Source organism: Burkholderia sp. YHN3-13 (assembly GCF_055810675.1).
In genome coordinates, this window is record NZ_JBVVNQ010000015.1 from 55,246 (window position 1) to 112,499 (window position 57,254).

The 57,254-nt window shown below is 65.6% G+C and carries 51 protein-coding genes (2 of these 51 only partly in view); 37 read left to right on the plus strand and 14 right to left on the minus strand.

The genetic code is table 11. The features are described 5' to 3' along the window. The 6 genes from AC0KUR_RS27570 to AC0KUR_RS27595 all read left to right on the plus strand — a co-directional run. Positions 1–990 carry the 3' portion of a cation:proton antiporter gene (locus AC0KUR_RS27570; RefSeq protein ID WP_034188193.1) on the plus strand. 225 nt of this gene lie to the left of the window's left edge, so only the last 990 of its 1,215 coding nucleotides appear in the window; the start codon falls outside the window, past its left edge; the stop codon is at positions 988–990. Positions 991–1,004: 14 nt separating this feature from the next. After that, on the plus strand, positions 1,005–2,120 hold the full coding sequence (locus AC0KUR_RS27575) for a YbdK family carboxylate-amine ligase (protein ID WP_034188192.1): 1,116 nt from the start codon (positions 1,005–1,007) through the stop codon (positions 2,118–2,120). Positions 2,121–2,627: 507 nt separating this feature from the next. After that, positions 2,628–3,266 (plus strand): MarR family winged helix-turn-helix transcriptional regulator, encoded by a 639-nt coding sequence (locus tag AC0KUR_RS27580; protein ID WP_034188191.1) that lies wholly within the window; start codon positions 2,628–2,630, stop codon positions 3,264–3,266. Between the two features lie 28 nt (positions 3,267–3,294). Continuing rightward, a complete protein-coding gene (locus AC0KUR_RS27585; RefSeq protein WP_059559551.1) occupies positions 3,295–4,005 on the plus strand; it encodes a glutamine amidotransferase in 711 nt (236 codons plus the stop codon). Between the two features lie 213 nt (positions 4,006–4,218). Further along, positions 4,219–5,331: an NADH:flavin oxidoreductase/NADH oxidase gene (locus AC0KUR_RS27590; RefSeq protein WP_034188190.1), complete on the plus strand. Its 1,113-nt coding sequence runs from the start codon at positions 4,219–4,221 to the stop codon at positions 5,329–5,331. 179 nt (positions 5,332–5,510) lie between these two features. Then, positions 5,511–6,041, plus strand: a complete 531-nt coding sequence (locus AC0KUR_RS27595) for an SET domain-containing protein (RefSeq protein ID WP_034188189.1) — start codon at positions 5,511–5,513, stop codon at positions 6,039–6,041. A gap of 74 nt (positions 6,042–6,115) precedes the next feature. Here the strand turns inward: AC0KUR_RS27595 and AC0KUR_RS27600 are convergent, their stop codons facing one another. Continuing rightward, entirely contained in the window at positions 6,116–7,600 is a 1,485-nt protein-coding gene (locus AC0KUR_RS27600) for a sensor histidine kinase (protein WP_034188188.1), read from the minus strand. A 120-nt stretch (positions 7,601–7,720) separates the two neighbouring features. Next, positions 7,721–8,413 (minus strand): response regulator, encoded by a 693-nt coding sequence (locus AC0KUR_RS27605; RefSeq protein ID WP_006401494.1) that lies wholly within the window; start codon positions 8,411–8,413, stop codon positions 7,721–7,723. A 123-nt stretch (positions 8,414–8,536) separates the two neighbouring features. On the opposite strand from AC0KUR_RS27605, the gene AC0KUR_RS27610 reads away from it, so the two are divergent. Then, entirely contained in the window at positions 8,537–8,767 is a 231-nt protein-coding gene (locus tag AC0KUR_RS27610) for a DUF3717 domain-containing protein (protein ID WP_006401493.1), read from the plus strand. Positions 8,768–8,859: 92 nt separating this feature from the next. On the opposite strand, the gene AC0KUR_RS27615 is transcribed toward AC0KUR_RS27610, so the two are convergent. Together AC0KUR_RS27615 and phhA are read right to left on the minus strand one after the other, a co-directional pair. Continuing rightward, positions 8,860–9,237 (minus strand): 4a-hydroxytetrahydrobiopterin dehydratase, encoded by a 378-nt coding sequence (locus AC0KUR_RS27615; RefSeq protein WP_260435789.1) that lies wholly within the window; start codon positions 9,235–9,237, stop codon positions 8,860–8,862. Positions 9,238–9,290: 53 nt separating this feature from the next. After that, a complete protein-coding gene (phhA, locus tag AC0KUR_RS27620; RefSeq protein ID WP_069705891.1) occupies positions 9,291–10,184 on the minus strand; it encodes a phenylalanine 4-monooxygenase in 894 nt (297 codons plus the stop codon). A 139-nt stretch (positions 10,185–10,323) separates the two neighbouring features. On the opposite strand from phhA, the gene AC0KUR_RS27625 reads away from it, so the two are divergent. Then, positions 10,324–10,809: an Lrp/AsnC family transcriptional regulator gene (locus AC0KUR_RS27625; protein ID WP_034188251.1), complete on the plus strand. Its 486-nt coding sequence runs from the start codon at positions 10,324–10,326 to the stop codon at positions 10,807–10,809. Positions 10,810–10,873: 64 nt separating this feature from the next. Here the strand turns inward: AC0KUR_RS27625 and AC0KUR_RS27630 are convergent, their stop codons facing one another. Further along, positions 10,874–11,407 (minus strand): class IV adenylate cyclase, encoded by a 534-nt coding sequence (locus tag AC0KUR_RS27630; protein ID WP_034188187.1) that lies wholly within the window; start codon positions 11,405–11,407, stop codon positions 10,874–10,876. 131 nt (positions 11,408–11,538) lie between these two features. Further along, positions 11,539–12,438 carry a LysR family transcriptional regulator gene (locus tag AC0KUR_RS27635; RefSeq protein ID WP_473376662.1) on the minus strand — a complete coding sequence of 300 codons (900 nt, stop codon included), beginning with the start codon at positions 12,436–12,438 and terminating at the stop codon, positions 11,539–11,541. Positions 12,439–12,624: 186 nt separating this feature from the next. On the opposite strand from AC0KUR_RS27635, the gene AC0KUR_RS27640 reads away from it, so the two are divergent. The 25 genes from AC0KUR_RS27640 (at position 12,625) to AC0KUR_RS27760 (ending at position 41,722) form a co-directional block, all read left to right on the plus strand. Next, positions 12,625–14,310 carry a GMC family oxidoreductase gene (locus AC0KUR_RS27640; protein WP_473376663.1) on the plus strand — a complete coding sequence of 562 codons (1,686 nt, stop codon included), beginning with the start codon at positions 12,625–12,627 and terminating at the stop codon, positions 14,308–14,310. Positions 14,311–14,748: 438 nt separating this feature from the next. After that, a complete protein-coding gene (locus AC0KUR_RS27645) occupies positions 14,749–15,528 on the plus strand; it encodes an ABC transporter ATP-binding protein (protein ID WP_006477266.1) in 780 nt (259 codons plus the stop codon). Then, entirely contained in the window at positions 15,525–16,280 is a 756-nt protein-coding gene (locus tag AC0KUR_RS27650) for an ABC transporter ATP-binding protein (protein WP_049034865.1), read from the plus strand. The genes AC0KUR_RS27645 and AC0KUR_RS27650 overlap by 4 nt, the downstream gene beginning before the upstream one ends. A 77-nt stretch (positions 16,281–16,357) precedes the next feature. Then, the gene (locus AC0KUR_RS27655) at positions 16,358–17,557 is read left to right on the plus strand and encodes an ABC transporter substrate-binding protein (RefSeq protein WP_034188183.1); all 1,200 of its coding nucleotides are present in this window, start codon (positions 16,358–16,360) and stop codon (positions 17,555–17,557) included. A 128-nt stretch (positions 17,558–17,685) separates the two neighbouring features. Beyond that, complete coding sequence (locus AC0KUR_RS27660) at positions 17,686–18,570, plus strand: branched-chain amino acid ABC transporter permease (RefSeq protein WP_034188182.1); 885 nt, start codon at positions 17,686–17,688, stop codon at positions 18,568–18,570. Further along, positions 18,570–19,547: a branched-chain amino acid ABC transporter permease gene (locus tag AC0KUR_RS27665; RefSeq protein WP_034188181.1), complete on the plus strand. Its 978-nt coding sequence runs from the start codon at positions 18,570–18,572 to the stop codon at positions 19,545–19,547. The genes AC0KUR_RS27660 and AC0KUR_RS27665 overlap by 1 nt, the downstream gene beginning before the upstream one ends. A gap of 1,070 nt (positions 19,548–20,617) precedes the next feature. After that, entirely contained in the window at positions 20,618–21,775 is a 1,158-nt protein-coding gene (locus AC0KUR_RS27670; RefSeq protein ID WP_049034863.1) for an ABC transporter substrate-binding protein, read from the plus strand. Between the two features lie 202 nt (positions 21,776–21,977). Further along, positions 21,978–23,033, plus strand: coding sequence for a branched-chain amino acid ABC transporter permease (locus AC0KUR_RS27675; protein WP_034188179.1), 1,056 nt, complete (start codon positions 21,978–21,980; stop codon positions 23,031–23,033). A gap of 4 nt (positions 23,034–23,037) precedes the next feature. Further along, on the plus strand, positions 23,038–24,822 hold the full coding sequence (locus tag AC0KUR_RS27680; protein WP_049032698.1) for a branched-chain amino acid ABC transporter ATP-binding protein/permease: 1,785 nt from the start codon (positions 23,038–23,040) through the stop codon (positions 24,820–24,822). Then, the gene (locus AC0KUR_RS27685) at positions 24,822–25,577 is read left to right on the plus strand and encodes an ABC transporter ATP-binding protein (protein ID WP_473376664.1); all 756 of its coding nucleotides are present in this window, start codon (positions 24,822–24,824) and stop codon (positions 25,575–25,577) included. Before AC0KUR_RS27680 ends, AC0KUR_RS27685 begins: the two co-directional genes overlap by 1 nt. 519 nt (positions 25,578–26,096) lie before the next feature. After that, complete coding sequence (mnmG, locus tag AC0KUR_RS27690) at positions 26,097–28,067, plus strand: tRNA uridine-5-carboxymethylaminomethyl(34) synthesis enzyme MnmG (protein ID WP_034188177.1); 1,971 nt, start codon at positions 26,097–26,099, stop codon at positions 28,065–28,067. After that, on the plus strand, positions 28,064–28,750 hold the full coding sequence (rsmG, locus tag AC0KUR_RS27695) for a 16S rRNA (guanine(527)-N(7))-methyltransferase RsmG (RefSeq protein WP_034188176.1): 687 nt from the start codon (positions 28,064–28,066) through the stop codon (positions 28,748–28,750). Before mnmG ends, rsmG begins: the two co-directional genes overlap by 4 nt. Before the next feature lie 51 nt (positions 28,751–28,801). Next, positions 28,802–29,581 carry a ParA family protein gene (locus AC0KUR_RS27700; RefSeq protein ID WP_059559486.1) on the plus strand — a complete coding sequence of 260 codons (780 nt, stop codon included), beginning with the start codon at positions 28,802–28,804 and terminating at the stop codon, positions 29,579–29,581. A 31-nt stretch (positions 29,582–29,612) separates the two neighbouring features. After that, complete coding sequence (locus tag AC0KUR_RS27705) at positions 29,613–30,506, plus strand: ParB/RepB/Spo0J family partition protein (RefSeq protein WP_034188249.1); 894 nt, start codon at positions 29,613–29,615, stop codon at positions 30,504–30,506. A gap of 9 nt (positions 30,507–30,515) precedes the next feature. Further along, the gene (locus AC0KUR_RS27710; protein ID WP_473376665.1) at positions 30,516–31,646 is read left to right on the plus strand and encodes an SLC13 family permease; all 1,131 of its coding nucleotides are present in this window, start codon (positions 30,516–30,518) and stop codon (positions 31,644–31,646) included. A 564-nt stretch (positions 31,647–32,210) separates the two neighbouring features. After that, positions 32,211–32,732: an ATP synthase subunit I gene (locus AC0KUR_RS27715; RefSeq protein WP_034188173.1), complete on the plus strand. Its 522-nt coding sequence runs from the start codon at positions 32,211–32,213 to the stop codon at positions 32,730–32,732. A gap of 109 nt (positions 32,733–32,841) precedes the next feature. Further along, complete coding sequence (atpB, locus tag AC0KUR_RS27720; protein WP_012492242.1) at positions 32,842–33,693, plus strand: F0F1 ATP synthase subunit A; 852 nt, start codon at positions 32,842–32,844, stop codon at positions 33,691–33,693. A gap of 75 nt (positions 33,694–33,768) precedes the next feature. Next, positions 33,769–34,038 (plus strand): F0F1 ATP synthase subunit C, encoded by a 270-nt coding sequence (gene atpE, locus AC0KUR_RS27725; protein ID WP_006482730.1) that lies wholly within the window; start codon positions 33,769–33,771, stop codon positions 34,036–34,038. Between the two features lie 129 nt (positions 34,039–34,167). Continuing rightward, a complete protein-coding gene (locus AC0KUR_RS27730) occupies positions 34,168–34,638 on the plus strand; it encodes a F0F1 ATP synthase subunit B (protein ID WP_006477283.1) in 471 nt (156 codons plus the stop codon). Positions 34,639–34,640: 2 nt separating this feature from the next. Next, entirely contained in the window at positions 34,641–35,180 is a 540-nt protein-coding gene (locus AC0KUR_RS27735; protein WP_034188172.1) for a F0F1 ATP synthase subunit delta, read from the plus strand. Between the two features lie 44 nt (positions 35,181–35,224). Continuing rightward, on the plus strand, positions 35,225–36,766 hold the full coding sequence (atpA, locus tag AC0KUR_RS27740; protein WP_034188171.1) for a F0F1 ATP synthase subunit alpha: 1,542 nt from the start codon (positions 35,225–35,227) through the stop codon (positions 36,764–36,766). Between the two features lie 119 nt (positions 36,767–36,885). Continuing rightward, entirely contained in the window at positions 36,886–37,761 is an 876-nt protein-coding gene (gene atpG / locus AC0KUR_RS27745; protein ID WP_034188170.1) for a F0F1 ATP synthase subunit gamma, read from the plus strand. A 66-nt stretch (positions 37,762–37,827) separates the two neighbouring features. Continuing rightward, positions 37,828–39,222 (plus strand): F0F1 ATP synthase subunit beta, encoded by a 1,395-nt coding sequence (gene atpD / locus AC0KUR_RS27750; RefSeq protein ID WP_034188169.1) that lies wholly within the window; start codon positions 37,828–37,830, stop codon positions 39,220–39,222. A 104-nt stretch (positions 39,223–39,326) separates the two neighbouring features. After that, positions 39,327–39,752 carry a F0F1 ATP synthase subunit epsilon gene (locus AC0KUR_RS27755; protein WP_006477288.1) on the plus strand — a complete coding sequence of 142 codons (426 nt, stop codon included), beginning with the start codon at positions 39,327–39,329 and terminating at the stop codon, positions 39,750–39,752. A gap of 242 nt (positions 39,753–39,994) precedes the next feature. Further along, complete coding sequence (locus AC0KUR_RS27760; protein ID WP_069705846.1) at positions 39,995–41,722, plus strand: AMP-binding protein; 1,728 nt, start codon at positions 39,995–39,997, stop codon at positions 41,720–41,722. A 297-nt stretch (positions 41,723–42,019) separates the two neighbouring features. Here AC0KUR_RS27760 and AC0KUR_RS27765 read toward each other — a convergent pair whose 3' ends face one another. Both AC0KUR_RS27765 and AC0KUR_RS27770 read right to left on the minus strand, forming a co-directional pair. Further along, on the minus strand, positions 42,020–42,175 hold the full coding sequence (locus AC0KUR_RS27765) for a hypothetical protein (RefSeq protein ID WP_167361860.1): 156 nt from the start codon (positions 42,173–42,175) through the stop codon (positions 42,020–42,022). Between the two features lie 279 nt (positions 42,176–42,454). Next, the gene (locus tag AC0KUR_RS27770) at positions 42,455–43,252 is read right to left on the minus strand and encodes a transporter substrate-binding domain-containing protein (protein WP_049030889.1); all 798 of its coding nucleotides are present in this window, start codon (positions 43,250–43,252) and stop codon (positions 42,455–42,457) included. 144 nt (positions 43,253–43,396) lie between these two features. On the opposite strand from AC0KUR_RS27770, the gene hemE reads away from it, so the two are divergent. The 4 genes from hemE (at position 43,397) to AC0KUR_RS27790 (ending at position 52,717) form a co-directional block, all read left to right on the plus strand. Then, a complete protein-coding gene (hemE, locus tag AC0KUR_RS27775; RefSeq protein ID WP_034188166.1) occupies positions 43,397–44,491 on the plus strand; it encodes a uroporphyrinogen decarboxylase in 1,095 nt (364 codons plus the stop codon). Positions 44,492–44,943: 452 nt separating this feature from the next. Next, positions 44,944–47,205: a primosomal protein N' gene (locus AC0KUR_RS27780; RefSeq protein WP_124608620.1), complete on the plus strand. Its 2,262-nt coding sequence runs from the start codon at positions 44,944–44,946 to the stop codon at positions 47,203–47,205. A 356-nt stretch (positions 47,206–47,561) separates the two neighbouring features. Continuing rightward, positions 47,562–51,494, plus strand: coding sequence for a trifunctional transcriptional regulator/proline dehydrogenase/L-glutamate gamma-semialdehyde dehydrogenase (putA, locus tag AC0KUR_RS27785; protein ID WP_473376666.1), 3,933 nt, complete (start codon positions 47,562–47,564; stop codon positions 51,492–51,494). An 83-nt stretch (positions 51,495–51,577) separates the two neighbouring features. Beyond that, positions 51,578–52,717, plus strand: a complete 1,140-nt coding sequence (locus tag AC0KUR_RS27790; RefSeq protein ID WP_034188163.1) for a branched-chain amino acid ABC transporter substrate-binding protein — start codon at positions 51,578–51,580, stop codon at positions 52,715–52,717. Between the two features lie 235 nt (positions 52,718–52,952). On the opposite strand, the gene AC0KUR_RS27795 is transcribed toward AC0KUR_RS27790, so the two are convergent. From AC0KUR_RS27795 to AC0KUR_RS27820, 6 genes are all read right to left on the minus strand, one after another. After that, on the minus strand, positions 52,953–53,363 hold the full coding sequence (locus AC0KUR_RS27795; RefSeq protein WP_473376667.1) for a hypothetical protein: 411 nt from the start codon (positions 53,361–53,363) through the stop codon (positions 52,953–52,955). Next, positions 53,356–54,024, minus strand: coding sequence for a M35 family metalloendopeptidase (locus AC0KUR_RS27800; protein ID WP_473376668.1), 669 nt, complete (start codon positions 54,022–54,024; stop codon positions 53,356–53,358). The genes AC0KUR_RS27795 and AC0KUR_RS27800 overlap by 8 nt, the downstream gene beginning before the upstream one ends. Before the next feature lie 4 nt (positions 54,025–54,028). After that, the gene (locus AC0KUR_RS27805) at positions 54,029–54,574 is read right to left on the minus strand and encodes a PAAR domain-containing protein (protein ID WP_226229748.1); all 546 of its coding nucleotides are present in this window, start codon (positions 54,572–54,574) and stop codon (positions 54,029–54,031) included. A gap of 10 nt (positions 54,575–54,584) precedes the next feature. Further along, a complete protein-coding gene (locus AC0KUR_RS27810) occupies positions 54,585–55,244 on the minus strand; it encodes a PAAR domain-containing protein (RefSeq protein WP_473376669.1) in 660 nt (219 codons plus the stop codon). A 360-nt stretch (positions 55,245–55,604) separates the two neighbouring features. Next, positions 55,605–57,113, minus strand: a complete 1,509-nt coding sequence (locus tag AC0KUR_RS27815; RefSeq protein ID WP_473376670.1) for a class I adenylate-forming enzyme family protein — start codon at positions 57,111–57,113, stop codon at positions 55,605–55,607. A gap of 60 nt (positions 57,114–57,173) precedes the next feature. After that, positions 57,174–57,254: the 3' portion of an acyl-CoA dehydrogenase family protein gene (locus tag AC0KUR_RS27820; protein ID WP_473376671.1), read on the minus strand. The gene runs 1,572 nt beyond the window's last position; the window shows 81 of its 1,653 coding nt (coding positions 1,573–1,653); its start codon lies beyond the right edge, outside the window — the gene reads right to left on this strand; it ends in the stop codon at positions 57,174–57,176.

Below are 57,254 nucleotides of genomic sequence, written 5' to 3' on the forward strand. Positions count from 1 at the left end.
GTCGCGCTCGGCCTGCTGCTGTTCGAACTCGGCAGCCGCCTCGACCTGCGCTGGATCCGGCGCAATCCGTGGCTCGTCGCGTCGAGCCTCGCCGAAGCCACGCTGACGTTCGTGCTCGTGCTGTTCGTGATGCTCGCGCTCGGCGTGTCGGGGATGGTCGCGCTCGTGCTGTCGGCGATCGCGATCGCGACGTCGCCGTCGATGGTGATCCAGCTCAAGACCGAACTGCGCGCGGAAGGGCAGGTGTCGCAACGACTCATCACGCTCACCGCGCTCAACAGCGTGTACGCGATCGTGCTGACCAAGCTCGTGACGAGCTGGCTTCACCAGGAAGCGTACGGCAACGTGTTCGCGACGATCCTGCAACCCGTGTACCTGATCGCCGGCTCGTTCATCGTCGCGTATCTCGTCGCGCGTTCGTGCAACTACCTGTTCCGCCACATGACCGCGACGATGCGCGACGAGCATTCGTTCGTCGCGCTGTTCGGGCTCGTGATGCTCGCGATCGCGGTCGCACAGGCGTTGAAGCTGTCGACGCTGCTCACGCTGCTGCTCGCCGGCATCATCGTGAAGAACCTCGAGGCGCGGCCGCAGCTGTGGCCCGAGCATTTCGGCACGGCCGGCTGGCTGCTGACGGTGGTCCTGTTCGTGCTGACGCTCACGTCGTTCACGTGGGGCGACATCGCGCTCGGCGGGCTGCTCGCGATCGTGCTGATCGTCACGCGGCTCGTCGCGAAGCTGGCCGGCGTCGTTGCGTTCGCGAAGCCGAGCGGCCTCGGGATGAAGCAGGGCATTGCGCTCGGCATCGCGCTGACGCCGATGTCCGCGCTGTCGTACCTGCTCGTCGACGACACGTACCAGCTCTACCCGAATTTCGACCCGCACCTGCGCGCGATCGTGATGTGCTCGATCGTGATCCTGCAGCTCGTGAGCCCGTTCGTTGTCTACCGCTGCCTGTCGGCGGTCGGCGAACGCAGCGACAGCAACTGATTCCGGAACCTGCCATGGCACTCGAAACCTTCGTCAATTCCGAACCGTTCACGTTCGGCGTCGAACTGGAGATCCAGGTCGTCAACACGCACAACTACGACCTGACCAAGGCGGCATCCGACCTGATGCGCCTGATCCAGGGCGAGACCTTTCCGGGCAACATCACGCCGGAAATCACCGAGAGCATGATCGAGCTGTCGACCGGCATCTGCCATTCGCACGAGCAGGCCGTCAGCGAGCTGCATGCGATCCGCGACGTGCTCGTGAAGGCTGCCGACCAGCTCAACGTCGGGCTGGCCGGCGGCGGCACGCATGCGTTCCAGCAATGGAGCGACCGGCAGATCTACGACGCGCCGCGCTTCCAGTACATCTCCGAGCTGTACGGCTATCTGGCGAAGCAGTTCACGGTGTTCGGCCAGCACGTGCACATCGGCTGTCCCGATGCGGACAGCGCGCTGTTCCTGCTGCACTCGATGTCGCGCTTCATTCCGCACTTCATCGCACTGTCCGCGTCGTCGCCGTTCGTGCAGAACGTCGACACGGGCTTCCATTCGGCACGCCTGAATTCGGTGTTCGCGTTCCCGCTGTCGGGCCGCGCGCCGTTCGTGCTGACCTGGGACAGCTTCGAGGAGTACTTCACGAAGATGGTGAACACGGGCGTCGTCAACTCGATGAAGGATTTCTACTGGGACATCCGCCCGAAGCCCGGCTTCGGCACGATCGAGGTGCGCGTGATGGACACGCCGCTGTCGGTCGACCGCGCCGCGGCGATCGCCTGCTACATCCAGACGCTCGCGCGCTACCTGCTGACCGACCGGCCGCTGAAGCTGTCGGAGGACGACTACCTCGTCTACACGTTCAACCGTTTCGAAGCGTGCCGCTTCGGGCTCGAGGGCACGTGCGTGAATCCTCAGACGGGTGAACGCCGCACGATCGCGGAAGACATCCTCGACACGCTCGACCGGATCGCGCCGCATGCGGCCGCGCTCGGCTCGCGCGCGGCGCTCGACGAGATCGGCGCGCTCGCGAAAGCCCGCGTGAACGACGCATCGTGGTTGAGAACCGTTTTCAAACAGGAAAAATCGCTGAACGAGACGGTCCGGCAGCAGTGCTTACGTTGGCGTGAGTGAAAAAATGTTTTGCAGATTGCAGGCTCGACCGCGTCGCGATTCGCTGAATGACGGTTGGCGCCATGTCCGGCCGAAATCGGTGCCGGTCGTCCTGAAAATCTGTGGATAACCTAATATTCCGCTGCAAAGTCAATGATCTGTGCGCGGGATAACCCGGTGGATCAATGCCATTCGACCGATGGCCGATCCGAACAGGAAAATGCTGGCGCGCCCCGTTGCGCGGGCGCGCGGCATTGCGGGCACAACGAAAAATTTCAGTTATCCAGTGATTTTCCACAGAATGCAGGGGATAACTTAGCTGTGCGATTTTCCGCTCTCGCTTAGAATGTCGGCTTTGCGGACACCGGAACGGCGTGTGTCATTCCGGTCGCCGCGAACGCGACCGCCGCGTGTGCCTCGTGACGGCCGTGATGACGCACTCGAGAGAGCGCGTTTGTTTTGAGATAGACATTCGATCTCCACACTACGGCCGCTCGGCAATCCGGGCGGCGGCAAAGCGAAAAGACTATGAGCGAAGGCGTTTACGGGAACCAGGCTTCGGGACGTGTGACCCACAGCCTGCTGCGGTTGAGCACGGCCATGCGGAGCCAGGCATGGGATTGGGCGGAAGGCGCTGGCCTCACGCCGACGCAGGGCGAGATTCTCGTGCTGCTGCTGCAGCGCAAGGGCCCGATGCGGCTCGGCGAGATCGCGCGCGAGACGCAGCTCACCGCGGCGACCACGAGCGATGCGGTCAGCACGCTCGAGACGAAGGGGCTCGTCGAGAAGCGCCGTGCGCTGGACGACGGCCGTGCACTGGCCGTGCGCCTGTCGGCGCGTGGCCGTACGGCCGCGAAGAAGGCGCTGCAATGGCCTGAATTCCTGACGAAAGCCGTCGGCAAGCTCGGCGCGGACGAGCAGGGCACGCTGTACCGCGCGCTGCTGAAGACGCTGCGCGAGCTGCAGGTGGCCGGTGCGACGCCGCCGCAGCGCATGTGCCTGACGTGCGCGCATTTCCAGCCGGGCAAGCTGTCGAAGAAGACCGTGCATCACTGCGCGGCGCTCGACATCTCGATGTCGGACAGCGATCTGCGTCTCGACTGCTCGGTGCAGGAAGAAGCCGACGCGGCGACGCAGAAGAAGACCTGGAAGATTTTCGCAGGCTGACGTCCGTCGATCGACCGGGAGGCCGATGATGAACGCTGAAGTCGTGGCGATCCGCCATGTGCATTTCGAGGATCTCGGGAGCTTCGAGCAGGTGCTCGGCGAACGGGGGAGGCGGGTGCGTTATGTCGACGTCGGATCGTCGCGGGTCGAGGTGCTCAACGTGCTGGAGCCGTCGCTGTTGGTCGTGCTCGGCGGGCCGATCAGCGTGTACGACGATGCGCAGTATCCGTCGATCGCGCCGCTCCTGGCGCTCGTCCGGCAGCGCATCGACGCGGGGCTGCCGATCCTCGGCATCTGCCTCGGCGCGCAGTTCATCGCGCGGGCGCTCGGCGCACGTGTCTATCCGGCCGCGCAGCACGAACTCGGCTGGGCGCCGCTGGCGCTCACCGATGCCGGCCGCGCGTCGCCGCTGCGTCACCTCGATGGCGCGGCGACGTCGATGCTCCATTGGCACGGCGATACGTTCGACCTGCCGGGCGGGGCAATCCATCTCGCGTCGACACCGGCGTGCCGCCACCAGGCATTCGCGTGGGGGCAGCACGTGCTGGCGCTGCAATGCCACCCGGAAATCCGCACCGACCGCTTCGAACCCTGGCTGATCGCGAACGCCGGTGAAATCGCGGCGACGCCCGGCATCGACGCGCGCCGGTTGCGTGCCGATACGGTGCAGCACGGCCCCGTGCTCGAAACGGCCGCGCGGCGCATGTTCGCGGAGTGGCTCGACAGCGTCGGGCTATAGCGCTGCGGGCGGCTCCGCCCGCAGCGAAGGTCTGGCCCGGCCCGCATCCGTCGCAGGCCGGCGCACTGCCGTACGCCCCGCATTTTCCGCATCGCCGGCACGCGGCTGCCGGCCGTACCTGACCATCCGCTTACTGCCGGTTGCGCCGTCTGCACGCTTCCAGCCTGCGTGCTACGCTCGTCCGCTCTTTCCCTTTCCTGGCGAGCGGCTTCCATGACTGCGCTGTTTTCTCCGTTCACGCTGCGCGGCGTGACCCTTCCGAACCGGATCGTGATCTCCCCGATGTGCCAGTACTCGGCCGAACGCGGCGAAGCGACCGACTGGCACATGATTCACCTCGGCCATCTCGCGCTGTCGGGCGCCGGGCTGCTCTGCATCGAGGCGACCGCGGTCGAACCCGACGGGCGCATCACGCACGCCGACCTCGGCCTCTGGGACGACGTGACCGAAGCCGCGCTGAAGCCGGTACTGGCCGCGATCCGCAAGCATTCGCCGGTGCGCATCGCGATGCAGTTGTCGCATGCGGGACGCAAGGCGTCGAGCGCGGTGCCGTGGGAGGGCGGGCAACTGGTATCGGTCGCCGACGGCGGCTGGTTGCCGCACGGCCCGTCGGCCGTGCCGCACAAGGACGGCGAGACGCCGCCGCTCGCGCTCGATGCCGCGGGCCTGAACCGCATCCGCGAGGCCTTCGCCGCGTCGGCGAAGCGTGCGGCGCGGCTCGGCATCGACGCGATCGAAGTGCATGCGGCGCATGGCTACCTGCTGCACCAGTTTCTGTCGCCGCTCGCGAACCGGCGTACCGACGAATACGGCGGCTCGCTCGAAAACCGGATGCGTTTTCCGCTCGAGATCTTCGAGATCGTGCGTGCCGCGTTTCCGGAGGACCGGCCGGTCGGCGTACGCGTGTCCGCGACCGACTGGGTCGAAGGCGGCTGGGAGCTCGACGATACGATCGCGTTCGCCCACGCGCTGAAACAGCGCGGCTGCGACTGGATCGACGTGTCGTCCGGCGGCGTGTCGCCGCTGCAGAAGATCCCGCTGTCGCCCGGTTACCAGGTGCCGTTCGCGCAGGCGGTGAAGCGCGCGGTCGGCATGCCGACGATAGCGGTGGGCCTGATCAACGAGCCCGAGCATGCGAACCGGTTGATCGAGGCCGGCGATGCCGACCTCGTCGCGATGGCGCGCGCGATGCTGTACGACCCGCGCTGGCCGTGGCATGCGGCGGCCGAGCTCGGCGCGCAGGTGACGGCGCCGCCGCAATACTGGCGTTCGCAGCCGCGCGAGCACAAGGCGTTGTTCGGCGACATCGCATTCGGCCAGCGTTGAGCATCCCGCATGCAATATTGCGTGCGATGTTGAACGAAGCAATCGTGAACGTGTAGGATGCGGGTGATCCGCCGCATGCCCCGACGCGGCACCACCCGGTGCCGCGTTTTCGTTTGGCGCGACGCCGGGCCGCGATCGCGGCCGCTTCCATTCAAGTCGTCTTCACAAGGATTCGTTCGATGAGTTCACGCAGGATCGCGGTGCGCCGCTCGGGAGTACACGGCAAGGGCGTGTTCGCCGTGGCGCCGATCAAGGCCGGCGAGCGCGTAGTGGAATACAAGGGCGAGCGAATCTCGTGGAAGGAAGCGCTGCGCCGCCACCCGCACGACCCGAGCGAGCCGAACCATACGTTCTACTTCGCACTCGACGAAGGCGGCGTGATCGACGGCAAGATCGACGGCAACAGCGCGCGCTGGATCAACCATTCGTGCGCGCCGAACTGCGAGGCCGAGGAAGTCAAAGGGCGCGTGTTCATTCACGCGCTGCGCGACATCGGGCCGGAAGAGGAGCTGTTCTACGACTACGGCCTCGTGATCGATGCGAAGCTGACGAAGAAGCTCAAGCGCGAATACGCGTGCCACTGCGGCGCGGTGTCATGTCGCGGCACGCTGCTCGCGACGTCGGACGAAGGCGGGAAGAAGAAAAAGAAGAAGGACAGGAAGGACGGCAAGTCCGAGTCGAAGCCGAAGGACAAGAAGAGCAAGAAGTAAGACAGGCGGCGGCGCACCTAGCGCCGCCGCTGTCGTTCTAGCCCCGGGGCGGCGGGTCGCTCGCCGCGAATCGCTCAGTGCGTCGACGCCGCCGCCGGCGTTTCGCTGGCCGGCTTCTCCGGATGCGCGGCGAGCGGCACCCTCACCACGAAGCGCGAACCGCCGTCGGGCGCATCCTCGTACGACACGGTGCCGCCATGCATCGCGATGATGTCGTGCACGATCGCGAGCCCAAGCCCGGCACCCGTCTCGACGCCGTTGCCGCTTTGCGCGTCGCCGCGGAAGAAGCGCTTGAACAGGTCGGCCTGCTGGTTCGCGGGCACGCCGGGGCCGTTGTCTTCCACGACGATCTCGGCGGCCGGCTGGCCGTCCTCGAGCGCGCTACGCGCGACGTTCACCGTGATCCGCGCACCGTCCGGCCGGGCAAGCGGCACGTATTTCAGCGCATTGTCGAGCAGGTTCGCGATCACCTCGCGCAGCAGCACGGGGTTGCCGCGCACGGTCAGCTTCTCGTCGTCGTCCGCGCCGTCGGCGCGCTGGAAACCGAGATCGACGTGCGACGCGAGGGCACGCGGCACCCATTCGGCACCCGTCTCGAACGCCATCGCCGCGAGGTCGACATCGACGAAGCGTGCGGCCTGTTCACCCGGTTCCGCGCGGGCAAGCGACAGCAACTGGTTGGACAGCCGCACCGCACGGTCGGCGGCCGCACGCAGTTCGCGTACCGCCGCATAGGTCTGGTGCGGATCGCGCGCGACGGCGGCCTGTTCCGCATGCAGTTTCACGGCCGTGAGCGGCGTGCGCAACTGGTGCGCGGCGTCGGCGATGAACTTGCGCTGCGCGTCCAGCGCGGTCTTCAGGCGGCCGAGCAGCGCGTTCATCGCGCTCGTCAGCGGCCGGATCTCCAGCGGCACCTCGGTTTCGTCGACCGGTTCCAGCGACGTGTGGGTCTGCCGGTTCAGCGAATCGGCGAGATGCGTGAGCGGGCCCAGCTGCTGGTTCACGACGCGCCACACGATGCCCCAGCCCGCGAGCAGCAGCAGCAACAGGGGCATCATGATCGCGACGAGGAATTCGGCCGCGATCCGGTAGCGGTGCCGCACCGGCTGCGCGACTTCGACGACCATCGGCTTGCCGCCCTCGACGTTGTCGACACGCACCTGCGCGACGCGCACCGCGCGGTTGTCGTACTCCGCCTCGAACACGTACGCGTGATGCATGCGGCGCACGTTGATGCCCTGCAGCGGCAGTTTCGGATCGCCGGCGAGTTCCTGCTCGCCGTCGCTGATCCGGTAGATCAGCGCTTCGGCGGGATCGGAGAACATCGCCTGCGCGAGCGGCGGCACCGTGAACGGCGCGTCGGGGCCGGCGATCTGGATCTGTTTGGAGATGGCGGTGGCGAGATCGGCGAGCGAGCGGTCGATCACGTGCTGCGTGTACTGCCACGCGAGCCAGTAGGCGATCAGGCCGCTCATCAGCGCGAGCATCGACAGCGGGGCGGCGAGGCGCCGGAGCAGCGAACGGCGCAGGCTGGTGGTCACAGCCGGATCAGGAGACATTTCGACGGGCAAATGGATAAGCGCCGCTCACGGGGAGCGGCGCGGTCGTACGCCGGGCGGCGCAACGGAGCGGGCGGCGCACACGCCGGCGGCACCTGGCCGGCCGGCATGCGGCGTCGCTCAGACGCTCGCCGTCTGGCGGATTTCCTGCAGCAGGTAGCCGAAGCCGCGCACCGTGACGATTTCGACACGGCACTGCTCGAGTTTCTTGCGCACCCGGTGCACGTAGACTTCGATCGCGGTGTCGCCGAGATCGCCGCCGAAGTGCGTGAGGTGATCTTGCAGCTGGGCCTTGCTGACGACGCGGCCGTGACGCAGCAGCAGCATCTCGAGCACCGCGAATTCGCGCGGCGACAGCTCGAGCGGCTTGTCGTCGTTGAAGATGCGGCGGTCGACGCCCGACAGGCGGACGCCGCCGAGCGACACTTCCGGCCGCGGCATGTCGCTGTGCGGGCCGCTGCGGCGCATCACCGCGCGGATGCGCGCCTCGAGCTCGGCCGGCTCGAACGGCTTGAGCATGTAGTCGTCGGCGCCCGAGTTCAGGCCCTGGATCCGGTCGTTCAGCTCGTCGCGTGCGGTCAGCACGATCACGGGCGTGTGGCGGTTGGTCTGGCGGAAACGCGTGAGCAGCGTCATCCCGTCGATGCCCGGCAGGCCGAGGTCGAGGATCACGAGTTCGTGGCGGTTCTGTGCCAGCGCCTGTTCGGCAAAGATGCCGTCATGCACCATGTCGACGGTGAAGCCAGCCTGCTCGAGGCTGCTCTGGATGCCGCGTGCGATGGGGCGGTCGTCTTCGATCAGAAGGAGTCGCATGAAGTTCGCTCAAGTACAATGGGTTGGCGGTTCAGGCACGCGGACAGCACGACGCCGTTTCCACAGGGGCGCCGCCTTACCTGACAATCAAGCATGGCGGCCAGCGAACGATTAAATCCAATCATGTCCGATATTTCGATCCACGACCTAGAAGCCGCGATCAATTTCTGGCGCGCCCGCTCGCCGTCGAGCGGCGACGAACTCAAACTCTGCGAAGAGGCCAGCGCGCTCTCCAAGCCGTATGCGCTGCTGATTGTACAGCGCGAAAGCGCGTTGCAACTGGAAGGTTTGGACCCCAAGGCACGGAAAGCGTATGAGACTTACGTGCGCCTTAAGGATGGCTTGGAAAGCTGAAGGCTTTCGCTGAGTACATCCTAGAAAACGTTCATCGAAATGAAAAGTTGACGCGCCGCGCACCAAAAGACGCGCGGCGGTAGAGGAAAGCGTCAGGCGGACGGTTGCGCGTGCGCGCCGGCGCGGTCGATGAACAGCGCGAGTTCGATGTCGCGTTCGGTCAGGCCGTCGGCGTCGTGGGTCGACAGCGTGACGTCGACGCGGTTGTACACGTTGAACCATTCCGGATGGTGGTTCATTTCCTGCGCCTTGATCGCGACGCGCGTCATGAAGCCGAACGCTTCGTTGAAATCGGCGAAGCGCAGGCTGCGCTGGATGGCGTCGCGGCCAGGCACGGCCGTCCAGAGCGGCAGGCCTGCGAGCCGCGTCTTGCGTTCTTCTGATGTGAGCTTGTGGATCATCTTGCACCTCTCGTTCGGTAACGGCGCCCGCGCGCGGCTGCGCCGCGCGGCACGGCCGGCGCCGTTCATTGTTTCATAGTTGCGGGAAGGGTGACGGGCACCGGCCTCGGCGCCCCGGCGTGTCACGCGTCGGCGTCGTCGGGCCAGCCTTCGCCCGTGCCGCGGTGCAGCACGCGATCGCTATCGAGCACCGCGCCGGCCGCGAATTCGGGCAGCGCCGCGAGCCGGTCGGCCAGCGCACGGCCGTCGACGCCGGCGAGCGCGAACAGCTGCGCGAAATCGTCGATCACGAAGTAGGTCTTCTGGAACGTGTCGATCCGGTACTTCGTGCGCATCACGCGCTCGAGGTCGAAACCGAGCCGGTTCGGCGCCGCGCTTTCGAGGCTGTACAGGCTTTCGCCCTTGCTCGACACGATCCCGGCGCCGTAGATCGACAGCCCGTTCGGGCCGCGCGGATCGCGGATCAGCCCGAATTCCACCGTATACCAGTAGAGCCGTGCGAGCCGCGCCAGCGCCGCCTCGTCGTCGGCGACCGCGAGCGCGGTGCGGCCGTACGCCTGCATGTAGTCGGCGAACACCGGGTCGATCAGCAGTGGCACGTGGCCGAACAGGTCGTGGAAGCAGTCGGGTTCCTGCAGGTAGTCGAGCTGGTCGGGCCGGCGCATCCACCAGGTGACCGGGAAACGGCGGTTCGCGAGATGCTCGAAGAACACGCGGTCGGGCACGAGGCCCGGCACCGCGACGATCTCCCAGCCGGTCGCGGGCTTCAGCTGGCGGTTCACGTCGGCGAACGACGGCACGCGGTCGGCCGGCAGGTCGATCTTGCCGAGCCCGGCGACGAACGCGTCGCACGCGCGCCCGCGCAGCAGCGCCGACTGGCGCGCATAGAGCTGCTTCCACACCGCGTGGTCGACCTGGCCGTAGCGCCGCAGCGGCTGGTCGATGGTGAAATCGGCGCGGGTTTCGAGGCCCGCGTCGAACTGCTCCTGCAGTTTCGCGGTGACGACGGTGGACATGATCAGGCTCTGCACGCTGGGGTGGGTAACCATGCAAGTGTAGAGCGGGCCGCGCGCGGAAAGGGCGCATCGTTGGCGCTGATTTGATGGTTGATGCGATAATCGTGCATCAAATCATGAATTAATGCGGAGCATGCTCATGCTGGAACTCGATCACTTTGATCTCGCGCTGCTGGACGTGCTGCAGCGCTTCGGTCGCGCGACGCATCAGCAGCTCGGCGAGGAGGTGCCGCTGTCGCCGTCGCAGATCGGCCGGCGGCTGCAGCGGCTCGAGGCGGCCGGCGTGATCGAAGGCTATCGCGTGATGCTCCGCCCGGAAAGGCTCGGGCTCGGCGTCACCGCGTTCACGAGCCTGAAGCTCAAGCACCACGGCGATTCGATCATCGAGCAGTTCCAGCAGCAGATCGACGTGCTGCCCGAAGTGCTCGAATGCCACGCGGTGGTGGGCGATGCCGACTACCTGCTGCGGATCGTCGCGCCCGACCTGAACGCGCTGTCGCAGTTCGTGATGAAGAAGCTGATGCGCGTGCCGGGCGTCGACAGCGTGCGCTCGAACATCGTGCTGACGACCTTCAAGCGCAACGGCGCGCTGCCGCTCGCGCACCTGGCGCCCGGCGCCGCATGACGCAATGACGGGGCGGCGGAAGGGCTGAAGGCGGGCCGCGCTGCGCGGCCGCCGAAGGGCCGGATCAGGCCGTTTCGTGCTGCGTATCGGCGTTCAGCAGGTCGACGTACGCGACCGCGACGAGATCGTCCTGCGCCACGCCGAGCTTCGCGAACACGTCGTGCGCTTCGGCTTCGCCGCCGGCCTCGTCGTCGTCTGGGCCGAGCACGACTTCCAGTTCGATGAAATCGCCGAGGCCGTCGACGCGGTCGAGATGGATGCGCGTGCGACCCGCAAGGTACACGTGCCGTTCCTTCGTCACGATCCCGCGGGTGGTCAGCGCGGTCGCGAGCAGCGCGTGCATCGCGTCGGGGTTCGTCACCGGGCTGCGCGTGTAGTACGACGCCTTCGGGCCGTCGCGGTCGTCGCGCTGGTAGAAGATCAGTTCGGCCGGCGTGCCGTCCTCGAAACGGCGCAGCTTGAGCCGGCCGCGCGGCACGTCGTAGAAGAAATCCTGCTGGCGGTAGAACAGCGGCGCTTCGGTCGCGAGCTTGGCAGCCTGTTCGCGCAGCCGGTCGAATTCGCGGGCGCGGGCTTTGATCTCGATGTTGCGGGCCATGCGGGTCTCCTTCAATCGGGGTCTCGCGGTGTGCGAACGCACAATCTAGCAAAAACGCGAAGACGATGGCGTGACCGCCGGTGTGGCGGGATGACGCGTGCGGGCCGTCACGCCACCTTCATCAGCACGGCTCATATCGCCCACTGGGCCTCGATCAGCCGCAGCGCGGCCGCGATCGCCGGTTCGTCGCGCCGCTCGGCGAGCGTCACGAACGTCAGCTCGGTCGGCACCGTCACGCGTTCGACGATCGTCAGCGCGTGGGCGTGCGCTTCGGCCAGCGCGGTCGAGTCGCGCGCGAGCGTCAGTCCGATCCCCGATTTGACGAGGTCGAGCATCGACTGCTCCTGGTCGACCTCGGCGACCTTCACCGGCTGCGCGCCGGCGTTGGCGAAGCGCCGCGACAGCAGCCGGTGGTGCGCGGACGCCGGCGGCGTCCAGATCCACGGCAGCGCGGCGAGCGCACGCCAGTCGTGCGCGCGCTGCACGCGGTCCTTCCAGCCGGCCGGCGCGAGCACGCGGTACTGGAAATGCGTGAGCGTGACGGTGTGGAACAGTGCGCCGTCGAGCGAATCGTCCTCGCCCGGCCGGCCGATGTAGTAGCCGACATCGAGCGCCCGCGTGCGCACCTGTTCGATTACCCAGCCCGACATCCCGTGCCGCAGCGCCGTCTCGATCTGCGGATGGGTCTCGACCAGCGCGCGCAGGAAGCCGCCGAGCCGCAGGAAACCCGGATCGAGGATCGTGCCGATCCGCAGCCGGCCGCGCACTTCGTGCCGCAGCGCGGCAGCGGCGCGCTGCACGTCGGCGGCCGCGGCGAGCGCGCGTTCCGCATGCGGCAGCAGTGTCTGGCCGTCGCGCGTGAGCGCGAGCCCGCGCGACGTGCGCGTGAACAGCGTGACGCCGAGCGTCTCCTGCAGATGCTTGATCTGCAGGCTGACGGCCGGCTGCGTCACGTGCAGCTGCGCGGCGGCGCGCGTCAGGTTGCCTTCGCGCGCGACCGTCGCGAACGCGCGGAGCAGGGTGAGATCCATCGTCGTGATATGAGCGTGGCTTATAACGCAGTTCAGCATAACTCATTGGATCGGCTGCCGGCCGCGGGAGTACGCTTGCTCGGGTCATGGTGTGCGCGGCCGCCTGCATGGCCCGCGACGCACTATGCTGAAAATGCGCGCGGCATCGCGCCGCGCGGCGCACAACAAGGAAGAAGGGGACACGCCGTGAGTACTCCACGTACGCTCGAAGGCGAATTCGATTACGTGATCGTCGGCGCGGGCACCGCGGGCTGCGTGCTCGCGAACCGCCTGACCGAGGATCCCGACATCCGCGTCCTGCTGCTGGAAGCCGGCGGCAAGGACGACTATCACTGGATCCATATTCCGGTCGGCTATCTGTACTGCATCGGCAACCCGCGCACCGACTGGCTGTACAAGACGCAACCCGAGGCGGCGCTCAACGGGCGCGCGCTGTCGTATCCGCGCGGCCGCGTGCTCGGCGGCTGCTCGTCGATCAACGGGATGATCTACATGCGCGGCCAGCGCGAGGATTACGACAGCTGGGCCGAGGCCACCGGCGACGCCGGCTGGTCGTGGGACAGCGTGCTGCCGATCTTCAAGCGCAGCGAGGATCACCATGCGGGCGCGAGCGGCGCGCACGGCGCGGGCGGCTACTGGCGCGTCGAGAAGCAGCGTCTGCGCTGGGAGATCCTCGAATCGTTCGCACAGGCCGCGCAGCAGTCCGGCATCCCCGCGACCGACGATTTCAACCGCGGCGACAATACCGGGGTCGGCTATTTCGAGGTGAACCAGAAGCGCGGCGTGCGCTGGAATACGTCGAAGGCATTCCTGCGGCCCGCGATGGCGCGGCCGAACCTGACCGTGATCACCGGCGCGCAGGCGCAGCGCGTGATCTTCGACGGGCGGCGCGCCGTCGGCGTCGAGTATCGCGGCGGCGGCACCGACTACGTCGCGCGGGCCCGCACGGAAGTGCTGCTGACGTCCGGCGCGGTGAATTCGCCGCAGCTGCTCGAGCTGTCGGGAATCGGCGACGGCCGGCGATTGCAGGCGCTCGGCATCGACGTCGTGCAGGATCTGCCGGGCGTCGGCGAAAACCTGCAGGATCATCTGCAGTTGCGGATGGCGTTTCGCGTCGAAGGCGTGCGCACGCTCAACACGCTGTCCGCGCACTGGTGGGGCAAGCTGATGATCGGCGCCGAATATGCGTTGCTGCAGCGCGGGCCGATGTCGATGGCGCCGTCGCAGCTCGGCGCATTCGCGAAATCGGATCCGGACGATCCCGCGCTCACGCGCCCCGATCTCGAATACCACGTGCAGCCGTTGTCGCTCGAACGCTTCGGCGAACCGCTGCACAGCTTCAACGCATTCACGGCGTCGGTGTGTCATCTGCGGCCGACCTCGCGTGGCAGCGTGCACGTCACGAGCGCCGATCCGGGCATCGCGCCGGCGATCGCGCCGAACTATCTGTCGACCGATCACGATCGCCATGTCGCCGCGAACGCGCTGCGCCTGACGCGCCGGATCGCGTCCGCGCCGGCGCTCGCGCGCTATCGTCCCGCGGAAATCCTGCCGGGCACGCAATACCGGAGCGAAGCCGAGCTGATCGAGGCGGCCGGCGCCGTCGGCACGACGATCTTCCATCCGGTCGGCACCTGCCGGATGGGACGGGCCGACGACGAACGCGCGGTGGTCGACAGCCGGTTGCGCGTACGCGGCATCGCCGGGCTGCGGATCGTCGACGCGTCGGTGATGCCGTTCATCACGTCGGGCAACACCAATTCGCCGACGCTGATGATCGCCGAGCGCGCGAGCGACATGATCCGCGCCGATCGCCGCGCGGCGCGCGAGGCGACGCCGGTGCGAACCGACGCTGCGGCGTCGGTTGCGTGACGGCCCGCTGACGCGCGCGACAGCGGGCCGTCATGCACGCGGCCGCTGATTCGCTATGCGAAACAAGCCGTCGCCGCGGCCGCGCGAGCGGCACGATCCATGCTCGATGCAGGCCGCGCAGTCGCGCGGCTTGTTTCATCGCGCGTGCCGGGTGTGGCGGAAGGTCAACGCGCGATGATGCACGTGTCAAAAAAGCATGGCGAAAAATCGCGTTCGGCCGCGTGCGACAGGGCGGTCAGCCCTATAAGTGCAAATCCCGATGATTGCACTGCACCAACGGCGCGACAATGTTGCGCAATGTGCATACGCGTCGGCGCGGGAGACCAACCCTCGAGGCGTACCACGGCGCCCGGGAGCAGCCCGCTGATCCGCTGACCTGTTCGCGGCCGCTTGCGCCAGGCATCCCGGTGCTTCGCCTGACTTCGTACGGAAGGGAACATGATTCTCGGCGACACGATTCTGGAAACACGCGGACTGACGAAGGAATTCAGGGGCTTCACCGCCGTGAACGGCGTCAACCTGCGTGTGCGCCGCGGTGCGATCCACGCATTGATCGGGCCCAACGGCGCGGGCAAGACCACCTGCTTCAACCTTCTCACCAAGTTCCTGACACCGACGGCCGGCCAGATCGTCTTCAACGGCATCGACATCACCGACGAGCGGCCCGCGCAGGTCGCGCGGCGCGGCATCATCCGTTCGTTCCAGATCTCGGCCGTGTTCCCGCACCTGACCGCGCTGCAGAACGTGCGCATCGGCCTGCAGCGCGCGCTCGGCACCGAATTCCATTTCTGGCGCAGCGAACGCACGCTGAAGCGGCTCGACGACCGCGCGATGGATCTCCTCACGCAGGTCGGCCTCACCGATTTCGCGCACGTGCCGACCGTCGAGCTCGCGTACGGCCGCAAGCGCGCGCTCGAGATCGCGACGACGCTCGCGATGGAGCCCGAACTGATGCTGCTCGACGAGCCCACGCAGGGGATGGGCCACGAGGACGTCGATCGCGTGACCGCGCTGATCAAGAAGGTCGCGAGCGGCCGCACGATCCTGATGGTGGAACACAACATGAACGTGATCGCGGGCATCTCCGACACGATTACCGTCCTGCAACGCGGTGAGGTGCTGGCCGAAGGCTCGTATGCGGAGGTCTCGAAGAATCCGCTCGTCATCGAAGCCTACATGGGCAGCGCCGACGCGGCGCTCGCGGGGGCGCACGCATGAAGCACAGCGAACGGGAGGAACGCGAATTGAGCGGCGTCGAGAGCGGTACGCCCGCGCTGGAGATCACGGGCCTGGAGGCCTGGTACGGGGAGTCCCACATATTGCACGGTGTCGACCTGACCGTGCATCGCGGCGAGGTCGTCACGCTGCTCGGCCGCAACGGCGCGGGCCGCACGACGACGTTGCGCGCGATCATGGGCCTCACGGGCCGCCGCAGCGGGTCGATCAAGGTCGCGGGCCACGAGACGATCGGCCTCGCGACGCACCGCATCGCGCATTTCGGCATCGGCTACTGCCCGGAGGAGCGCGGGATCTTCTCGAGCCTGTCGTGCGAGGAGAACCTGATGCTGCCGCCGCTGATCGGGCCGCGCGAGCACGCGATGTCGCTCGACGAGATCTACGCGATGTTCCCGAACCTCGCGTCGCGCCGGCAGAGCCAGGGCACGCGGCTGTCCGGCGGCGAGCAGCAGATGCTCGCGGTCGCGCGGATCCTGCGCACCGGCGCGAACCTGCTGCTGCTCGACGAGATTTCCGAAGGCCTCGCACCGGTGATCGTGCAGGCGCTCGCGCGGATGATCGTCGCGCTGAAGGCGCGCGGCTACACGATCGTGATGGTCGAACAGAATTTCCGTTTTGCCGCGCCGCTCGCCGACCGCTTCTACGTGATGGAGCACGGCACCATCGTCGAGCATTTCCAGGCGGCCGAACTGGAAAGCAAGATGCCGACCCTGCACGACCTGCTTGGGGTGTGACGCCGCCCCGTTGCCCTTGCCGCTAGCCGTGGCGGCCCTCGAACAACCACAACGCATCAGAACAACAGGAGACGTCAATGAAAATGAAGACCCTCGCACAGGCCTGTCTCGCACTCGCGGCCGCCGCGTTCACCGCCGGCGCCGCACACGCGGCGGATACCGTGAAGATCGGCTTCATCACCGACATGTCGGGGCTTTACGCGGATATCGACGGGCAGGGCGGCCTCGAGGCGATCCGCATGGCGGTCGCCGATTTCGGCGGCAAGGTGCTCGGCAAGCCGATCGAGGTCGTCTATGCCGATCACCAGAACAAGGCCGACATTGCCGCATCGAAGGCGCGCGAATGGATGGACCGCGGCGGGCTCGACCTGCTGGTCGGCGGCACGAACTCGGCCACCGCGCTGTCGATGAACCAGGTCGCGGCCGAGAAGAAGAAGGTCTACATCAACATCGGCGCGGGCGCCGACACGCTGACCAACGAGCAGTGCACGCCGTACACGGTCCACTATGCATACGACACGATGGCGCTCGCGAAAGGCACCGGTTCGGCGGTGGTGAAGCAGGGCGGCAAGTCGTGGTTCTTCCTGACGGCCGACTACGCGTTCGGCAAGGCGCTCGAGAAGAACACGTCGGACGTCGTGAAGGCGAACGGCGGGCAGGTGCTCGGCGCGGTGCGCCACCCGCTGTCGGCATCGGATTTCTCGTCGTTCCTGCTGCAGGCGCAGGCGTCGAAGGCGCAGATTCTCGGCCTCGCGAACGCGGGCGGCGACACGATCAACTCGATCAAGGCCGCGAAGGAATTCGGCATCATGAAGACGATGAAGCTCGCCGCGCTGCTGATGTTCATCGACGACGTGCACAGCCTCGGCCTCGAGACGACGCAGGGCCTCGTGCTGACCGACAGCTGGTACTGGAACCGCGACGCGGCGTCGCGCCAGTGGGCGCAGCGCTACTTCGGCAAGATGAAGAAGATGCCGTCGAGTCTGCAGGCGGCCGACTACTCGTCGGTGACGACCTACCTGAAGGCCGTGCAGGCCGCCGGGACGACCGACTCCGACAAGGTGATGGCCGAGCTGAAGAAGATCAAGATCAACGACTTCTACGCGAAGGGCTACATCCGCACGGACGGCAGCATGATCCACGACATGTACCTGATGGAAGTGAAGAAGCCGTCGGAATCGAAGGAGCCGTGGGATTACTACAAGGTGCTCGCGACGATTCCGGGCGAACAGGCGTTCGGGACCAAGCAGGAGACGCGCTGCGCGTTGTGGAAGTAAGCAGGGCGTAGCGGCGCGCACGGGCGCGCCGCTCGGTGGCGGCTGCCGCGATGTGCCCGCTGCGCCGCCCGCGTGCGTGGCGCCTGAAGGTTGCGCACGCAACGAAACTCATTCTGACGGCTAAGTCGATGGAAATCTTTGGCATTCCGTTGCCGGCGATGCTGAGCCAGTTGCTGCTCGGGCTCGTCAACGGCTCGTTCTACGCGATCCTGAGCCTCGGGCTCGCGGTGATCTTCGGGCTGCTCAACGTGATCAACTTCGCGCACGGCGCGCTGTTCATGCTGGGCGCGATGCTCGCGTGGATGGGCCTGTCGTACTTCGGGCTGCCGTACTGGGCGATGCTCGTGCTGGCGCCGCTGGTGGTCGGCGCGTTTGGGATCGCGATCGAACGCTCGATGCTGCGCTGGCTGTACAAGCTCGATCACCTGTACGGGCTGCTGCTCACGTTCGGCCTCACGCTGGTCGTCGAAGGCGTGTTCCGGTCGATCTACGGATCGTCGGGCCAGCCGTACGACGTGCCGTCGCAGCTGTCGGGCGCGACCAACCTCGGCTTCATGTTCCTGCCGAACTATCGCGCGTGGGTCGTCGTCGCGTCGCTCGCGGTGTGTCTCGCGACGTGGTTCGTGATCGAGAAGACGCGTCTGGGTGCCTACCTGCGCGCGGGCACCGAGAACCCGAAGCTCGTCGAGGCGTTCGGCGTGAACGTGCCGATGATGATCACGCTCACCTACGGCTTTGGCGTCGCGCTCGCCGCGTTCGCCGGCGTGCTGGCCGCGCCGGTGATTCAGGTGTCGCCGCTGATGGGCCAGCCGATGATCATCACCGTGTTCGCGGTGGTCGTGATCGGCGGGATGGGCTCGATCCTCGGCTCGATCGTCACGGGCCTGCTGCTCGGCGTGATCGAAGGCTTCACGCGCGTGTTCTATCCGGAAGCGTCGGCCACCGTCGTGTTCGTGATCATGGCGATCGTGCTGCTGTTCCGCCCGGCGGGCCTCTTCGGCAAGGAAAAATGATGCAGAGAAAAGTGCTCTACGGCGTGCTGCTCGCCGCACTGCTCGCCGCGCCGTTCATCGGCGCGTATCCGGTGTTCGTGATGAAGGTGCTGACGTTCGCGCTGTTCGCGGCCGCGTTCAACCTGCTGATCGGCTATACGGGGCTGCTGTCGTTCGGCCATGCGATGTTCCTCGCGACGGCCGGCTACGCGACCGGCTATTCGATGCAGACGCTCGGCTTCACGCCGGAGCTCGGCGTGCTGGTCGGCACCGTCGCCGCGACGCTGCTCGGGCTCGTCGTCGGGCTGTTCGCGATCCGCCGGCAGGGCATCTACTTCGCGATGATCACGCTCGCGTTCGCGCAGATGGTCTATTTCATCTACCTGCAGGCGCCGTTCACGCACGGCGAGGACGGCCTGCAGGGCGTGCCGCGCGGCCGCCTGTTCGGGCTGCTCGACCTGTCGAACGACGTCGCGCTGTACTACGTCGTGCTGGCGGTGGTCGTCGCCGCATGCGCGTTCATCGTGCGGGTCGTCCATTCGCCGTTCGGCCAGGTGCTCGTCGCCATCAAGGAAAACGAAGCGCGCGCCATCTCGCTCGGCTACGACACCGACCGCTTCAAGCTGCTCGCGTTCATCCTGTCGGCCGGGCTCGCGGGGCTGGCCGGCTCGCTGAAGGTGCTCGTGCTCGGCTTCGAGACGCTATCCGACGCGCACTGGACGATGTCGGGCCTGGTCGTGCTGATGACGCTCGTCGGCGGGATGGGCACGCTGTTCGGGCCGCTGCTCGGCGCCGCGCTGATCGTCGCGCTGGAAGACCGGCTCGGCGACATCGGAGAATGGCTCGCGTCGGCCACGGGCGTCGCGTGGTTTCATTCGCTCGGCGAGTCGGCGACGATCGTCACCGGGCTGATCTTCATCGCATGCGTGCTGGCATTCCGGCGCGGCATCGTCGGCGAGATGGTTGCGCGGATCAAGCCGCTCCGGGCATCGCCCTGAGCGCAGGCCGTACGCATCGCCGCCCGCTGATGCGCAGCACCATCCCGCATGCGCCGAAAAGGGTATTGCGGCCGGCTCGGGCCGGCGCCGCGCGACAGGCTGGTGCCCCATTTTCGTGCGGCAATGCACCATAGGGGTAAATGCTAAGTTGTCGTGGTGCTTAAGCCTCTTTAAGATTCACTCTAGTTCTGATGCACCGCGAAACGAATTTGCAGGTGGAGAACGAGGAGACAATCGAGGCACAAAGTGCCCGGACCCCAAAGCGCTGTTGGACGGAATCCAACAGCGCTTTTTCATTTGCGTGCACGGATTTCCCCCGATGGTGCATCGGCCTGCGCGATAGTCGTGCCCCGCGCCTGCATGCGCATCGCTTCCGCGCTTCGCCGCGTTCTCCGTTTTTCCCGTTCCCGTCATTCGTTTGCAGACAGCGCGCCGTCGCGCACATGCTGTCCGGGCTTACCCGGTTGGCGTGCGCGAATCGCGTCCGTTACACTCAGCTTTCGCCGACCGAGCGGTCGGGAAAACGGTCGGCAGTTCTCCTACAAGCAGAATGCAGAAGAGGGAGTACGGTTGGATGAGCAGCGCGGGACGATGGTTCGGGGCAGGAAAGGCGGCTGGCGCCGCCCGTTCGTCGCGGGGTGTGGCAACGGTCAGCGCGGCCTTCCCGGGCCGTTCTGCGGCCTGTACGCGCGCTGCGACGCCATCGCGGGTCGTTGCGTTCGCATCCGTATCCGCATTCTCATGAGCCGCCGTTTTTTCGACGTTTCACCGCGCGCATACCTGGCCGTATCCGGCCGGCGCGGCGTGCGTTCCCGCCATCGTTGCGCATGCATCGATCGTTCGCACGATCCCGTATTTCTTCGCCACCTTCATCCTGACGACACTGCTGCTGCGCATCGTGGCGGGCGAACGGCCGTGTCAGGCGGCAGGCGGCGGGTGTGCGGGGTTTCACGGGAAAACGAGCGTAGGCGCGGCCAGGCGAGATAGTTAAATTATTAACTTGTTTTGGGGGACCGGGAGCCGCCCGAGCGACCCGTGGCTTTTTCGAGCAGCGTTTGGAGACAACGTAAATGAAGATGAATCGATGGATGGAGGCCGTGCTTGCCGCGGGCCTCGTGTGCGCGGCGGCAACGGCGTCGGCGCAGGTGAAGATCGGCGTGACGCTGTCGGCCACCGGGCCGGCCGCGTCGCTCGGGATCCCGGAAAAGAACACGATCGCGCTGCTGCCCAAGGAAATCGCGGGCAAGAGCGTGCAGTACATCGTGCTGGATGACGCCTCCGACACGAGCCGTGCGGTGCAGAACGTGCGCAAGCTGATCGACGAGGACCACGTCGACGCGATCATCGGCTCGTCCGTCACGCCGAACTCGCTCGCGATGCTCGACCCGGTATCGCAGGGCAAGACGCCGACGATCTCGCTCGCCGCGAGCGCGCAGATCATCTCGCCGATGGACGCGAAGCGCGCGTGGATGTTCAAGGTGCCGCAGAATGACCAGCTGATGGCCGATGCGATCGCCGGCTACATGGCGAAGCACGGCGTGAAGACGGTCGGCTTCGTCGGCTTCGCCGATGCGTACGGCGACAGCTGGTACAACACGTTCAACGCGGCGGCCGCGAGGAACGGCCTGAAGGTCGTATCGAACGAGCGCTACAACCGCACCGACGCGTCGGTGATGGGGCAGGTGCTGAAGCTGCTGGGCTCGAACCCGGATGCGGTGCTGATCGCGGGCTCCGGCACGCCGGCGGCGCTGCCGGCCAAGACGCTGAAGGAGCGTGGCTACAAGGGCAAGGTGTACCAGACGCACGGCGTCGCGAACAACGACTTCCTGCGCGTGTGCGGCAAGGATTGCGAAGGCGAGATCCTGCCGGCCGGCCCGGTGCTCGTGACCGACCAGCTGCCTGATTCGAACCCGGTGAAGAAGCCGGCGCTCGGTTACAAGGCCGCGTACGAGAAGGCCTACGGCGCGGGCTCGCTGTCGACGTTCGGCGGCCATGCGTGGGATGCGGGGCTGTTGCTGCAGCGTGCGATTCCGGAGGCGCTGAAGAAGGGCCAGCCGGGCACCGAGGCGTTCCGCGAGGCGCTGCGTGCGTCGCTCGAAAGCGTGAAGGACCTTCCCGTGTCGCACGGCGTGATCAACATGACGGCAACCGATCACAACGGCTTCGACACGCGTGCGCGCGTGATGGTGCAGATCGTCGACGGCAAGTGGAAGCTGCAGGCCGAGTAAGCATCACGTGAAACCCGGCATGCGCGGCGCGAACGGCGCCGCGCATGCCGTCGGCAGGGCGCCGGGCCTGACGGGCCGCGCCCCGGGCTGCCTGGAACGTCCGGGGGCCGACACATGGCGCGTGACGCGCCTGCCGTGTCGCCCATGCCCCGCGGCGTTTCCGCCTTTCGTTTCTCCGCAGCATTCTCGATACACGAAACGTATGGATCTCTCGATTGCGGCGATCCTCGCGCAAGACGGCATCACGACGGGCGCCATTTATGCATTGCTGTCCCTGGCGCTCGTGCTGGTGTTTTCCGTCACGCGGGTGATCTTCATTCCCCAGGGCGAATTCGTCGCCTACGGTGCGCTGACGCTTGCCGCGTTGCAGGCGCAGAAATTTCCCGCCACCTGCTGGCTGCTGTTCGTGATGGGCATCGCGTGCTTCCTGCTCGAAGTCGGCGGCCTGATCCGGCATCGCGAGCGCCGCCATCAGCTCGGCCGCACGCTCGCGACGCTCGGCAGCCGCTACATCCTGCTGCCGCTCGCGGTGTTCGCGATCACGCGCAGCTTTGCCGCGCAGCCGATGCCGATGCTCGCGCAGATCGCGCTGACGCTTGCGATCGTCGTGCCGATGGGGCCGTTCGTCTACCGGCTCGTGTACCAGCCGATCGCCGAAGGCACGACGCTGCTGCTGTTGATCGTGTCGGTCGCCGTCCACTTCGCGATGGTCGGCCTCGGGCTCGTGATGTTCGGCGCGGAAGGCTCGCGTACCAACGGATTCTCGGACGCGTCGCTGGCGATCGGCAGCATGACGATCTCGGTGCAGAGCATCCTGGTCGTCGCCACGGCGCTCGTGCTGATCGGTGCGCTCTACGTGTACTTCGGCCGCACGATCGCCGGCAAGGCGCTGCGTGCGACGTCGGTGAACCGGCTCGGCGCTCGGCTCGTCGGCATCGGCACGACGGAAGCGGGGCGGCTCGCGTTCACGTTTGCGGCGGGGCTCGGCGTGCTGTCCGGGATCCTCGTCGGCCCGCTGACGACGATCTACTACGACTCGGGCTTCCTGATCGGTCTGAAGGGTTTCGTCGGCGCGATCATCGGCGGGCTCGTCAGCTATCCGCTCGCGGCCGCCGGCTCGCTGCTGGTTGGCGTGCTCGAATCGTATTCGTCGTTCTGGGCGAGCGCGTACAAGGAGGTGATCGTGTTCACGCTGATCATTCCGGTGCTGCTGTGGCGGAGCTTCGTGACGCCGCATGCGGAAGAGGAAGAGGAGTGACGCGATGAAGACGATGGTACGCAACAAGACCTTCTGGGTGTTTCTCGTGGTGTTGTTCGCGCTGCCGGTGCTGCCCGGCGCGCTGCACGTGCCCGAGTACTGGATCACGCTGCTGAACTACATCGGCCTCTATGCGATCGTCGCGATCGGGCTCGTGCTGCTGACGGGCGTTGGCGGGATGACGAGCTTCGGACAGGCCGCGTTCGTCGGCATCGGCGCGTATGCGACCGCGTTCCTGACGACGCGCTACGGCGTATCGCCGTGGCTCGCGCTGATCGTCGGCGTCGTGCTGACGGCGCTCGTCGCGCTCGTGCTGGGTGCGGTCACGATGCGGCTGTCCGGGCACTTCCTGCCGCTCGGCACGATCGCGTGGGGCCTCGCGCTGTTCTACCTGTTCGGTAACCTCGAGCTGCTCGGCAAGTACGACGGGATCAACGGCATTCCGGCGCTGAACCTGTTCGGCCTCGCGCTCGAAAGCGGCCGCAGCCTGTACTTCCTGATCTGGGCCGTCGTGCTGGCCGCGATCGTGTCGGTGCAGAACCTGCTGAACAGCCGCCCGGGCCGCGCGATCCGCGCACTGCGCGGCGGCGGCGTGATGGCCGAGGCGATGGGCGTGAACACGGCATGGATGCGCGTGGTGATCTTCGTCTACGCAGCCGTGCTGGCGGCCGTGTCGGGTTTCCTGTACGCGCATCTGCAGCGTGCGGTGAACCCGACCCCGTTCGGGTTGAATCACGGGATCGAGTTCCTGTTCATGGCCGTGGTCGGCGGCGTGTCGCACGTGTGGGGCGCGGTGCTCGGTGCAGCGATCCTCACGGTGCTGCAGGACTACCTGCAGACGCTGCTGCCGAAGCTGCTCGGCTCGGAAGGCAACTTCGAGATCATCGTGTTCGGCGTGCTGATGGTGCTGCTGCTGCAGTACGCCCGCCAGGGCGTGTGGCCGTTCGTTGCCCGGCTGTTCCCGCGCGGGCCGAGCGCGCACGTGCCCGAGCAGGCCGATCCGCTGCCGCAGCGTGCGAAGCCGGCGGCCGGTGAGCCGCTGCTCGTCGTCGACAATGCACGCAAGCAGTTCGGCGGGCTCGTGGCCGTCAACGACGTCAGCTTCGACGTGAAAGCGGGGCAGATCATCGGGCTGATCGGTCCGAACGGCGCCGGCAAGTCGACCACGTTCAACCTCGTGACGGGCGTGCTGAAGCCGACGGGCGGCACGATCACGTTCCGTGGCGAGCGCATCGACGGGCTCACGTCGCGCCAGATCGTCCGCCGCGGCATCGGCCGTACCTTCCAGCACGTGAAGCTGCTGCCCGCGATGACGGTGCTCGAGAACGTCGCGATCGGTGCGCATCTGCGCGGCCATACGGGCGTCTGGCGCAGCATCGCGCGGCTCAATGCACACGAGGAGGCGCAACTGCTGGCCGAAGCCGCACGCCAGATCCGCCGCGTGGGGCTCGAGAAGCATATGTACGACGAAGCGGGCAGCCTCGCGCTCGGCCAGCAGCGGATTCTCGAAATCGCCCGCGCGCTGTGCTGCGATCCGACGCTGCTGCTGCTCGACGAGCCGGCTGCGGGGCTGCGTTACCAGGAGAAGCAACAGCTCGCCGACCTGCTGCGACGGCTGAAGGCGGAAGGCATGAGCGTGTTGCTCGTGGAACATGACATGGATTTCGTGATGAATCTCACCGACCGGCTGGTGGTGATGGAGTTCGGCACGCGGATCGCGGAAGGGTTGCCGCAGGATGTGCAGCAGGACCCGGCCGTGCTTGAAGCGTATCTGGGCGGGGTGGAGTGATGACGGACACGACGATGCCGATTCTCGAAGTGCGCGGGCTGGCAGTCCGGTACGGGAAGGTGGAGGCACTGCACGGTGCGGCGATCAAGGTCGGTGCGGGGCAGATCGTCAGCGTGATCGGCCCGAACGGTGCCGGCAAGTCGACGCTGCTGAACGCGATCATGGGCGCGTTGCCGGTTACGGGGCATGCGTCGGGCGCGGTCGTGTACCGCGGCAGCGACATCGGTGCGTTGCCGGTCGAGCAGCGTGTCGCGCGCGGGATGTGCCTCGTACCGGAAAAGCGCGAGCTGTTCAGCACGATGACGGTCGAGGACAACCTTGTGCTGGGGGCATATCGCCGCAAGCAGGCTGGCGAATCGAACTTCCTCGACCAGCTCGACCACGTGTTCGCGCTGTTCCCGCGGCTGAAGGAGCGCCGCAAGCAGGCGGCCGGCACGCTGTCGGGCGGCGAGCGGCAGATGCTTGCGGTCGGCCGCGCGCTGATGGGCAAGCCCGACCTGTTGATGCTCGACGAGCCGAGCCTCGGGCTCGCGCCGCTGATCGTGAAGGAGATCTTTCATATCATCAGCGCGTTGCGCGGTACGGGGGTGGCGACGTTGCTGATCGAACAGAACGCGCGGGCCGCGTTGCAGATCTCGGATTACGGCTATGTGCTGGAGACCGGTGAGTTTGCGCTGGAAGGGCCGGCCGCCGAGCTTGCGCAGAATCCACGCGTGATCGAAACGTACCTGGGGCTGGCGAAGAAGACGGCTTGAGGGCCCGAGCGGTTGGCGGGAAACGAACGGCGTGTTTCACGTGAAACACGCCGTTTTTATTTGCCGGTGAGGCCTTGTTGGCTCGAGGTCTGGGGATAAGCGCCGGACGAATCGTCTTAAGTCCTGTGCGGCGGTGGCTCGTTCCACAGGCCGATGATGTGTGGAACCTCGGTGGACAAGGGTGAGAGCAACCGGCAGAAATGCTGTGAAGAGAAGGGGGCACAGCATGTCGTGTTCGCGCTGCCTCGCGGGCCACAGATATCGATCGGGTCATATTCCGCCTGCGGCGTTCTCGCCAGTCAGGTTTTTTGCACAGGTGCAGCGATGTACGGCAAACCGTGCTCGGGCTTTGCCTGAACAGGCTCGACACCCTGGATTCTCCCGTCCACGGCCCAAAAATCGACGAAATGCACAGACCCTACCATTCGGACGGCATTCGGGTGAAAAGCGAACCCGCTATAATTCGGCCCATACATTTCTCTGATAGGTTCGTGCGCAGCTCGGCGTGCGGAATCCACCATGCTTTTTCCCACAGAATTTGACGTCATCGTCGTCGGTGGCGGTCATGCCGGCACGGAAGCCGCGCTGGCGTCCGCCCGTATGGGCGCGAAGACGCTGCTGCTGACCCACAATATCGAAACGCTCGGGCAGATGAGCTGCAATCCGTCTATCGGCGGCATCGGCAAGGGCCATCTGGTCAAGGAAGTCGACGCGCTGGGTGGCGCAATGGCCGCCGCGACGGACGAGAGCGGTATTCAGTTCCGGATCCTCAATTCGTCGAAGGGCCCGGCCGTGCGTGCGACGCGTGCGCAGGCCGACCGCATCCTGTACAAGGCCGCGATCCGCCACCGGCTCGAGAACCAGCCGAACCTGTGGCTGTTCCAGCAGGCCGTCGACGACCTGATGGTCGAAGGCGACCGCGTGGTGGGCGCCGTCACGCAGATCGGTATCCGCTTCCGCTCGCGTGCGGTCGTGCTGACGGCCGGCACGTTCCTCGACGGCAAGATCCACGTCGGCCTGAACAACTACACGGGCGGCCGCGCCGGCGATCCGGCAGCCGTGTCGCTGTCGTCGCGCCTGAAGGAGCTGAAGCTGCCGCAGGGCCGGTTGAAGACCGGTACGCCCCCGCGTATCGACGGCCGGACGATCGACTTCTCGAAGCTCGACGAGCAGCCGGGCGACCTCGATCCGATTCCCGTGTTTTCGTTCCTGGGCCGCGCGGAGCAGCATCCGCAGCAGCTGCCGTGCTGGGTCACGCATACGAACGAACGCACGCACGACATCATTCGCGGCGGCCTCGACCGTTCGCCTATGTATACAGGCGTGATCGAAGGCGTCGGGCCGCGTTATTGCCCGTCGATCGAGGACAAGATCCACCGGTTCGCGTCGAAGGAATCGCACCAGATCTTTCTCGAGCCGGAAGGGCTGACGACCAACGAGTTCTACCCGAACGGGATCTCGACGAGCCTGCCGTTCGATGTCCAACTCGAGCTCGTGCATTCGATGCGCGGCCTCGAGAACGCGCACATCCTGCGCCCGGGTTATGCGATCGAGTACGACTATTTCGACCCGCGCGCGCTGAAGGCGTCGCTCGAGACCAAGGCGATCAACGGGTTGTTCTTTGCGGGCCAGATCAACGGCACGACCGGCTATGAAGAGGCGGCCGCGCAGGGCTTGCTGGCCGGCCTCAATGCGGGTCGCTATGTGCAGGAGAAGGACGCGTGGTGCCCGCGTCGTGACCAGGCCTATCTGGGCGTGCTGGTCGACGATCTTGTGACGCGTGGCGTGGCCGAGCCGTACCGGATGTTCACGAGCCGTGCCGAATATCGCCTGAGCCTGCGTGAAGACAATGCCGACATGCGCCTGACCGAGATCGGCCGCGAGCTGGGGCTCGTCGACGACGCGCGCTGGGACGCATTCAGCCGGAAGCGCGACGCTGTTTCACGTGAAACCGAACGCCTGAAGTCGACGTGGGTCACGCCGAAGACGCTGCCGCCGGAAGAGGCGACCGCGCTGCTCGGCAAGGCGATCGATCACGAATACAGCCTCGCCGAACTGCTGCGTCGTCCGGGCATCAGCTACGACGGCGTATGCGGGCTGAAGGGCGGTGAATGCGGTCCCGCGGAGCCGCTGACCGACGATCCGGTGCTGCTCGAGCAGATCAAGGAGCAGGTCGAGATTGGTATCAAGTATCAGGGCTATATCGAGCGCCAGGCATCCGAGATCGAACGCAACGACGCGAACGAGAACACGCGCTTGCCCGACGGTATCGATTACCGTGAAGTGCGCGGGCTGTCGTTCGAAGTGAGCCAGAAGCTCAACGAGTTCCGGCCGGAAACGATCGGGCAGGCATCGCGCATCTCGGGCGTCACGCCGGCGGCAATCTCGCTGCTGATGGTGCACCTGAAGCGTCGCGGGCTGGGCCGCCGGAATGGCACGGCCGCCGAGGCAACGGAGCAGGGGGACGGCGCCGTCCCGACGCAACAATGACGGCGCGTCGCGCGCCGGCGGTTAATCGGGACGTACTGGAACAGATGCTCGTCGAAGGCACGGCGGCGCTCGACCTCACGCTGACGGATGCTCAGCGCAACCAGTTGCTCGACTATGTCGCGCTGCTCGGCAAGTGGAACGCGGTCTACAACCTGACCGCGATCCGCGACCCGAAGCAGATGCTGATCCAGCACATCCTCGATTCGCTTTCGATCGTCCCGCATCTGCGCGGCCGTGCGTCGGCGCGTGTGCTCGACGTCGGTTCGGGCGGCGGGTTGCCCGGCATCGTGCTCGCGATCGTCGAGCCGGACTGGCAGGTCACGCTGAACGATATCGTGCAGAAGAAGTCTGCATTCCAGACGCAGATGCGCGCGGAACTGAAGCTCGCGAACCTGTCGGTCGTCACCGGGCGGGTTGAATCGCTGCAGCCGGGCGTCGAAGTGCCGGAAAAATTCGACATGATCGTATCCCGCGCTTTCGCGGATCTGTCCGACTTCGTTAAACTTGCTCGACATCTGGTTGCGCCGGGTGGATCGATCTGGGCAATGAAGGGCGTTCACCCGGATGATGAAATTGCGCGTTTGCCGGAAGGCAGCCGCGTGAAGCAGACGATCCGGCTGGCGGTGCCGATGCTCGATGCCGAGCGGCATCTGTTCGAAGTGGCCGTCGACGACGCGAATTGAAGGCGCGCGGTAGCGCGCCGTTTGTTTGAAGGTAAAGGGAACACACCAACGATGGCAAAGATCTTCTGCGTTGCGAACCAGAAGGGGGGCGTCGGCAAGACGACGACATCGGTCAATCTCGCCGCAAGCCTTGCAGCGCAGGAGCAACGAGTCCTGCTGATCGATCTCGACCCGCAGGGCAACGCGACGATGGGCAGCGGGATCGACAAGGCCGCCTGTGAGGCGACCGTGTACGAAGTGCTGGTCGATGGCGTGTCGGTCGCCGATGCGCGCATCCGCCCGGACGGCGTCACCTACGACGTTCTGCCCGCGAACCGCGAGCTGTCCGGTGCCGAGATCGAACTGATCAGCATCGACAACCGCGAGCGCCGGCTGAAAGCAGCGCTCGAACGCGTGGCCGACGACTACGATTTCGTGCTGATCGATTGCCCGCCGACGCTGTCGCTGCTGACGCTGAACGGGTTGTGCGCGGCACATGGCGTCGTGATCCCGATGCAGTGCGAGTACTTCGCGCTGGAAGGGTTGTCGGACCTCGTCAACACGATCAAGCAGGTTCACGCGAACATGAACCGTGACCTGAAGATCATCGGCTTGCTGCGTGTGATGTTCGATCCGCGCATCACGCTGCAGCAGCAAGTCTCCGATCAACTGAAAGCGCACTTTGGCGACAAGGTGTTCGACGCGGTGATTCCGCGCAACGTGCGCCTGGCGGAAGCGCCGAGTTACGGGTTGCCGGGCGTCGTGTTCGACCGCAGCTCGCGCGGTGCGCAGGCGTATCTCCAGTTCGGTGCCGAGATGATCGAACGCGTCCGCGCGTTCGAGGTGTCGTGATCCGGACATGAGCGAAGCGAGGAAGAAAGACATGAACGCGGTACCAAAGAAGAAGGGCTTGGGACGTGGCCTCGAAGCGCTGCTCGGCGGCAGCGCCGATATCACCGAAGCGGTGAAGATCGAAGGGGCGCCGAACACGCTCGCGCTCGGCAAGCTGCAGGCCGGCAAGTACCAGCCGCGGACGCGGATGGACGAGGGCAGCCTGCAGGAGCTCGCGGCCAGCATTCGCGCTCAGGGCGTGATGCAGCCGATCCTGGTACGGCCCATTTCATCAGACAAATACGAGATCATTGCAGGCGAGCGGCGGTTCCGCGCGGCGCGCCTGGCCGGTCTCGATGAAGTGCCGGTGCTCGTAAAGGACGTGTCCGATCAGGCTGCCGCCGCGATGGCGCTGATCGAGAACATCCAGCGCGAGGACCTGAACCCGCTTGAAGAGGCGCACGGTATCCAGCGCCTGCTCGACGAGTTCGGTTTCACGCACGAGCAGGCGGCCGAATCGGTCGGCCGTTCGCGCAGCGCGGTGTCGAACCTGCTGCGCCTGCTGAACCTCGCGTCGCCGGTGCAGACGATGCTGCTGGCCGGCGATCTCGACATGGGGCACGCGCGCGCGCTGCTCGCCGTCGATGCGGCCACGCAGATCACGCTCGCGCATCAGGTCGTCAACAAGCGCATGTCGGTGCGCGAAACCGAGAAGCTCGTCGCACATACGACGAAGGAAGCGCCGGCCGTGAAGGCGCGCGCGAAGGACGACGGCGGCCGCGATACGCGCCGTCTCGAAGAGGAGTTGTCCGACCTGCTCGCGTCGACGGTGAAGATCAAGCTCGGCCGCCGCGGGCGCGGGCAGGTGACGATCGACTTCGGCAACCTCGATGCGCTCGAGGGCATTCTCGCGCGGCTGCGCGGCAACGTCGCAACCGAAGAGTAAGGACAGCCAATGGAGAAGACGGGCGCACCGGCGCCGCGCCGGTGGCTCGGATGGCTTGCGCAGGAACCGGTACTGTCGGTGCTTGCACTCGGCCTGATCGTGCTGCAATGGGTGCGTCCGCAACCATTTTCGGTGCTTGCAGGTCGCGTCGACTGGCAGACGGTCGCGACGCTCGCGGGCCTGCTGATGCTGACCAAGGCACTCGAGCTGTCCGGTTGCCTGATGTGGCTCGCGCACCGTATCGTGCATCACGTGCATTCCGAACGCGGGCTCGCGATGCTGCTGGTCGGATTCGCCGCGGTACTGTCGATGTGGCTCACCAACGACGTCGCGCTGTTCGTCGTCGTGCCGTTGATGGTGTCGCTGCGTGCACTGACGCCGCTACCGTTCCGGCGGCTCGTGATCGTCGTCGCGCTGGCCGTCAACGCGGGGTCCGTCGCGACACCGCTCGGCAATCCCCAGAATCTTTTCCTGTGGCAATTGAGCGGCGTGTCGTTCGGCCGCTTCGTGGTTACGCTCGGGCCGCTGGCGCTTGCGTTGATGGCGTTGCTGCTCGTGCTGACCGCGTTCATGTTTCGCGCGAAGCCGCTCGATCTGTCCGGCGACGCCATCGCGTTACCGGTACAGCGCATGCACGCGCTGATCGCGGCAGTGCTGTTCGCTGCATTCGTACTGCTCGCCGATGCCCACCATCCGCTGCCGGGCCTCGTCGGCGTCGCCATCGTCCTGCTCGCCGTCAAACGCAACGCAGTCCTGAAGATCGACTGGCTGCTGCTGCTGATCTTCGTGCTGATGTTCGTCGTGCTGCGCAGCGCGGCCGCGCTGCCCGTCGTGCACGACACGATCGCGAATGCGCGGCTCGATTCGCCGCTGCGCGTCTATGCCGCGGGCGCCGTGCTGTCACAGGGGATCAGCAATGTGCCGGCGGCGATCCTGCTGTCGGAATTCACGCACGACTGGCGTGCGCTGGCGTTTGGCGTATCGGTCGGCGGTTTCGGTTTTGCCATCGGTTCGCTCGCGAACCTGATCGCGGTGCGTCTCGCGAAGGAGCCGCGCATGTGGCTGCCGTTTCATCTGGTGTCGATTCCGTTCGCGCTCGTGAGCGCGGCACTTGGCGCGTGGTTGCTCGTTCACGGTTGAGCAAGGCGGGTGCGCGGCACAGGTGTGCGATTCGAGGGGCGGGGAGGGGGCAGTGTTCGCGGTGGTTATAGGCTGTTGATAAGTGCCGCAACCCACAGTCGAACACCTGTGGTGGCGCGACAACTGATTGGACGTATCGATGCGCGAGCGTTCGGTCGAATTTCACCCGTCGCGCACGACCGATCGGCCAGGGCGCTTCGCGTGTTCCGGGCCGTCGTGCCAAGTCATTCCGGGCGAGTGTTTCACCGCGCATTTCCCGCGGCGATCGTGCCGCTCCGCCCGGACCCGTACCGGGCATCGTTTCCCCGTCATTCCCCCTGCCGTCGGCGTTTTACGCGCAAGAAATACCGGTGCAAGAAATCGACCTTACAACTGTCATCGTACGTCGTCGAATCGGGTGTTTTTTCACATGATGAGGCGTCGTTTTATGCAGGTTTTTGTCGCGTCTAAAGCCTTGAATCACTTGCAACTATCGCTTACAATCGCCCGGATTTGTTAGCTAGGCACCCCTGAAAGCTTTCAGAAAGCTTGGGGTCGGGTTCAAGGACTTTGCGGAAGATTGCGATGGCGGGTCAGGCGCCGGACGACAGGCACGATGATCAGCGCACGCAACGCCCCGCTTCGGCGGCCGGTGAGTGGCGCGAATCCGACGACTGGGATGTCGAGCAGCAAGATAACAACATCGTTCCGCTTACACGGACGGAAGCCGAGAGGCTGTTCGGTCCGAACGTGAGCAAGCCCTCGCGCGTGACCCCCTACAAGGTGGTGTTCGCGCAAGTGGTCCTGTCCCTGGTTGCAACGCTGGCGTGGTGGCTGTTTTCGAAGTCGCCGGGCGCCGCTGCGCAATCCGCGTTTCTGGGCGGAGCGATTGGCTGGGTGCCAAGTGCGGTATTCGTGGCACGACTGAAGGCAGGTGGCTCGGCCACCGTGATGAGCTGGGTGATGGGCGAAGCCCTGAAGCTCGCTCTGACGATCGGGATGTTCACCGCAGTGGCGTTCGGCTGGGCCGGCGTGCACTGGGTGCCGTTCCTCGTCACGTACCTCGTCGTGCTGAAGACCTACTGGATCGCGCTGGCCTGGCGGTAAGGAACAAGCAGCGTGCGGTTTCGACAGCGAACCGCACCGGCCCGTTCCCGCAATAGCGTGTTGCGGAACAGGCAAAACGATTTTCGACAATTTGGGTGGCATTAACGATATGGCAGCTAGCGAAGGCACGCGCGGTCCGGATCCGTCCGAGTACATTGCGCACCACTTGCAGAATTTCTCCACCTCGCATCAGACGTCGATTTTCGACATCCACGTCTGGAATCTCGACACGCTGTTCTGGTCGATCGTGTGCGGCATCGTGACGATCGTCCTGCTGCGTCTGGCCGCCCGCAAGGCGACGTCGGGCGTGCCGGGTCGCTTCCAGTGCGCGATCGAGATGCTCGTCGAAATGGTCGAAGACCAGTCGAAGGCCATCGTCCACGGCAATCGTACCTTCATCGCTCCGCTCGCCCTCACGGTGTTCGTGTGGGTCGCGCTGATGAACTCCCTCGACTTCCTCCCGGTCGACCTGCCGGGCCGCGTGATCGGCCTGCTCGGTCTGTCGGACGTGATTTCCCACCATCGCATCGTCCCGACGGCCGACCTGAACGGCACGCTCGGCATCGCGCTCGGCGTGTTCGTCCTGATGATCTACTACAGCATCAAGATCAAGGGCGCGGGCGGCTTCGTGCACGAGCTGCTGTCGGCACCGTTCGGCGCACACCCGCTGCTGTGGATCCCGAACCTCGCGCTCAACATTGTCGAATATCTCGCGAAGACCGTTTCTCTCGGTATGCGGCTGTTCGGCAACATGTACGCGGGTGAGCTGTTGTTCCTGTTGATCGCCCTGCTCGGCAGCATGTGGAGCTTCGGTGGCGACGCAACGTTCCTCGGCTTCGTTGGTCATGTGATCGCGGGTAGCGTCTGGGCAATCTTCCACATCCTGATTGTTCTGTTGCAGGCATTCATTTTCATGATGCTGACGCTGGTGTATCTCGGCCAGGCGCACGACAAGCACTAAGCGCGGCGTGCAAGAAAGAGTCTTCGTTTTAGTTTTTTAAATCTCAGTTCCAAGTCTTTTCACAAAGGAGTGATCATGCAAGCTTACATCGCCAACATCCAGGGTCTGACCGCCATCGGTATCGGCATCATCATCGGCCTGGGTGCAATCGGCGCCTGTATCGGTATCGCGCTGATGGGTGGCAAGTACATCGAAGCCTGCGCGCGTCAGCCGGAACTCATCAACCCGCTGCAAACGAAGATGTTCCTGCTGGCTGGCCTGATCGACGCTGCATTCCTGATCGGCGTTGGTGTCGCAATGCTGTTCGCGTTCGCGAACCCGCTCCTGTCGAAGCTCGCAGGCTAAGGTTCCTCGGAAATATGCGTCCGGCGTGAGCCGGCGCAGGGCGGAACGGAGACTTGGGGCGCTGATCGAATGCAACTCGATGAGCGCCTTACCGTTTCATTTTTCCGGAATAGCAGATAAGGAAACACCGTGAATCTCAACGCAACTCTGTTTGCGCAAATGGTCGTGTTCCTGGTCCTCGCGTGGTTCACGATGAAATTCGTGTGGCCGCCGTTGATCAACGCCCTCGACGAACGTTCGAAGAAGATCGCCGACGGCCTCGCCGCCGCGGAGAAGGGCAAGGCGGAACTCGACGCAGCGCACAAGCGCGTGGACCAGGAACTCGCGCAGGCCCGCAACGACGGCCAGCAGCGCATCGCCGACGCCGAAAAGCGTGCCCAGGCGGTCGCCGAGGAAATCAAGGCCAACGCCCAGGCTGAAGCCGCCCGCATCGTCGCTCAGGCGAAGGCGGAAGCAGAACAGCAAATCGTGAAGGCGCGCGAAGCGCTGCGTGGCGAAGTCGCCGCGCTGGCCGTGAAGGGCGCCGAGCAGATCCTGAAGCGCGAAGTCGATCAAACGGCCCACGCCCAACTGCTGAATCAACTGAAAGCCGAGCTCTGATCATGGCCGAACTTGCAACCATCGCCCGCCCTTACGCAGAAGCGCTGTTCCGCGTGGCCGAGGGCGGTGACATCGCCGCCTGGTCCACGCTCGTGCAAGAGCTGGCCCAGGTTGCGCGTCTGCCGGAAGTGCTGTCGGTCGCGTCGAGCCCGAAGGTGACGCGCACGCAAGTAGCCGAGTTGCTGCTTGCTGCGGTGAAGTCGCCGCTCGCGGCCGGCGCCGAAGCGAAGAACTTCGTGCAGATGCTGGTCGACAATCATCGCATCGCGCTGCTGCCGGAAATTGCCGAGCAGTTCGAGGCGCTCAAGAACGAACGTGAAGGCGCAGCCGACGCCGAGATCGTGAGCGCGTTCCCGCTGAACGGCGCGGATCTCGACAGTCTCGTCTCGGGCCTCGAACGCAAGTTCAAGCGCAAGCTGAAACCGACGGTCGAAGTCGATTCGTCGCTGATCGGCGGCGTGCGCGTGACGGTCGGCGACGAAGTGCTCGACACCTCGGTTCGCGCGCGCCTCGCATCGATGCAGGCTGCCTTGACCGCCTGAGCGCCACGCCGGCACGCAACAGAATTGACTATCAGGAGCGAATAATGCAACTCAATCCCTCTGAGATCAGCGAGCTGATCAAGAGCCGGATCCAGGGCCTTGAAGCGAGCGCAGACGTTCGCAACCAGGGCACCGTGATCTCCGTGACCGACGGTATCGTGCGTATCCACGGCCTGTCGGACGTGATGCAGGGCGAAATGCTCGAGTTTCCGGGCAACACGTTCGGTCTCGCGCTGAACCTCGAGCGCGACTCGGTCGGCGCGGTGATTCTCGGCGAATACGAACACATCTCGGAAGGCGACGTCGTCAAGACGACGGGCCGCATTCTCGAAGTGCCGGTGGGTCCGGAACTCGTCGGCCGCGTGGTCGATGCGCTCGGCAACCCGATCGACGGCAAGGGCCCGGTCAACGCGAAGCTGACCGACGCGATCGAAAAGATCGCCCCGGGCGTGATCTGGCGCAAGTCGGTGTCGCAGCCGGTGCAGACGGGCATCAAGTCGATCGACGCGATGGTGCCGATCGGCCGTGGCCAGCGTGAGCTGATCATCGGCGACCGTCAGTGCGGCAAGACCGCGGTGGCGCTCGACGCGATCATCAACCAGAAGGGCAAGGACCTGATCTGTATCTACGTCGCGATCGGCCAGAAGGCTTCGTCGATCATGAACGTGGTTCGCAAGCTCGAAGAAACGGGCGCGATGGAATACACGATCGTCGTCGCCGCTTCGGCGTCGGATTCGGCCGCGATGCAGTACCTCGCACCGTACGCCGGCTGCACGATGGGCGAATACTTCCGCGACCGCGGCCAGGACGCGCTGATCATCTATGACGACTTGACCAAGCAAGCCTGGGCATACCGTCAGATCTCGCTGCTGCTGCGCCGCCCGCCGGGCCGTGAAGCGTACCCGGGCGACGTGTTCTATCTGCACTCGCGCCTGCTGGAGCGTGCCGCTCGCGTGTCGGAAGAGTACGTCGAGAAGTTCACGAACGGCGAAGTGAAGGGCAAGAGCGGTTCGCTGACGGCACTGCCGGTCATCGAAACGCAGGCGGGCGACGTGACCGCGTTCGTTCCGACGAACGTGATCTCGATCACCGACGGCCAGATCTTCCTGGAAACCGACCTGTTCAACGCAGGCATCCGCCCGGCAATCAACGCCGGCGTGTCGGTGTCGCGAGTCGGTGGCGCCGCTCAGACGAAGGTCGTGAAGAAGCTGTCGGGCGGTATCCGTACCGACCTCGCGCAGTACCGTGAACTGGCTGCATTCGCGCAGTTCGCGTCGGACCTCGACGAAGCGACCCGCAAGCAGCTCGAGCGCGGCCGCCGCGTGACGGAACTGCTGAAGCAGCCGCAGTACCAGCCGCTGCAGGTCTGGGAACTGGCCGTGTCGCTGTATGCCGCGAACAACGGCTACCTCGACGATCTCGACGTCAAGCAAGTGCTGTCGTTCGAGAAGGGCCTGCGCGAAAACCTGAAGACCAGCCACGCTGACCTCATCAAGCGCATCGAAGACACCAAGGATCTCTCGAAGGACGACGAAGGCGCACTGCGCTCGGCGATCGAATCCTTCAAGAAGTCCGGTGCCTATTGATCCGCGAGTGACACATTGAGGCCGCGCGGGTGCTGATGCGCCCGCGCCGCTTCGGTGAGCGATGCATGAGCCCCGAGTAAAGCGCTAAAGCGCTAACCCGGGGCGCAAAGGAGCAAGCTATGGCTGGAATGAAGGAAATTCGCGGCAAGATCAAGAGCGTGCAGAACACGCGCAAGATCACGAAGGCGATGGAGATGGTGGCCGCATCGAAGATGCGCCGCGCGCAGGAACGCATGCGCGCCGCTCGTCCGTATGCGGACAAGGTCCGTGCCATCGCCGCGCACATGAGCCGTGCGAACCCGGAGTACCGCCACCCGTTCATGGTGGCAAACGACGGCGCGAAGACGGCCGGCATCATCCTCGTCACGACGGACAAGGGGTTGTGCGGCGGTTTGAACACCAACGTGCTGCGTGCGACGGTGCAGAAGTTCAAGGAGCTGGAAGAGAAGGGCCAGAAGGTCGAAGCCACCGCGATCGGCGGCAAGGGCCTCGGGTTCCTGAACCGCTTCGGCGCGAAGGTGATGTCGCAGGTCGTGCACCTCGGCGACACCCCGCATCTGGACAAGCTGATCGGCGCCGTGAAGACGCAGCTCGATCTGTATTCGGAAGGCAAGCTGTCGGCGGTTTATATCGCTTACACGCGCTTCGTCAACACGATGAAGCAGGAAGCCGTGATCGAGCAGCTGCTGCCGCTGTCGTCGGAACACTTCGAAGCCGATGACGGTACGCCGGCCACGTCGTGGGACTACATCTACGAGCCGGACGCGCAGGCAGTCGTCGACGAACTGCTCGTGCGTTACGTCGAGGCGCTGGTGTACCAGGCCGTCGCGGAAAACATGGCGTCCGAGCAATCGGCGCGCATGGTCGCGATGAAGGCCGCGTCCGACAACGCGAAGACGGTGATCAGCGAACTGCAGCTCGTATACAACAAGAGCCGTCAGGCCGCGATCACGAAAGAACTGTCGGAGATCGTCGGCGGCGCAGCCGCTGTTTAAGCGCGCGCCCGGGACGACAACTGCGCCTTTGCGCGAGTAAAGAATCAGGTATTTAAAGGAAAAGCGATGAGTACTGCTGCTTTGGTAGAAGGCAAGATCGTACAGTGCATCGGCGCCGTTATCGACGTGGAATTCCCGCGCGACAGCATGCCGAAGATCTACGACGCGCTTATTCTCGATGGCTCGGAACTGACGCTCGAAGTCCAGCAGCAGCTGGGCGACGGCGTGGTCCGTACCATCTGTCTGGGTGCTTCCGACGGCCTGCGCCGCGGCCTGACCGTGAAGAACACGGCAAAGCCGATTTCGGTGCCGGTCGGCAAGCCGACCCTCGGCCGGATCATGGACGTCCTCGGCCGTCCGATCGACGAAGCCGGCCCGATCGAAAGCGAACATACGCGTTCGATCCACCAGAAGGCTCCGGCGTTCGACGAACTGTCGCCGTCGACCGAACTGCTCGAAACGGGTATCAAGGTCATCGACCTGATCTGCCCGTTCGCCAAGGGCGGCAAGGTTGGCCTGTTCGGCGGTGCTGGCGTGGGCAAGACCGTCAACATGATGGAGCTCATCAACAACATCGCGAAGGAACACGGCGGTTACTCCGTGTTCGCGGGCGTGGGCGAGCGTACCCGTGAAGGGAACGACTTCTACCACGAAATGAAGGACTCGAACGTTCTCGACAAGGTCGCGCTGGTGTACGGCCAGATGAACGAGCCGCCGGGCAACCGTCTGCGCGTCGCGCTGACCGGCCTGACGATGGCCGAGCACTTCCGTGACGAAGGCCTCGACGTGCTGTTCTTCGTCGACAACATCTACCGTTTCACGCTGGCCGGTACCGAAGTGTCGGCACTGCTCGGCCGTATGCCGTCGGCAGTGGGCTATCAGCCGACGCTGGCTGAAGAAATGGGCAAGCTGCAAGAGCGCATCACGTCGACCAAGAAGGGCTCGATTACGTCGGTCCAGGCCGTGTACGTCCCTGCGGACGACTTGACCGACCCGTCGCCGGCGACGACCTTCGGCCACCTGGACGCAACCGTCGTTCTGTCGCGTGACATCGCTTCGCTGGGTATCTACCCGGCGGTCGACCCGCTCGACTCGACGTCGCGCCAGATCGATCCGAACGTGATCGGTGAAGAGCACTACTCGATCACCCGTCGCGTTCAGCAGACGCTGCAGCGCTACAAGGAACTGCGCGACATCATCGCGATTCTGGGCATGGACGAACTGTCGCCGGAAGACAAGCTGTCGGTCGCACGTGCACGTAAGATCCAGCGTTTCCTGTCGCAGCCGTTCCACGTTGCTGAAGTGTTCACGGGCTCGCCGGGCAAGTACGTGCCGCTGAAGGAAACGATCCGCGGCTTCAAGATGATCGTCGACGGCGAGTGCGACCACCTGCCGGAACAGGCGTTCTACATGGTCGGCACGATCGACGAAGCCTTCGAAAAGGCCAAGAAGATCCAGTAAGGGTCGGGTGTAACGCAGCGGGCGCCGTTGAGGTCGTTGATTCTCCTGTACCCCCGGGGACAGGAGACACGGCGCCCACGTAATACGCTCAACCAGGAGTCGATATGGCAACCATCAAAGTAGACGTCGTCAGCGCGGAAGAGCAGATCTTCTCGGGCGAGGCGAAATTCGTCGCGCTGCCGGGCGAAACGGGTGAGCTGGGCATTCTGCCGGGTCACACGCCGCTGATCACGCGGATTCGTCCGGGTGCGGTGCGCATCGAAGTCGAGGGCGGCAACGACGAATTCGTGTTCGTCGCGGGCGGCATTCTCGAAGTGCAGCCGGGCGCCGTGACGGTGCTCGCCGATACCGCGATCCGCGGCAAGGACCTCGACGCGGCGAAAGCCGAGGAAGCGCGCAAGCGTGCCGAGGAAACGCTGCAGAACGCGAAGTCGGATCTCGACCTCGCGAAGGCGCAATCCGAGCTCGCGACCGCGATGGCGCAGCTCGAAGCGATCCAGCGTCTGGCGAAGATCCGCAGCCGGCACTAAGCCGCGCCGCGTATCCCGTGAAAGAAAGCAGCCTTCGGGCTGCTTTTTTTTCGTCTGCGGATTGCGGGCCAGATCATTCCGTCCGGTCGTGCTATTTCATCCGTCCGCCGCGAATTGATGTCAGAGTGTCGTCAGCGGAGCGCGGCATCATCCGCAGTGAGGCTGTCCGTCGCGATCGAGGCGATGGAGGCGGGCGCGGCAGGCGCGCGCGGGCCGATCAGACCAAAAAGACGGAGACATTCATGGCAGCAGACCTTGGCGTGGGCGCGCTGATCGCGCCCGAGAACGGCTTGTCGTACGTGCGTGGCGCGACCGACGTGCCGCTGTCCGAAGCGACGATCGGCCGGTTCCTGCGCGACACCGCCGGCCGCTTTCCCGACCGTCCGGCCGTCGTGTTCCGCGAGCAGCAGGTGCGCTGGACCTGGCGCGAGTTCGCGAACGAGGTCGACGTGCTCGCGGCGGGGCTGGCCGCGCTCGGTATCGTGAAGGGCGACCGCGTCGGCATCTGGTCGCCGAACCGCAGCGAATGGCTGCTCACGCAGTTCGCGACCGCGCGCATCGGTGCGGTGCTCGTCAACCTGAATCCGGCCTACCGGCTCGCCGAGCTCGAATACGCGCTGAACAAGGTCGGCTGCAAGGCCGTGATCACGGCCGAGCGCTTCAAGTCGTCGGCCTACGTCGAGATGCTGCAGGCCATCGCGCCGGAGCTCGCGACCACGACGCCGGGCGACCTGCACGCGGCACGCGTGCCGAGCCTGCGCACGGTCGTGTCGATGGGCGACGTCGCGCCGGCCGGCATGTTCCGCTTCGCGGACGTGATGACACGCGGCCGCCAGGCCGTCGATCCGGGATTGCTCGATGCAATCGGCGCGACGCTCACGGCCAACGAACCGATCAACATCCAGTTCACGAGCGGCACGACCGGCAGCCCGAAGGGCGCGACGCTCACGCACCGCAACGTCGTCAACAATGGGCGCTCGATCGCGACCGCGATGCGCTTCACCGAGCACGACACGCTGTGCATCCCGGTGCCGCTCTATCACTGCTTCGGGATGGTGCTGGCCGTGCTTGCGTGCGTGTCGAAGGGCGCGGCGATGGTGTTCCCCGGCGAGGCGTTCGATCCGGTTGCGACGCTCGCGGCCGTGGCCGGCGAGCGCTGCACCGCGCTGCACGGCGTGCCGACGATGTTCATCGCCGAGCTCGATCATCCGGCGTTCTCGACCTTCGATCTTTCGACGCTGCGCACCGGGATCATGGCCGGCTCGCCGTGCCCGATCGAGACGATGAAGCGCGTCGTGTCGCAGATGCACCTGTCAGAGATCACGATCGCGTACGGGATGACGGAGACGAGCCCCGTATCGTTCCAGAGTTCGACCGACGATCCGCTCGAGAAGCGCACGACGACGGTCGGCCGCATCCAGCCGCACCTGGAAGTGAAGATCGTCGATGCGAGCGGCGACATCGTGCCGGTCGGCGCGACGGGCGAGCTCTGCACGAGGGGCTATTCGGTGATGCTCGGCTACTGGGACGACGACGCGAAGACGCGCGAGGTGCTGGTCGACGGCTGGATGCACACGGGCGACCTCGCGACGCTCGATGCGGACGGCTACTGCAATATCGTCGGCCGCCTGAAGGACATGGTGATTCGCGGCGGCGAGAACGTCTATCCGCGCGAGATCGAGGAGTTCCTGTTTCGGCATCCGAAGATCCAGAGCGCGCAGGTGTTCGGCGTGCCGGATGCGAAGTACGGCGAGGAGCTGTGCGCGTGGATCGTGCTGCGCGCGGACGAGCAGATGACGGAGGACGACGTGCGTGCGTTCTGCAGCGGGCAGATCGCGCACTACAAGATTCCGCGCTACATCCGCTTCGTCGACGAGCTGCCGATGACGGTGACGGGCAAGGTGCAGAAGTTCGTGATGCGCGACCGGATGATCGAGGAGCTGAAGCTCGACGTGCAGAAGACCGCTTGATGCGGGACGGCGCGGGAAAAATGCGGGAAAAGACGTGGCGGCCTGCGGGCCGTTACGTTTTCGATGGACGAAAAAAAGCGGGCTTATTAGCCCGCTAAAAACCACACGCTACGGGGTTAGCGCGAGGAGACCAAAGATGAAACCGAATCCGGCGGGGGGCCGGAAACGACTCCAACAGGGATGCCCCTCGGAAGGGCTTCGGTACGTGACCGACTGGCTCGCAGCGCTTCGCGTCCGCTCACACTTGGCACACGAGACCGCATCCGTGTTGAAACCGTTGAGGCCATTGTGGGCGAATTAATGACCCGTCGCGGTAACAAAGTGTTTCAGGTTGTAACGCCCACCAGATAAGGCTTCCCGGGATTTTTTGCTGTTTTCGGGGTCCTGAAAAAGGTCATTTTTACCCATATTTTCCGCTGCGTTTTCAGCCGATGCGCACGATGCGTTTTTCATGCGTATCGGGCGCGATGAATGGCCGATTTTCACGTCAGAAAGTGCGCGGCATGATCGATACCGCGGATGACGATTCATTCGTCAGAAAGATTTTGAAACGTGATCGGAATGCGCGGAAGTCGGCCGATCGGCCGATTCGGGTGGTTTCGGGCCGATTGTCGGGTCGGGCGACGCGAGGGCAATGTGTAACGGCGGCAGGTTCGCCGCCGCCATGCCGCGCATTCGGCAGGCGGCGGCCACGGGGTCGATGCCCGTTATCGGCCGCCGCGGACGGGCTTCTTACTTCAGCCACTTGTCCGAAATCGCCTGGTATTCGCCGGTCGACAGCGCGAGATGCAGCCACTGGTCGACGTATTGCTGGAACACGACGTCGCCGCGCGGCACCATGTACGCCTTCTCGCCGAACTGGAACGGCTTGTCCGGATGCACCGAGCACAGCCCCGGATTCAGCTTTTGCTGCAACTGCGTCTCGGACGCATCCGTCACCATCACGTCGGCCTTGCCCGCGAGGATCTGCTTGAAGATCGTCACGTTGTCCGGATAGACGGTCAGGTTCGCATGTGTGAAGAACTGTTTCGCGAACCGCTCGTTGGTACCGCCCGGATTCACGATCACACGCGTCTCGGGCCGGTCGATCTGCGCGACGGTCTGGTACTTGTCGGCGTCCGCGCAGCGCACGATCGGCGTCTTGCCGTCGACGACGTACGGCTGCGTGAAGAACACGCGCTTCTGGCGCTCGAGCGTCGTCGACACACCGCCCACCGCGATGTCGCATTTCGCGACGAAATCGGCGGTCAGGTTCGGCCAGCTCGTCTTCACGAAGTCGGTCTTCACGCCGAGCGATTTCGCGAGCGATTCGGCCATGTCGATGTCGATGCCCTCGAAACGGCCGTCCGTGCGGTAGTACGAATACGGCTTGTAGTCGCCCGTCGTGCACACGCGCAGCGTGCCGCGCGCGAGCACGTCGTCGAGCCGCGAACCGGCCCCCGGCGCGGCGGTGGTGCCGGTGGTGGTCTGCGCGTGCGCGGCGGCGCAGCAGAGCAGCGCGGCCGCGGCGAGCGTGGCGAATGTCTTCATCGGTCTCCTCCTTCATTCGATATGAGCGTCCGATCATAACGGAGCCATCGCGCGCGTCATATGGCCGCCATCGCGTCGGCATGCGCAGCCTGAGGGCGGCTGTCCGGTAAAATGCCGCTTTGCCTTCGCATCGTCGCTCCTACCGTGGCCCATAACCTGCTCAACGACACCTTCCTGCGTGCGCTTCTGCGCGAGCCGACCGACTACACGCCGATCTGGCTGATGCGCCAGGCCGGCCGCTACCTGCCCGAATACAACGCGACGCGTGCGCGCGCCGGCAGCTTCCTCGGCCTCGCGAAGAATCCCGACTACGCGACCGAGGTGACGCTGCAGCCGCTCGAGCGTTTCCCGCTCGACGCCGCGATCCTGTTCTCGGACATCCTGACGATTCCCGACGCGATGGGGCTCGGTCTCGACTTCCAGGTCGGCGAAGGGCCGAAGTTCGCGCATCCGGTGCGCACCGAGGCCGACGTCGCGAAGCTCGCGGTGCCGGACATCGAGGAGACGCTCGGTTATGTGACGGGCGCCGTGCGCGAGATCCGCCGCGCGCTCACCGACGGCCAGGGCCGCCAGCGCGTGCCGCTGATCGGCTTCTCGGGCAGCCCGTGGACACTCGCGTGCTACATGGTCGAAGGCGGCGGGTCGGACGATTTCCGCACGGTGAAGTCGATGGCGTATTCGCGCCCCGACCTGATGCACCGGATCCTCGACGTGAATGCGCAGGCGGTGGCCGCGTACCTGAACGCGCAGATCGAAGCGGGCGCGCAGGCCGTGATGATCTTCGATACGTGGGGCGGCGCGCTGGCCGACGGCGCATACCAGCGCTTCTCGCTCGACTACATCCGCCGCGTGGTGAGCCAGCTCAAGCGCGAGCACGACGGCGAACGCGTGCCGGTGATCACGTTCACGAAGGGCGGCGGGCTGTGGCTCGAGGAGATCGCGGCGACCGGCGTCGATGCGGTCGGGCTCGACTGGACGGTCAACCTCGGCGCCGCGCGCGAGCGCGTCGCGGGGCGTGTCGCGCTGCAGGGCAACCTCGATCCGACGATCCTGTTTGCGCCGCCGGCCGCGGTGCGCGAACAGGCGCGCGCGGTGCTCGACAGCTACGGCAACCATCCGGGCCATGTGTTCAACCTCGGCCACGGCATCTCGCAATTCACGTCGCCCGATCACGTCGCCGAACTCGTCGACGAAGTACACAACCACAGCCGCGCGATCCGTAGCCGAGCCGCTGGCTGAACGCAAGCGTTGTCATGCTGCACTGCGGGATGACAGCGTTTCGCTGTCGGGACTAAACAGGGCGCAACCCCGCTCCCGCTGCCGATCCGGTGCTTGTCAAGACTTGACTTATACACATTTTCCACGTTGCAGCGCGGTAGAGCCCTGTATCGGTCAATTTGTCTCGCTATTGTTCGGTAATTTGAATAGCAGCCTTATGGAATAAGGCTCCGCGGGGCGGCGCCCCGCGCGGCGAAAAACAGCGGAAAGCACGGCCCCGCGCGCGTTGCGGCCAATCGGGGGCGAGTTCTCAACAAAGTTATCCACAGGACTGGGCAGGGTATACGGCGATTCCTAATGCGAATCCAAAACTTAGCGCGGAATCTGAAGTTTTACTTTAAGTTCGCTGCCGCGATGCGGACGCGGATGCAAGCCGCCTGTCCTTCGCGTACCGCTGCCGGTGGGGCGCCCCAATGAGCGGCACCTACCTGCGCGTCGCGCTCGACCATCCGCTCGCGACCCTGTTCGACTACCGCTGCGACGCGCAGCCGGCACCCGTGCCCGGCACGCTCGTGCAGGTGCCGTTCGGCAAGCGGCAGGCCGTCGGGCTCGTTTGCGAAGTGACGACTCACACCGATGTGCCGCCGTCACGGCTGCGCGCGGTCGACGCGATCTGCGCCGACCTGCCCCCGCTGTCGGCGGACTGGCTCGCCCTGGTGTCGTTCGCCGCCGACTACTATCAGCGCGGGCGCGGCGAGGTTGCGCTGCCGGCGCTGCCGCAGGCGCTGCGCGACGCCGGGCGCTGGGGGCGGCTGCTCGCGCCCGAAGTGCGCTACCAGCCGACCGAAGCCGGCCGCGCGGCGTTGCCCGATGCATTGCCCGCGCGCGGCGCCGCGCTGCGGCGGCTTGCACAGGCGCTCGTCGATACCGGTTCGTTGACGCTGCCCGACGCGCGGGCGCTGCATCCGAAGGCGGCCGCGACGCTCGACGACTGGGCCGCGCGCGGCTGGGTCGACGTCGAGGAGATCGGCTGGGCCGATGCACCTGTGCCCAAAGCTGTGGATAACCTGTCGACAACCGGTGGACGAACCGTGCCGCCGGCACTGACCGACCAGCAGGCCGAGGCGCTCGACGCGATCCGCGCGGCAGCGGGCTTCGCGCCGTTCCTGCTGCACGGCGTGACGGGCAGCGGCAAGACCGAGGTCTATCTGCATGCGCTCGCGTCGCTGCTCGATGCACGGCCGGACGCGCAGGCGCTCGTGCTCGTGCCCGAAATCAACCTGACGCCGCAGTTCGAGGCCGCGTTTCGCGCGCGCTTCGCGGGGGCGCTCGCCGACGACGCGATCGTCACGCTGCACAGCGGGCTCGCCGAGGGCGAGCGGGCGCGCAACTGGCTGGCCGCCCACACGGGCCGCGCGCGGATCGTGCTCGGCACGCGCCTGGCGGTGCTGGCGTCGATGCCGACGCTCGCGCTGATCGTCGTCGACGAGGAGCACGAGCCGGCGTACAAGCAGCAGGAAGGGCTGCGCTATTCGGCGCGCGATCTCGCCGTGTGGCGCGCCAAGCAGCTCGGCATCACGGTCGTGCTCGGCTCGGCCACGCCGTCGCTCGAAAGCTGGTGGCAGGCCGAGCAGGGGCGCTATACGAAGCTCACGCTATCGCGCCGCGCGGTGGCCGACGCGACGCTGCCGACCGTGCGGCTGATCGATCTCGAAGAGGAGCGACGGCGCGGCCGCGCGTCGATGGGCGGGCTGTCGGGGCCGCTCGTCGCGGCGCTGAAGGCGCGGCTCGAACGCGGCGAGCAGAGCCTCGTGTTCCTGAACCGGCGCGGTTACGCGCCGCAGCTCGCGTGCGACGCATGCGGCTGGGTCGCCGGTTGTCCGCGCTGCAGCGCGTACGTCGTCCTGCACAAGCCCGAGCATGCGCTGCGCTGCCATCACTGCGGCTGGGAGGCGCGCATTCCTCGGTCGTGTCCGGAGTGCGGGAACGTCGACATCGCGCCGCTCGGGCGCGGCACGCAGCGTATCGAGGAGGCGCTCGCCGAGGCCGTGCCGGGCGCGCGGGTGCTGCGGATCGACGCGGACAGCACGCGCCGCAAGGGCAGCGCGCAGGCGCTGTTCTCCGACGTGCATGCGGGCGAGGTCGACATCCTGGTCGGCACGCAGATGATCGCGAAGGGGCACGACTTTCAGCGCGTGTCGCTCGTCGGCGTGCTCAATGCCGACACCGCGCTGTTTTCGCACGATTTCCGGGCGAGCGAACGGCTGTTCGCGCAGTTGATGCAGGTGAGCGGCCGCGCGGGGCGGGCCGGGCTGCCGGGCGAGGTGATGGTGCAGACGCGTTACCCGCGTCATGCGCTGTATCACGCGCTCGGGCGGCAGGATTACGTCGGCTTCGCGAATTCGACGCTCGGCGAGCGCCGCGACGCGCACCTGCCGCCGTTCGTCTACCAGGCGCTGCTGCGCGCCGAAGGGCGCACGCTCGACGCGGCGCTCGCGTTCCTGCTTCAGGCCGCGGCCGCATTGCCGGGGCTGCCGGGCGCCGATCGCGTGACCGTGTACGACGCGGTGCCGATGACGATCGTCAAGGTCGCGAACGTCCATCGCGCGCAGTTGCTGCTCGAAAGCGCATCGCGGGCGGCGCTGCAGCATGCGCTGCGTGCATGGCAGCCGGCACTGCGGGCGCTGAAGGGCGTGCTGCGGTGGAGCGTCGAAGTCGACCCGCTGGATATCTGAGCGGCGCGCTGCCGTATGAAGAAGCCCGGCCCGCCGGGCGTCATCCGCCTGCCTCTCGTCGCGCGTCCGAACCGGGCGTCGCATCGTTTCTCCCACCCAGTGCAACCCGTTTTCGGCCGCTTCCACGCGCGTCGACGGTTGCACACGCGCGTCCAGCCGGCCCGATCAGGGAAAACACCGATCCGCCGACCACGGGCAACCCCTAGGTTGCAACCACATAAGTGGCTGATTATATTGACTAACTTGTGGGTGCAACCTGTTCGGTAATTTGGTTGCACCTTTTTATTGCGTGCCGTAGGATTTCGCGCATCCTCTTACACCACATCGCCGGGCTCGCACCGGCGCACGAACCCACCATGGCAAGCACGACTCTCGGCGTCAAAGTCGACGACCTTCTCCGCTCGCGCCTCAAGGACGCCGCCGCGCGCCTCGAGCGCACTCCCCACTGGCTGATCAAGCAGGCGATCTTCGCGTATCTCGAGCGGATCGAGCACGGCCAGTTGCCGCCCGAACTGTCGGGCCACAGCGGCGTGACGGAGCTCGCCGACGGTCAGGCGGCGGACGGCGACGACGACAACTCGCCGCATCCGTTCCTCGAGTTCGCGCAGAACGTTCAGCCGCAATCGGTGCTGCGCGCGGCGATCACGGCCGCGTACCGCCGCCCGGAGCCGGAATGCGTGCCGTTCCTGCTCGGTCAGGCGCGCCTGCCGGCGAACCTGCAGGCGGACGTGCAGGCGCTCGCGACGAAGCTCGTCGAGGCGCTGCGCGAGAAAAGCTCGGGCGGCGGCGTCGAAGGGCTGATCCACGAGTTCTCGCTGTCGAGCCAGGAAGGCGTCGCGCTGATGTGCCTCGCCGAGGCGCTGCTGCGCATTCCCGATCGCGCGACGCGCGATGCGCTGATTCGCGACAAGATCAGCAAGGGCGACTGGCGCTCGCACGTCGGCCACGCGCCGTCGCTGTTCGTGAACGCGGCGACCTGGGGGCTGATGATCACCGGCAAGCTCGTGACGACCAACAGCGAAGCGGGCCTGTCGTCGGCGCTCACGCGCCTGATCGGCCGCGGCGGCGAGCCGCTGATCCGCAAGGGCGTCGACATGGCGATGCGCCTGATGGGCGAACAGTTCGTCACCGGCGAGACGATTTCCGAAGCGCTCGCGAACAGCCGCAAGTACGAAGCGCGCGGCTTCCGCTACTCGTACGACATGCTCGGCGAAGCGGCGACGACCGAAGAGGACGCGCAGCGCTACTACGCGTCGTACGAACAGGCGATCCACGCGATCGGCAAGGCGGCCGGCGGCCGCGGCATCTACGAAGGCCCGGGCATCTCGATCAAGCTGTCGGCGCTGCACGCGCGCTACTCGCGCTCGCAGCAGGACCGCACGATGAGCGAGCTGCTGCCGCGCGTGCGCGCACTCGCGCTGCTCGCGCGCCGCTACGACATCGGCCTGAACATCGACGCTGAAGAGGCCGACCGCCTCGAGCTGTCGCTCGACCTGCTCGAGGCGCTGTGCTTCGATCCGGATCTCGCGGGCTGGAACGGCATCGGCTTCGTGGTGCAGGGCTACCAGAAGCGCTGCCCGTTCGTGATCGACTACCTGATCGATCTCGCGCGCCGCAGCCGTCACCGCCTGATGATCCGCCTCGTGAAGGGCGCGTACTGGGATACCGAGATCAAGCGCGCGCAGGTCGACGGCCTCGAAGGCTATCCGGTCTATACGCGCAAGATCTACACCGACGTGTCGTACCTCGCGTGCGCGAAGAAGCTGCTCGCGGCGCCCGACGCCGTCTACCCGCAGTTCGCGACGCACAACGCGTACACGCTGGCCGCGATCTACCAGCTCGCGGGCCAGAACTACTACCCGGGCCAGTACGAATTCCAGTGCCTGCACGGGATGGGCGAGCCGCTGTACGAGGAGGTCACGGGCCGCGACAAGCTGAACCGTCCGTGCCGCGTGTACGCACCGGTCGGCACGCACGAGACGCTGCTCGCGTACCTCGTGCGCCGCCTGCTCGAGAACGGCGCGAATACGTCGTTCGTGAACCGTATCGCGGACAAGACCGTGTCGGTGAAGGAACTGGTCGCCGATCCGGTCGACGAAGCGTCGAAAGTCGTGCCGCTCGGCGCGCCGCACGCGAAGATCCCGCTGCCGCGCAACCTGTACGGCGACGAGCGTCCCAATTCGATGGGCCTCGATTTGTCGAACGAACACCGGCTCGCCTCGCTGTCGTCCGCGCTGCTCGCGAGCGCGCATCATCCGTGGCGCGCGGCGCCGATGCTCGCCGACGACGCGCTCGCCGACGCACCGGCACGCGACGTGCGCAACCCGGCCGACCAGCGCGACCTGGTCGGCACGGTCAGCGAGGCGACGGCCGAACACGTGAGCGCGGCGCTCGCGCACGCGGTAGCCGCCGCGCCGATCTGGCAGGCGACGCCGGTCGACGCCCGCGCCGACTGCCTGGCGCGCGCAGCCGACCTGCTCGAAGCGCAGATGCACACGCTGATGGGCCTGATCGTGCGCGAAGCCGGCAAGTCGCTGCCGAACGCGATCGCCGAGATTCGCGAAGCGGTCGACTTCCTGCGCTACTACGCGGCGCAGATCCGCGACGAGTTCTCGAACGACACGCATCGCCCGCTCGGCCCCGTGGTCTGCATCAGCCCGTGGAACTTCCCGCTCGCGATCTTCATGGGCCAGGTCGCCGCGGCGCTTGCCGCCGGCAACACGGTGCTCGCGAAGCCGGCCGAACAGACGCCGCTGATCGCCGCGCAGGCCGTGCGCCTGCTGCGCGAGGCCGGCGTGCCGGCCGGCGCGGTACAGCTGCTGCCGGGCACCGGCGAGACCGTCGGCGCGGCGCTGGTCGCCGATCCGCGTACGCGTGCGGTGATGTTCACGGGCTCGACCGAAGTCGCGCGCCTGATCAACAAGACGCTGTCCGCGCGCCTCGACCCGGAGGGCAAGCCGATTCCGCTGATCGCGGAAACGGGCGGCCAGAATGCGATGATCGTCGACTCGTCGGCGCTCGCGGAGCAGGTCGTCGCGGACGTGATGCAGTCGTCGTTCGACTCGGCCGGTCAACGGTGCTCGGCGCTGCGCGTTCTGTGTCTGCAGGACGACGTCGCGGACCGCACGCTGACGATGCTCAAGGGCGCGATGCACGAACTGGCGCTCGGCAACCCCGACCGGCTGTCGACGGACGTCGGCCCGGTGATCGACGGCGAAGCGAAGCAGACGATCGACGCGCACGTCGCGACGATGAAGGACAAGGGCCACGCGGTCACGCAACTGCCGACGCCCGAGGCCTGCGCGCACGGCACGTTCGTGCCGCCGACGCTGATCGAGATCAGCAGCATCGACGAGCTCAAGCGCGAAGTGTTCGGCCCCGTGCTGCACGTGGTGCGCTACCGCCGCAGCCAGCTCGACAAGCTGCTCGAGCAGATCCGCGCGACCGGTTACGGGCTGACGCTCGGGATCCACACGCGGATCGACGAGACGATCGCGCACGTGATCTCGAATGCGCACGTGGGCAACATCTACGTGAACCGCAACGTGATCGGTGCGGTGGTCGGCGTGCAGCCGTTCGGCGGCGAAGGGCTGTCGGGCACGGGTCCGAAGGCCGGGGGCGCGCTGTACCTGCAGCGCCTGCTCGCGACGCGTCCGTCGGGCCTGCCGCGTTCGCTCGCGCAGACGCTGATCGCGGACGGCGCGGTCGAAGGCGACGCGCGCGGCAATCCGGCGGCGGCGCTCACGACGCTGCGCGACTGGCTGATCGAGCAACGCGAGCCGGCACTGGCCGCGCGTTGCGACGGCTATCTGGCACAGGTGCCGGCCGGCGCGACCGCCGTGCTGACCGGGCCGACGGGCGAGCGAAACACGTATACACTCGGCCCGCGCGGCACGGTGCTGTGTGTCGCGGCCACCCCGAGCGGCGCGCGCGCGCAGTTCGCGGCGGTGCTGGCCACCGGCAACCGCGCGTTGTTCGCGGGCGCGGCCGGCGAGGCGCTGGTCGCCGCGCTGCCGGCGTCGCTGAAGGCGCATGCGAGCGTGCGCAAGCAGGCCGACGCGCCGTTCGACGCGGTGCTGTTCGAAGGCGACAGCGACGAACTGCAGACGCTCGTGAAGGACGTCGCGCAGCGCCCGGGCCCGATCGTATCGGTGCAGGGCGTGTCGGTGGGCGCGTTCGAGAACGGCGATGCGGAAGACTACGCGCTCGAGCGGCTCCTGACGGAACGCTCGGTGAGCGTGAATACGGCCGCGGCGGGCGGCAATGCGAATTTGATGACGATCGGCTGATCATCCTTGCCGTTCGGATCAAACAAAGAAGCGGCAAGGCGATCCCGAAGCCGCTTCATTTACCCTGGTACCAAGGAGATGCTATGCAACACACGATGAAAAAGGTGGCAGGCGCGACGTTCGTCGCCGTCATGTCGCTGGCGGGGACGGCCCATGCGGATGACGTGAAGATCGGTTACGCAGGGCCGATGACGGGCGCGCAGGCGCACTACGGCAAGGACATGCAGAACGGGATCGTGCTCGCGCTGGAAGACTTCAACGCGACGAACCCGAAGATCGGCGGCAAGCCGGTGAAGTTCGTGCTGAGCACGCAGGACGACCAGGCTGACCCGCGCACGGGCACGACGGTTGCACAGAAGCTCGTCGACGACGGCATCAAGGGCATGCTCGGCCACTTCAACTCGGGCACGACGATTCCCGCCTCGCGCATCTACGCGAACGCGGGCATTCCGGAAATCGCGATGGCGACGGCGCCGGAATACACGCAGCAGGGTTACAAGACGACCTTCCGCATGATGACGTCCGACACGCAGCAGGGCTCGGTGGCCGGCACGTTCGCGGCGAAGGATCTCGGCATGAAGAAGATCGCGATCGTCGACGACCGCACGGCCTACGGCCAGGGTCTCGCCGACCAGTTCGAGAAGGCGGCGAAGGCCGGCGGCGCGACGATCGTCGACCGTGAATTCACGAACGACAAGGCGGTCGACTTCAAGGCGATCCTGACCAAGCTGAAGGCTGCGAAGCCGGACATGGTCTACTACGGCGGCGCGGATTCGCAGGCAGCGCCGATGGTCAAGCAGATGAAGGCGCTGGGCTTCACCGCACCGCTGATGAGCGGCGAAATGGTGAAGACGCCGACGTTCCTGAAGATCGCGGGCAACGCGGCCGACGGCACGATCGCTTCGCTGGCCGGCCTCCCGCTGGAAGAGATGCCGGGCGGCAAGACCTACGCGGACAAGTACAAGAAGCGTTTCGGCGAAGAAGTGCAGACGTACTCGCCGTACGCGTACGACGGCGCGATGGCGATGCTGAACGCGATGAAGAAGGCCGATTCGACCGATCCGGCGAAATACCTGCCGGTGCTCGCGAAGACCGACATGGCCGGCGTGACGTCGACGCACGTCGCGTATGACGCGAAGGGCGACCTGAAGAACGGCGGCATCACGATGTACAAGGTCGAGAAGGGCGAGTGGAAGCCGCTGAAGAGCATCGGCGGCAAGTAAGCAGCCTGTGAGTTGCGGGCGGCGACGTCGTCGCCCCGTTGAACATGCGAAAGCCATCGGATCGTTTGGGGCCGGTGGCTTTTTCTTTGTCGGTGCACGGCCGGGTAGTGCATATGAATCCTGCCGCCGATGGTGTGGCGATGCGTTGCAGGATCATGCGCGGTCGATAGGTTCCGCCAGGCGTGCCACCAGTGCAGGTCAACGACTCGTCGAAGTGACTGACGGCAGTATTAGGTTACTTGCCGTCGCAGCACTTGTTAGGGCAATCAGGCAGGAAGGAGATTTCCACACGCCTTCCATTGTCCACGTCGCCGTGCGAATAGACGTGGACGCTCGTCTTGATGATGCCGCGTAGAAAACCTAGCTGCTCCAGCAGCGCATACGCGGTTTGCATTCGGGACTGTGCAAGGGACAGTGCTCTTTGCTCCCCTTCTTCAGCATGGCCGCTAATCAGTGTTGTTTCTTTGGTGAAGTGATTGGCGTAATCGATTTTTTTATCGATTGCCCATTTTGTAATGCGGATGATTTCTGAATTGGATATATGTGAGCTATTTGGCGAGAAGTAGATGTCGAAATTTTCGCTGGCGATGCACGCAAATGATGGGCTGGAAATGAAGAGGCATAGGCTGAGAATAAGTTTAGGCATTATATATAATATATCCTGCAATACTGTCGGCATTGTTGATTGCTTGATTCGGATTTTCGGCTCCGAATGTCAAGCACTCTTCCATAAAGTATCTGTGATCTCTGGTTCCCATTGTATCGTCAAAATGACTTGCCTCATGAATCAGGGTGGAGATCATCGAATCCTTTTCCCATGAGAAGTCACGCATCGTGCAAAAGTCGACGTGTATTGCGATTGTATGGGTTGCGGTATCCGGTGAGCACACTGATGCGGCGACGCCTGACTGATTTGGATTTGGAACGCATCCGATATGCTTGAATCGCTCGCTATCCCATCGCGTAAAGTTGTGGCCCGTAAGCGATTTGAGTACTTCGGTGATTGCAGTCAGCCCTGTTAGTAGTATCCTGCGCGTGCCTTCGTCTGTTCTGCCAAACCATTGTAGTGCGCGTGCCTTGTCGGTGCTGGACCAGCGTTGCAAATCCGTGATTCTTTTGTCGACGAGAGAAACGGCTCGATCCCGTATGCTCAAGACCATTTCTCGAAATTCCTTGTTGGTCATGTTCGGGCATATTTTCTCGGTGTTGATTGTTACTTCCACCATCGATCCGGGGTTGGTATTGGTGGCGGTGGCCGAGTGTACGAGGAACCATTCCTCATCGTCATGTGCAGCAAAATTTTTCATTGTCTCAATGGCCCGCTGTATAGATTTTCAGGAACGCCGCAGCGTCGGTAACGATTCGACGTGTTTGCCCGTCCGAATCGGTGGTGCCCGTGAAGATCTGCCCGGTGTCGGTCACCACTCGATAGCGGACGTTTGCGAGCGGCCGACGGCTGCCATCGAGCAAGATGAATTGCTCGTCGTGCATGACGCTCGATCGAGCAAATGACCGATCGGCTGCACCAGGTTTAGGCCTATCCAGCGTCGCTATCTCGTCCGCAGTGAAAATCATCCGCATGCCGCGCTCAGCGTAAAAGACCGGCGGCGGATGGCATTCGCAGACATTGATGTCTCCGCTCAATGCCCATTGTTTGCCGTTCGGGCCGGTACCAGGCCAGCGCGGCCCTTGCGGTGCGATGTGCCCTTCACGCTTGCAGGCCGAACAGTAGGTCTTCATATCGAGTGTGGCGATATGAACGCGCGGTGGTGGATCGGAACAGGTCACGGTGTCGAGACCTTCGATAATGACCGCATCACCGGCGTGGTCGCCTTTGGCAAGAAAGTAGCGGATCACAGGAGCCGCCTCAGTGGGACAGGGGCGTTTGGGTAACGACGCTAAATACAATGGACGACGCGACGCCTCGCCGCTCTGGGCTGTCAGTGATCGTGTCGCCGTTATCGAGTTCACTGCCGACGAAGGCGAGTGGTGCGAAGTCGGACCTGTCGGCCAAACCCAGACCGCTGATCACGCACGCGGTTGAGCCGTCCGGATAGTGGACCAGGTCGCCCACCACGGCCGCGTTGCCTAAGTGCGGTGCTACTTCCCATGTACCGGACGGCTCGCGCAACGCACCGCCGTGCGCTGTCGTCGCACCACGTACGGCCAGTCTGTAGGCGGGCGCTGCGGGCGGCGGCACGTAGGTCGGATCGAACAGTCCAGCAACGCTTTGCCGCTCGCGTACGTGAATGCCCAATGAGGTGCGCAGCGTTTCGGTAATGCGATCGCCGTTGCTCAATCGGCTGCCGACCAACGCGAAGGGCTTGCCCTCGCTATGGTTGTTTCCCGCCCCATCGATGATCACGGCCTCGCTACCGTCGTCGTAGGTCACCACGTCTCCGACGCGGGCTACCTCCAGCCCAGCCAGGGTCAGGCCGCTGGTTGCAGTCGTGACGCGTCCGCCACGTTCGGTGAGTGAGCCAACGGTGGCAAAAAGATGGGTCGGTGCTTTGCGTTCGTTTTTCATCGTGCGTCCCTGTCTCGGTAAATGGAATGGCCGGCTTAGAGACGCTATTTCAGACAAGAACCATTGATCAATCGGACGAGTATGATTTGTTATCCTAAAGTTTTATTACTCGTTTCATATCATCCTTTGGATCGACCACGCATGCTGAAATGAGCCGGTGCGATGGCGCGGTTGGGTGCTTTCTTGCAGCGCGTGAAGCACGCTTCGATCACCGGATGCCGGAGGGATTCGGAAAACGCAGACCGTAACCAACGGATGCCGTGGACGGCGGAATGGCGCCGCTTCCGACCTGGATGAAAGCTGTCGGCAAGTGGGATAGGAGTGCACGAGTTGCGAGTGCCTTGACCAAACCTCAGGTACTTAATCCCCGCGCACGCGCAGCAGGAACTTCTGCAGCTTGCCGGTCGGCGTGCGCGGCAGCGCCTGCGCGAACGTGAATTCGCGCGGAATCTTGTACGCGGCCAGCCGCTCGCGGCAGAACGCGCGCAGCGCCTCCGCGTCGGGCGCCGCATTCGCGCGCAGCACGACGTGCGCGACGACCGTCTCGCCCCAGTCGGGATGCGGGGCCCCGACGACGGCCGCCTCGGCGATGTCGGGGTGCGCGCCGAGCACGTCCTCCACTTCCTTCGAATAGACGTTCTCGCCACCGGTCACGATCATGTCCTTCAGCCGGTCGACGATGAACAGGTAGCCGTCCTGATCGATCCGCGCGATGTCGCCGGTGCGATACCAGCCGTCCGGCGCGAACGCGGCGTGCGTCGCTGCCGCGTCGTCGAGATAGCCGAGCATCATGCAGTCGGCCTTCAGCCAGATCTCGCCGGTCTCGCCCGGCCGCGCGTCGATGCCGTCCAGCCGCACGACGCGCAGGTCGACGCCCGGGCCGCCCTGGCGGCCGATCGAGCCGGCCTTCGCGATCTGCTCGTCCGGATACAGCGTCGTGCCGGCCGGGCCCGTTTCGGTCATCCCGTACACCTGGAAGAACGCATGGCTGCGATACGCCTGCGCGAGCCGTTCGGCCTGCGTGGCGCCGATCGGGCCGCCGCCGTACAGCCACGCGCGCACGCTCGACAGGTCGAACGCGCCGAAGCCGTCGACCGTGTCGAGCGGCAGCGTGTACGACACCGGCGCGCCGAAATACAGCGTCACGCGTTCGCGTTCGATGGTTTGCAGGAAGCGCAGCGGATGGTATTCGCGCATCAGCACGACGGTGCCGCCCGCGAACAGCGTGCCGCCGAACCAGTTGTTCAGCGGCGACGAATGCCAGATCGGCATCGCCATCAGCGTGCGCTCGTTGCGGCCGATGCCGGTCGCGAGCGCCGCCTGCATCGCCGCGAGCGTCACGGTGCGATGGCTGTGCACGCAGCCTTTCGGGCGGCCGGTCGTGCCGGACGTGTAGAGAATCTGCGCGATGTCGCCGTCGGCCGGTTCGATCCCCGCGAGGGCGTCACGCGTCATGCACATCGTGTCGAAGTTCGGCACGCCGTCGAGTTCGCCCTCGGTCACGAGCCGCCGCGCGGGATGCGCGAGGCGCTCGACCACCGGCGCGAGCGCCACGTCGAACAGCAGCGCCTTGCAGCGGCTGTGCTCGAGCACGTAGTCGACTTCCGGTGCCTGCAGCTTGTGGTTGATCGGCACGAACGCCGCGCCGAGCCGCCATGCGCCGAACATCAAGTCGACGAAGGCCGGCGTGTTGAAGCACATCGCGGCGACGCGGTCGCCGGCCGCGACGCCGAGCGCGCTCAGCACGGCCGCCGCGCGGTGCGAGCGCTCGCGTGCGGCGGCATAGGTGATCGTCGCGGATTCGTTGACGAGGAACGGCTTGTCGGGCGTCGCACGAGCGGCGCGGTCGAGGGCGGCGACGAGGTTCATCGGGGCTCCGGGCGGGCGAACGAAGGCGAACGCGGGTGAACAAGGGTGAACGGACCGGCGTCAGGCCGGGTAGGCGCGCTGCAGCAGCGCGGCGACGTCGATCGCATGCGGATCGAAGCCGCCCGCGATGCGGCCCCAGTC

Bases quoted from the DNA above. Each gene is read 5' to 3' on its own strand.
- AC0KUR_RS27575 (WP_034188192.1), top strand. From the start codon at position 1,005: ATGGCACTCGAAACCTTCGTCAATTCCGAACCGTTCACGTTCGGCGTC.
- AC0KUR_RS27580 (WP_034188191.1), top strand. From the start codon at position 2,628: ATGAGCGAAGGCGTTTACGGGAACCAGGCTTCGGGACGTGTGACCCAC.
- AC0KUR_RS27585 (WP_059559551.1), top strand. From the start codon at position 3,295: ATGAACGCTGAAGTCGTGGCGATCCGCCATGTGCATTTCGAGGATCTC.
- AC0KUR_RS27590 (WP_034188190.1), top strand. From the start codon at position 4,219: ATGACTGCGCTGTTTTCTCCGTTCACGCTGCGCGGCGTGACCCTTCCG.
- AC0KUR_RS27595 (WP_034188189.1), top strand. From the start codon at position 5,511: ATGAGTTCACGCAGGATCGCGGTGCGCCGCTCGGGAGTACACGGCAAG.
- AC0KUR_RS27600 (WP_034188188.1), bottom strand. From the start codon at position 7,600: ATGTCTCCTGATCCGGCTGTGACCACCAGCCTGCGCCGTTCGCTGCTC.
- AC0KUR_RS27605 (WP_006401494.1), bottom strand. From the start codon at position 8,413: ATGCGACTCCTTCTGATCGAAGACGACCGCCCCATCGCACGCGGCATC.
- AC0KUR_RS27610 (WP_006401493.1), top strand. From the start codon at position 8,537: ATGTCCGATATTTCGATCCACGACCTAGAAGCCGCGATCAATTTCTGG.
- AC0KUR_RS27615 (WP_260435789.1), bottom strand. From the start codon at position 9,237: ATGAACGGCGCCGGCCGTGCCGCGCGGCGCAGCCGCGCGCGGGCGCCG.
- phhA (WP_069705891.1), bottom strand. From the start codon at position 10,184: ATGTCCACCGTCGTCACCGCGAAACTGCAGGAGCAGTTCGACGCGGGC.
- AC0KUR_RS27625 (WP_034188251.1), top strand. From the start codon at position 10,324: ATGCTGGAACTCGATCACTTTGATCTCGCGCTGCTGGACGTGCTGCAG.
- AC0KUR_RS27630 (WP_034188187.1), bottom strand. From the start codon at position 11,407: ATGGCCCGCAACATCGAGATCAAAGCCCGCGCCCGCGAATTCGACCGG.
- AC0KUR_RS27635 (WP_473376662.1), bottom strand. From the start codon at position 12,438: ATGGATCTCACCCTGCTCCGCGCGTTCGCGACGGTCGCGCGCGAAGGC.
- AC0KUR_RS27645 (WP_006477266.1), top strand. From the start codon at position 14,749: ATGATTCTCGGCGACACGATTCTGGAAACACGCGGACTGACGAAGGAA.
- AC0KUR_RS27650 (WP_049034865.1), top strand. From the start codon at position 15,525: ATGAAGCACAGCGAACGGGAGGAACGCGAATTGAGCGGCGTCGAGAGC.
- AC0KUR_RS27655 (WP_034188183.1), top strand. From the start codon at position 16,358: ATGAAAATGAAGACCCTCGCACAGGCCTGTCTCGCACTCGCGGCCGCC.
- AC0KUR_RS27660 (WP_034188182.1), top strand. From the start codon at position 17,686: ATGGAAATCTTTGGCATTCCGTTGCCGGCGATGCTGAGCCAGTTGCTG.
- AC0KUR_RS27665 (WP_034188181.1), top strand. From the start codon at position 18,570: ATGCAGAGAAAAGTGCTCTACGGCGTGCTGCTCGCCGCACTGCTCGCC.
- AC0KUR_RS27670 (WP_049034863.1), top strand. From the start codon at position 20,618: ATGAAGATGAATCGATGGATGGAGGCCGTGCTTGCCGCGGGCCTCGTG.
- AC0KUR_RS27675 (WP_034188179.1), top strand. From the start codon at position 21,978: ATGGATCTCTCGATTGCGGCGATCCTCGCGCAAGACGGCATCACGACG.
- AC0KUR_RS27680 (WP_049032698.1), top strand. From the start codon at position 23,038: ATGAAGACGATGGTACGCAACAAGACCTTCTGGGTGTTTCTCGTGGTG.
- AC0KUR_RS27685 (WP_473376664.1), top strand. From the start codon at position 24,822: ATGACGGACACGACGATGCCGATTCTCGAAGTGCGCGGGCTGGCAGTC.
- mnmG (WP_034188177.1), top strand. From the start codon at position 26,097: ATGCTTTTTCCCACAGAATTTGACGTCATCGTCGTCGGTGGCGGTCAT.
- rsmG (WP_034188176.1), top strand. From the start codon at position 28,064: ATGACGGCGCGTCGCGCGCCGGCGGTTAATCGGGACGTACTGGAACAG.
- AC0KUR_RS27700 (WP_059559486.1), top strand. From the start codon at position 28,802: ATGGCAAAGATCTTCTGCGTTGCGAACCAGAAGGGGGGCGTCGGCAAG.
- AC0KUR_RS27705 (WP_034188249.1), top strand. From the start codon at position 29,613: ATGAACGCGGTACCAAAGAAGAAGGGCTTGGGACGTGGCCTCGAAGCG.
- AC0KUR_RS27710 (WP_473376665.1), top strand. From the start codon at position 30,516: ATGGAGAAGACGGGCGCACCGGCGCCGCGCCGGTGGCTCGGATGGCTT.
- AC0KUR_RS27715 (WP_034188173.1), top strand. From the start codon at position 32,211: ATGGCGGGTCAGGCGCCGGACGACAGGCACGATGATCAGCGCACGCAA.
- atpB (WP_012492242.1), top strand. From the start codon at position 32,842: ATGGCAGCTAGCGAAGGCACGCGCGGTCCGGATCCGTCCGAGTACATT.
- atpE (WP_006482730.1), top strand. From the start codon at position 33,769: ATGCAAGCTTACATCGCCAACATCCAGGGTCTGACCGCCATCGGTATC.
- AC0KUR_RS27735 (WP_034188172.1), top strand. From the start codon at position 34,641: ATGGCCGAACTTGCAACCATCGCCCGCCCTTACGCAGAAGCGCTGTTC.
- atpA (WP_034188171.1), top strand. From the start codon at position 35,225: ATGCAACTCAATCCCTCTGAGATCAGCGAGCTGATCAAGAGCCGGATC.
- atpG (WP_034188170.1), top strand. From the start codon at position 36,886: ATGGCTGGAATGAAGGAAATTCGCGGCAAGATCAAGAGCGTGCAGAAC.
- atpD (WP_034188169.1), top strand. From the start codon at position 37,828: ATGAGTACTGCTGCTTTGGTAGAAGGCAAGATCGTACAGTGCATCGGC.
- AC0KUR_RS27755 (WP_006477288.1), top strand. From the start codon at position 39,327: ATGGCAACCATCAAAGTAGACGTCGTCAGCGCGGAAGAGCAGATCTTC.
- AC0KUR_RS27760 (WP_069705846.1), top strand. From the start codon at position 39,995: ATGGCAGCAGACCTTGGCGTGGGCGCGCTGATCGCGCCCGAGAACGGC.
- AC0KUR_RS27765 (WP_167361860.1), bottom strand. From the start codon at position 42,175: ATGAAAAACGCATCGTGCGCATCGGCTGAAAACGCAGCGGAAAATATG.
- AC0KUR_RS27770 (WP_049030889.1), bottom strand. From the start codon at position 43,252: ATGAAGACATTCGCCACGCTCGCCGCGGCCGCGCTGCTCTGCTGCGCC.
- AC0KUR_RS27780 (WP_124608620.1), top strand. From the start codon at position 44,944: ATGAGCGGCACCTACCTGCGCGTCGCGCTCGACCATCCGCTCGCGACC.
- putA (WP_473376666.1), top strand. From the start codon at position 47,562: ATGGCAAGCACGACTCTCGGCGTCAAAGTCGACGACCTTCTCCGCTCG.
- AC0KUR_RS27790 (WP_034188163.1), top strand. From the start codon at position 51,578: ATGCAACACACGATGAAAAAGGTGGCAGGCGCGACGTTCGTCGCCGTC.
- AC0KUR_RS27795 (WP_473376667.1), bottom strand. From the start codon at position 53,363: ATGCCTAAACTTATTCTCAGCCTATGCCTCTTCATTTCCAGCCCATCA.
- AC0KUR_RS27800 (WP_473376668.1), bottom strand. From the start codon at position 54,024: ATGAAAAATTTTGCTGCACATGACGATGAGGAATGGTTCCTCGTACAC.
- AC0KUR_RS27810 (WP_473376669.1), bottom strand. From the start codon at position 55,244: ATGAAAAACGAACGCAAAGCACCGACCCATCTTTTTGCCACCGTTGGC.
- AC0KUR_RS27815 (WP_473376670.1), bottom strand. From the start codon at position 57,113: ATGAACCTCGTCGCCGCCCTCGACCGCGCCGCTCGTGCGACGCCCGAC.